The following is a 57,671-nucleotide window of genomic DNA, read 5'->3' as shown; positions in this document are numbered from 1 at the left end:
GGGAGACCCCGGCCCGCCCCTTGGCGGCGGCGGGAGCGTGCACGGTGTGCCAGCCCTCCGGCTCGCGCACCTCCGCGGGCAGCTGCTGCGGTTCGGCGCGGACCTCCTGGAGGCAGATCACATCGGCGTCGGTCGTCGCGAGCCACTCGACGAAGCCCTTCTTGGCGGCGGCCCGGAGTCCATTGACATTTACGGTGGTCACATTGAGCATTCAGGCACCATATCGACATCAAACTGCCGCATACATGTACCATCTCCCGTATGAATATCCAGCAGCGGCCTTTCGATCACCCCGACGCCGTCAAACTCAACGGCCAGGTGCAGCTCGAATACTCCGCGCTCTACGGGGACGACGAGGGCGATGCCACACCGCTCGACGCCACCATGTTCGATCCGCCGAACGGCCTGTACCTCCTCGCCTACGACACCATGGACCGTCCCGTGGCCACCGGCGGCTGGCGCCCCCAGGAGCGGAACGCGGACGGCTACTCCGACGGCGACGCCGAGATCAAGCGGATGTACGTCATACGCGAGGCGCGCGGCCACGGACTGGCGCGCCGTATCCTCGCCGCGCTGGAGGACGACGCGCGGGCGGCGGGCCGCACGCGGATGGTCCTGGAGACCGGCGACCGGCAGCCCGAGGCGATAGCCCTGTACACCTCCAGCGGCTACCTGCCGTGCGCGAAGTTCGGCCACTACCGCACGTACGAGAGCAGCAGGTGCTTCGCCAAGCCCCTCCAGGAGTCCTGACCACTGCTGCCGCGAACACCGCGGCCTCGCACACCGCTCACAGCCGCGCGAGGAACTCCAGCAGCGCGGCGTTGAACTCCTCGGGCCGTTCCAGGTTGGGCATGTGGCCGGCCCGTCCGACGACGACGAGCTCGGAGTGCGGAACCAGCCGGTGCATGGCCTCCGCGTCCGGGACCGGCGTATAGGTGTCGTCCGCGCCGACGACGATCAGGACGGGCACCCGGGCCCCGGCCAGCGATTCGCGGTAGTCGGGCCGCTCCGCCCGGCCCCGCAGTGCCGCCGCGGCCCCCTCCGGGGAGGTCGCCCGCATCATGCCCAGGACCTGCGCGGCGACGTCGGGCAGCGCTGTCACGTTGTACGGGGCGACCATCCTGTCGATGACCTCGGCGGCGTAACCGTCCATCCCCTCGGCGAGCAGCCGGTCGGCCAGCCGGTTGCGGAAGACCTTGCCGTCCTCGGTCTCGGCGACCGGCGAGGTGTCGGCGAGCACCAGCGCGGCCACCCGCGCCCCGTGCAGCCGGTGGAACTCCATGGCGATCTGCCCGCCCATGGACAGCCCGCCGACCACCGCACGGCCGACACCCACGTGGTCGAGCAGCTCGGCGGTGTCGTCGGCGAAGTCGGCGAGGAGGGTGCGGCCCGGGACGACCTCGCTGTCGCCGTACCCGCGCAGATCCGCCGCGATCACCCGGTGCCCGGCCCGTACCAGCGCCTCGGCCTGCGGATTCCACATCGTCCGGTTGAACGGGTGCCCATGCACCAGGACCACCGGCAGGCCGTCGGAGGGCCCCCGGTCGTCGTACGCGAGGGAGGTGCCCTGCCCGGTCACGAATTCCATAACGTCCCCATTCCCCGCTGCCGCGGTCCCGCACTCCCGGTCATGGCGCCCGCGGTTCAGCGCACGCGCGCGACACCCACGTAGAACCCGCTGCGCTCCTTCTCCGGCGCGGGCTCCTCCTGATACCACTCGGCGGCGGGCACCAGTCCCGGCGCGACGAGATCCAGTCCCTCGAAGAACGGCTCGACCTCGGCGCGGGTACGCATCCGCAGGGCGATGGCCCCCTTGCGGTACGCCCTCTCCGTCTCCTGACGCAGTTCCGGGTGCTGGTCGGCGGTGCCGTGCGAGAACACCAGGAAGCTGCCCGGGGGCAGGGCGCCGACGAGCGTACGGGTGATGCGGTACGGGTCCTCCTCGTCCGGGAGGAAATGCATGAGCGCGATCAGCGACAGGGCGACGGGCCGGTCGAAGTCCAGCAGCTCACGGGCGCGTTCGAGGATCGCCCCGGGCTGGCGGACGTCCGCGTGGATGTAGTCGGTGGCACCTTCGGGGCTGCTGATCAGCAGGGCCTCGGCGTGGCGCAGGACGATGGGGTCGTTGTCGGCGTAGACGATCCGCGCCGAGGGCGTGATGGCCTGGACGATCTGGTGCAGGTTCGGCGAGGTGGGGATGCCGGTGCCGATGTCGAGGAACTGGTCGACGCCCTGGTGCGCCAGCCAGCCGGCGGCCCGGTGCATGAAGGCCCTATTCCGCGCCGCGTTGGCCCGTGCCTCGGCGGGCAGCCTCTCGCCCACTTCCTGGTCCACGGGATAGTTGTCCTTGCCGCCCAGGAGCCAGTCGTAGACGCGCGCCGGGTGCGGCTTGCCGGTGTCGATCCGGGGGTGGGGCAGGTCGGCGGTCACAGGACGCTCCTCCGTGCGGGGATCGCGGGCGGGATGGGCTCGCCCTGCTGTGAGGTGCCCCACGACCACGGGCACCGGGAACACGGGTGAGCCGCACCAGCGTAGGCGAGGGCGTGCGGAGCCCGTCCGGGCCCTCGCCCCCGAAGGACTCAAGGACTCAAGGACCCAACGGCCCAACGGCCCAAGAACTCGCGGAGCGGCTCAGACACCGTCGGCCGGGACGGGGATGAGCAGCGCGGTGATGTTGTCGTGCCCACCGGCATCGAGAGCGTGCCCGACCAACGCGCGTGCGCCGTCGAGGAGTCCGCTGCCGACCAAGGGCCCGGTACGCCGACGGGAGAGCACCGCCCGCAGCCCTTCGGGGTCGGGCAGACAGCGGGTCAGGCCGTCCGTGCAGAGCAGCAGGCGGCCCGGCTCCCGCGGCCGGTAGCCACGGACGCGGGCCACGGGTTCGTCGGCGTCCGCCCCCAGCCAGGCGGCGAGAGCGTCGTGCTCGCCGGTGTCGTCCTCGGTCAGCCGCTTGCCCGGCCCCCGGTCCGGCAGCCAGTAGGCACGACTGTCGCCGATCCACGCGCTCCAGATGCCCTCGGGGCCGACGATGCCCGCGACGTACGTACACGCCGGTGCGGCATCCACCGACGCCGCGAGGGCCGCGACCGCGCGCCCGGCGCGGGCGGCGGCCTCACCGAGCGCGACTTCCGGCACCACGCCCGCGGCCAGCCCCTCCACGATCGCGCGCGCGCCGACCTCGGCGGCGACCTGAGCGGCCCGCTCGGACCGGGGAGACATGGACACTCCGTCACAGACGACACCGACCGTCCAGCCGCCCTCCCTGGTCAGTGCCATGGCGTCGGCGTTGATCTCGCGCCGCCTGCCCCGGTCGCTGACCCCTGCCGCGCCGTCGTCCGCCGTGAGCTCCATATGCGAGCGGAAGGCGGGCTGCGCCGCCCCGCAATGCCAGCAGCGCCCGTCAGGGGCGACCGTTCCACCACACACGACACAGTCCGGGATCCGGGTCATCGCCCGGATCATGCCAGAGCCGGACAGCGCCCGGGGCACCGGACCGCTCGCACCCCGGTCAGGAGGCGCCGTCGAGCACGAGCACGATGTGCTCGTGCTCACCGTCGCGTACCGTCTCGACGCGCCGGAAGCCGCATTTCTCCAACAGCCGGACCGAGCCGGTGTTCCCGGCGACGGGGTCCGCGAAGAGCGGGCGGTTCGTCTCCCGTTCCAGGAACCGGGTCAGCGCTTCGGTTCCGATGCCTCGGCCCCAGTAACGGGCTCCGAACCAGTACCCGATGAAGCGACGGTGCCCGTCCCACCAGGCCACGACGTTCCCGGCCGGTTCGCCGTCCACGGTGACGGTCTGTACGAGAACGGTGGGATCCCCGAGCACCTTCGTGACCCAGTGGGTCATGAACGCCTCCCGCTCGCGGGGAGCGAACGCCGATCGGCGCACGGCCTCGGCATCGTGTTCGTACGCGAGGAACGCTTCCAGGTCGGCTTCCTCGACATCCCTGAGCCGCACGTCATCTGTCATACGCGCGAGTCTGGCACCCGGCACTGACAGTCCGGGATCAGCGGGATCCGCAGAAGGCGGCTTCGAGGAACGCGCCGACCGCCTTGCTCTGTGCCGTCTGCTCCTCGGCGTCACCGCGCGGGGTGTAGGACAGGGCGACCTGCCGGTCGGCCGTGCCCCAGAGGTGGGTGCCGTAGCCGAGGACCGCGCCGGAGTGCCCGGTCACCGTGGTGCAGGACAGGGGTGTGCGGGCCAGGCCCATGCCGTACTCCAGCCGGTCGGAGTCCGGATCGGTCCGGAGCATCGTGGTCATCTCGCGCTGCTGCTCGGGCCGCAGCAGCTTCCCGCGCAGCAGAGCCTTCTCGAAGCGGACCAGATCGTCGGTGGTGGAGATCATCTCGCCGCCGGAGCCCGCCCACGAGGCGTTGTGACGGGTGACGTCGACATCGGTCTTGACGACGTCCGGGGTGCCGATGCCGTCGACGGTGGTCCAGTACCCGTGGGCGTGCCGGCCGGGGATCTCGGCGGAGCTGCCGGGCAGGCTGGTCTTCGTCATCCCGAGCGGGCGCAGGATCCGCCGCTGGATCTCCTGCGCGTAGGAGTGTCCGGTGACCTCTTCGATGATCAGGCCGAGAATGCTGAAGTTGGTGTTGGAGTACGCCCATTTCGTACCCGGTTCGAAGTGGGGCGGGTGCGCGACGGATTTGGTCACCAGCTCGCGCGCGGTGAACGTACGGTTCAGCCCGCCCTGCGCGATCCAGTTCCGGAAGCCGTCCGGGTCGTCGGGGGCGGGAAAGATCTCGGTGGACTCGTTGATGACGTCGAACAGGCCGGTGCGATGGTTGAGCAGCTGACGGACCGTGATGTCCTGCCCGCCGGGGACCAGTCCCGGCAAGTGGCTCTCCACGGAGTCCTCCAGGCCGAGCCGGTGCTCGCCTACCAGTTGGAGTGTGGTGGCGGCGACGAACATCTTGGTGACGCTGCCTATCCGGAACCGGCCGTCACCCCGCACGGGCGCCTCCCTCACCAGATCGGACACCCCCGTGGTCCCCCGCCACACCCCGCTGCCGTCACGCACCTCGGCGATGGCGGACACCGCGTTGGCGCCGGTCAGCGCCTCCAGGGCGAGTTGCCGGGCATCCGCACCGGGCCGCGAGGCCGAAACAGCGGAAGCGGAAACGGAAGCGTCGGAAGTGGAAGCTGCGGAAGCGGTCGGCGCGGCCAACGCCAGGCAGAGTGCTGCGACAACGGCACAGGACGAACGACGTGACACGGATCTTCCCCTCGGTCTGACAGACACGTACTTGCCGGAGCCACCTTTTCAACACCCGTGCCGCAGGGCATCGGCCCGGATGAGGACTTACGCATCGGACAACCGCAGTACCCGGCCCACGGAGCAAGCCACTTGAGAGGTACGCCGCCGGACCCCCGGTCCGGACCCGGTCTCAGAACCCGGGGCCCCGGGAATGACAAAATCCCGCCCGATCTGAACGATCGGACGGGATTTCGTGACCGTTCCTGAGCTAACTCAGGAACAGCCGTGCAATGTGGACCTGTGGGGATTTGAACCCCAGACCCCCTCGATGCGAACGAGGTGCGCTACCAGACTGCGCCACAGGCCCTTGCAACGAGTGAAACTTTAGCACCCCCACCGGGGTGCTTGGAAATCCGTTCCCCGCTGGTCAGCCGAGTCGGGATCCGAGGCGTCTCACTCGTTGGCGGCACGGGGCCGGTCCTCGTCGTCGTACTGGTCGAAGAGGGGGGTCCTGCCCCGGTCGCGGGTGCGGCGGGACTGGTTCGTGCGCTGGCGGGGTGCCGGGTCCACCGGGGGGACGGTGGGGTGCGAGGTGCCCGTCTGGGTGGGTTCGGCCGTGCTGGAGCGGGCCGCGCTCCACGTCTCCGGGTCTCCGACCTCCACGCCGCCCGTGGCGCGTGGGGCCACCGGGGCGGTGACGTAGGTGGGGAGCGGGACCGGGACGGGCTCCCAGCTGTCGCCCTGGACCCGTCCGCGTTCGCGCTGCTGGTCCACCCACTCCGCGTGGTCCGTCTGCTCGACGAGGGCGCGGCGCCCGGCCTCCTGCGGGGAGACCGTGGGTGCGGGTTCCGGCTGGGGGTGGTGCGCTTCGGGCTCCTCGTCGGGCTCTGCGGGGGCCGGCGCCGAGGGCTGATGCCTGCGCGGGCGGTTCTCGCGCAGCCGCTGCGCCGCGACCTCGGCCCGGCGTCGGTCCATGGTGAAGGCGAACCGGCGTCGCTCCTGGGAGCGCAGATGCACGATGTACGTGCTGAGCAGCACGGCGGGCACGGCGGGCGCCCACAGGAAGCGGAGGCCGCCGACCGCCGCGACGACCGCGCCGAGGGTGAAGGCCAGGAACAGGACGACGGTGGTACGTCTGCGGCGGGCCAGGACCTGCGAGCGCTGGGCCCGCCGCGCCCGCTCGGCGTCGGCACTGCTGGTGCGCGCGCGCTGCTGGGGCGGGCGCCCCGACTCGGGACGGTCCTTCGCCTGACGCTCGGAGACGTGCCGCTCGGGCGCCTGGTGGTCGGATACGTGGCCGGATGCGTGGTGGTCGGGCGCGTGGCGTTCGTGCGCCTGCCGCTCGGACGCCTGCCGGTCCGTCGCCGGACGGCCGGGCGAGCGATCGGGAGCGTGCGCCGGATCGTACATCCGGGCTTCGGTATGCGCCGGAGGCGCGGCGAAGGCCCGGACGTCCACGGATTCCATTCGGTCCGTTTCCGCGTCCGGGTCGACGTCGGGCCCCGCCTCCTCGGCGGTGCGCTCCCGCAGCTCCTTGGCGTACCGGCGCTCCATGGCCGCCCGTCCGGACAGCAGCCGGATGGCGGTACTGAAGCGTTCCGTCGGACGGGCTTCGTTGAGCTCGTCCTGCCTGCGGAGCCACATCGGCACCAAGTAGGCGGCCCAGGCCCCGACGATGACTGCGTAGATCAGGCCGCTGCTGCTCACGCTCACACCGTAGAGGGGTTTGCGCGGAGGTATCCGCCAATTGGATCGGTGTGTCGCACGATCCGGCTGATGTCACGGACTTTTTTTGTGATTGTTTAGATCAACGAGTGGTGTTTGTGAAGTCGTTAACGGTCACACCTCGATCAAATTCGAACACTTATTTCATTTCATCGGATCCATGAGGTGTTCTCGGCCACGCCCGACGCCAGCGCCGGAGCAACCCTTCAGGCACTTCCTCGGCCGTCAGGGCGAAGATCAGGTGGTCCCGCCACGCCCCGTCGATGTGGAGATAGCGCGGCCGCAGCCCTTCCGCGCGGAATCCGAGTTTCTCCACGACCCTTCGGCTGGGCCTGTTCTCTGGACGAATGCACACCTCGATACGGTGCAGACCGACCGTGCGGAAGCAGTGGTCGACGGCGAGTGCGACGGCCGTGGGCATCACACCGCGGCCCGCCACGCTCTGGTCGACCCAGTAGCCGACGTGGCCGGAACACATCGAGCCCCAGGTGATCCCCGCCACCGTCAGCTGGCCGACGAGCCGGCCCTCGTACTCGATGGCGAAGGGCAGCATCCGGCCCGCGTTCGCCTCGGAGCGCAGATGCCGGACCATCTGCCGATAGGTGGGGCGCTGCGCCATCGGACCACCGGGGGCGGGCGGCGGGACGGTCGCCTCCCAGGGGCGCAGCCAATCGCGGTTTCGCCGGTTGACCTCGCGCCACATCCGCTGGTCGCGCAGCTTGATCGGGCGGAGGACGATCTCGCCGTCGGTCAGGATCACCGGCCAGGTCGAAGCGTTCAGCTCGGGCTCCCCGGTCGGGGGTGATCGCCGCCGCGCAGCTGGTCGACGGCGTGCACCAGCAGGCGGCTCAGCACCGCGAGTCCGTCGCGCACCCCGCCGGTGGAACCCGGCAGGTTGACGATCAGGGTGCCGCCCGCGACGCCCGCGACGCCGCGGGAGAGCGCCGCGGTGGGTACCTTGTCGCGGCCCTCGGCCCGGATCGCCTCGGGAATGCCCGGGATCTCGTGGTCGAGGACGCGGCGGGTGGCCTCGGGGGTCCGGTCGGTGGGCGAGATGCCCGTACCGCCGGTCGTGATGATCACGTCGTACCCGGCCGCGGCCCCGGCCCGCAGGGCCTCCTCGACCGGGTCGCCGTCGGGGACCACTTGTGGACCGTCGACGGCGAAGCCCAGGCCGGTGAGCGCCTCCGCGATGAGCGGGCCGCCCTTGTCCGCGTAGACACCGGCCGCCGCGCGGTTGGACGCGGTCACGACGAGCGCGGCGTACGGGGTCACCGGGGCGCCGCCGGGCGGGGGCTCCGTGGCGCCGGGCGAAGGGGCCGCTGCGGGCGAAGGGGCCGCTCCGGGCGGAGGTGTCGGTTCGGGCGGAGGTGTGGCGCCGGGCGGAGGTGTGGCGGACGCCGTCATGCGCCCGCTCCCTCCGGCGCGGAGCGCCGGTAGCCGCCGGACTTGCCGCCCGACTTCGCCTCGACCCGCACGTCGGTGATCACCGCGCTCTTGTCCACCGCCTTGACCATGTCGATCACGGTGAGCGCGGCGACCGAGACTGCGGTCAGTGCCTCCATCTCCACACCCGTACGGTCCGTGGTCTTCACGGTGGCCAGGATCTCCACCGCGTCGTCGGCGACGTTCAGATCGACCTTCACGCCGGAGACGGCGAGCGGGTGGCAGAGGGGGATCAGGTCCGGGGTGCGCTTGGCTCCCATGATCCCGGCGATCCTGGCCGTCGCGAGGGCGTCGCCCTTGGGGACTCCCTCGCCGCGGAGCAGTTCGATGACGCGCGGCGAGACGAGGACCCGGCCGCTGGCCCGGGCGACGCGCGTGGTGACGTCCTTGTCCGACACATCGACCATGCGGGCCGCGCCCGCCTCGTCGATGTGCGTCAGCCTGTTCTGCGTACTCAACTAACTCCGCCTAGCGGTAGGGCGCCGGTGGCCCGCCAGGTCCGCACCGGGGTGCGGGCCGGGGGTCCGGGGGGTGTCCCCCGGAAGGCACAGCGGCAGACACCGTACCGCCACCGGGCGGCGATCAGCGGAGCAGGATCACCTCGGTATCCGTGCCGGGCTCGGCGGAGGTGACGTCCTCGGGCAGCACGATCAGCGCGTCGGCCTGGGCGAGGGCGGCGATCAGATGCGATCCGGAACCGCCGACGGGGGTGACGGTGCCCTCCTCGGCGTCGTACGTACCGCGCAGGAACTGACGGCGGCCGGCCGGTGAGGAGAGCGCCTTGTCGGCCTTCAGCGTGGCCCGTGCCGTGGGGCGGTGGACATCCTTCAGGCCCATCAGCGCGCGGATCGCGGGCCGTACGAACAGTTCGAAGGAGACATAGCTGGAGACCGGGTTGCCCGGCAGGGCCAGCAGCGGAGTGTGGTCCGGGCCGATCGAGCCGAAGCCCTGCGGCTTGCCCGGCTGCATGGCGAGCGTCCGGAAGTCGATGCCGCTGCCCGGCTCGTCCTCGTCGCCGACGGAGGACAGGGCCTCCTTGACCACGTCGTAGGCGCCGACGCTGACGCCCCCCGTGGTGACCACGATGTCGGCCCGGATCAGCTGGTCCTCGATCGTGGCCCGCAGCGTCTCCGCGTCGTCGGCCACCGCCCCGACCCGGTAGGCGATGGCCCCGGCGTCCCGGGCGGCGGCCGTCAGCGCGAAGCTGTTGGAGTCGTAGATCTGGCCGCCGGTCAACGTCTCGCCCGGCTGCACCAGTTCGCTGCCGGTGGACAGGACGACGACCCGCGGGCGGGGCCGTACGACCACGGTCGCGCAGCCGATCGCGGCGAGCAGCCCGATCTGCGCCGGGCCGACGATCGAACCGGCGCGCAGGGCCAGATCCCCCGGCCGGACGTCGCTGCCCCGGGCCCGGACGTGGGCACGGGCCTCGACCGGCCGGTGGACGTGGACCTCGCCGCTCGCGCCCTCGGGCGCGTCGCTGTGGGCGCGCATGCTGGCGGCCGGGCCTTCGCCCGTGCCGCCGTCGGTCCACTCGACGGGGATGACGGCCTCGGCGCCCGCGGGCAACGGTGCGCCGGTCATGATGCGGGCGGCCTGCCCCGGCCCCACGACCTGATCGCCGGTCAGTCCGGCGCTGCCCGCCGCGACATCGCCGATGACCGTGAGGACCGCCGGGAACTCCTCGCTGGCGCCCTCGACATCGGCCACCCGGACCGCGTAACCGTCCATCGAGCTGTTGTCGAAGGGCGGCAGCGCGACCTCCACGACGACGTCCTTGACGAGGACGCAGCCCTGCGCGTCGGGCAGCTGCAACTCGATGGGTTCGAGGGGCCTCACCGCGCCGAGAATGTCGTCCAGGTGCTCGTCCACCGACCAGATCGTGCTGCTCAAGGTGCTACATCTCCTCGGTGACGTATCTGCGGAGCCAGGTCCGGAAGTCCGGGCCCAGATCTTCACGTTCGCACGCGAGTCTGACAATGGCACGCAGATAGTCGCCGCGGTCACCGGTGTCATACCTGCGGCCCTTGAAGACGACGCCGTGCACGGGCCCGCCGATCTTCTCGTCGGCGGCGAGCAGCTGGAGCGCGTCGGTGAGCTGGATCTCGCCGCCGCGGCCCGGCTCGGTGTGGCGCAGTATGTCGAAGATCGCGGGGTCCAGGACATACCGGCCGATGATCGCCAGATTGCTGGGCGCGTCGGCCGGGTCCGGCTTCTCCACCAGGTCGGTGATGCGCACGACGTCGCCGTCGGCGGTGGCGACCGCGGCGGCGCAGCCGTACTGATGGATCTGCGCCGGGTCGACCTCCATCAGCGCGATGACGCTGCCGCCCTCACGCTCCTGGATCTCCACCATCCGGGCCAGCAGCGGATCGCGCGGGTCGATCAGGTCGTCGCCGAGCAGCACCGCGAACGGCTGGTCCCCGACGTGCGGCGCCGCACACAGCACGGCGTGTCCCAGGCCGCGCGGGTCGCCCTGACGCACGTAGTGCATGGTGGCCAGGTCGCTGGACTCCTGGACCTTGGACAGCCGTTCGGCGTCTCCCTTGCGGGTGAGCGCGGACTCCAGCTCGTAGTTGCGGTCGAAATGGTCTTCGAGCGGACGCTTGTTGCGCCCGGTGATCATCAGCACGTCGGAGAGGCCCGCGGCCACGGCCTCCTCGACGACATACTGGATCGCGGGCTTGTCGACAACAGGCAGCATCTCCTTGGGAGTGGCCTTGGTCGCCGGAAGGAAACGGGTGCCAAGACCTGCTGCCGGAATGACGGCTTTGCTGATCCTGGGGGACGGCTGATTCATGCGCAGAACGATAACTGGTGCGCATGGGCGGAAGATGATCCTTCGGTTAACTTTGGCCTTAAATATGCCCATACGAGAATCAGGCGAGTCACCGTTGAACACTGACAAGTCCGGAAAGGCGTCCCTGCGGGGCGACCGACTCGCCGCGCGACGGCTCCTGACCATGGAAGACGTCGCCCGCACCGCCGCGGTTCTCTCCTCCGCCGCACTGCGCCTCCCCGAGCTGACCGAGGCCCGTACGGTCGCCGCGTATGTCTCCGTAGGACGCGAACCGGGCACCCGTGCGCTGTTGGACGCGCTGCGCACGCGGGGCGTACGGGTGCTGCTTCCGGTGCTCCTGGCGGACAACGATCTGGACTGGGCGCCGTACGAAGGTGCCGAGCGTCTCGTACCGGCCGGGCGTGGGCTGCTGGAGCCGGACGGGGCCCGTCTCGGGCCCGCCGCCGTCCTCGACGCCGACGCGGTCCTGCTGCCCGGTCTCGCGGTGGACGCGGACGGGATGCGGCTGGGCCGCGGCGGCGGGAGCTACGACCGGGTGCTGGCCAGGCTGTCGGCGGCCGGGGCACACCCGGCGCTGGTCGTCCTGCTGTACGACGACGAGGTGGTCGCGCAGGTCCCGCGGGAACCGCACGACCACCCCGTGGACGCCGTGGTGACCCCGGCCGGAACGCGCCGCTTCACCGTCTGAGCGGGCCGCCGGGCCGGTCGGGCCGTTTCACGGGCCGACCGGGCAGACCGGCCAGGTTCGCGGGCCGACCGGGCCGGTTCACGGGCCGAGCGGGCAGACCGGTCAGGTTCACGGCCCGACCGGACCGGCCGGGCCGGTTCACAGGCCGACCGGGCCGGTGAGCCCGGCGGGGGACGGCTTCAGCGCGCCTCCCCCGCCCCGCTCCGCCCGCTCCCTTACGGCTTGAGCGTCAGCGTGTCGACCGTGGCCTGGCCGACCGCGTTCGTCCGGAAGGACCAGTCGAGCAGTTCGCCGTTGACCCACTTCTCGGTCTGATCGGTGTAGTGCGCGCTGAACGCGTGCCCGGAGGCGCCGGAGAGGTTGATCCAGCGGGACTTGTCCCAGTCCCCCACGTTGACGACCATCCGCATCGACGGCACCCAGATGACCTCGTAGCCGCCCGCCGCGTTCCAGCCGGTGGCGTTGACCGCGGCCTCGCCGCCGCCGAGGTTCCAGGGGCCCCGGTTGAGGGCCCGCTGGAGAAGTCCGGGGCCTTCGGTACCGAGGGTCTGGTTCTTCAGCGTCAGCTGGTGCAGCCGGCCCCAGCTCCAGGTACTGATGTCCTTGCCGAGCTTGGCGGTCAGCTCCCAGCGGGCGTCCTCCATGGCCTGGCCGAAGAGGTCGTCGCGGTTGTCGAGCGCTTCGTCGCGGCCCTTGGCGGGCACCTTCCACCAGTCGTTGTCCTGGTCGTCCACGATGTTCTCGACCACCTGGTACCAGCGGTCGCCGCCGTCCGGCTGTGCCGAGTCCGGGTCGCGCTGGCCGCATTCCCGTACGAGCTTGTGCTGCTCGTCCACCGGGCCCGTGCTGACGGCCGGGCGGACGTTGAGGCAGTCGCCCTTGGCCCGCAGCTCCTTGGGCAGCTTGTTGCCGAAGGCCAGCCTGAGGATGTTGCTCCAGACCCCGTTGAAGTACGCGGCGGCGGCCGAGTCGGGCTCCTGGGTGTAGTCCCAGCCCTCCAGCAGCTTCTGGGCCTCGCGCACGCTCTTGTCGGAGACGTTGATCTTCAGCAGCTCGGGCACCAGCAGCGCGGCGATCTCACTGGTGTTGTCCATCTGCATCTTCTGCATGTCGTCGGTCGAGATCTTCTCGCCGCCCTTGATCTTCGACGCGATGAGGTCGTTGATCCGCTGACTGCGGGTGCCGTAGCCCCAGTCCTTGGTGAGCAGGTGGGGGTACTTCTTCTCGTCGATGACCGCCTGGTTGGCGGTGACGATGTAGCCGCGCTTCGGGTTGTACTCGTAGGGGAGCTCGTCGAACGGGATCGGGTCCTTCTTCCAGCCGTACTCCGAGGTCCAGCCGGGGCTCGGCAGCGTGCCGTCGCCCTGGACACGGACCGGGATCCGGCCGGGTGCCTGGTAACCGATGTTGCCCTTGGTGTCCGCGTAGATCAGGTTCTGCGAGGGGACCTCGAAGTGCTCGGCCGCCGCCCGGAAGGTCGTGAAGTCCTTGGCGCGGTTGAGCTCGAAGACTGCGTCCATGGACTTGCCGGCTTCCAGCGCGGTCCACTTCAGGGCGACCGCGTAACCGGACGCCCGGTCGGGTGCGGAGTTGGTGACGGGGGCCTTCTGCCCGACCTTCGCCAGCTCCTTGCTGCGGTCGGAGACGAGTGGCCCGTTGTTGGTCTCCCGCACCGTGATGTGCCGGGTCCGCCCACCGGCGACCTTGATGGTCTCCTCGCGGGTGGTGAACGGCTTCACCTTGCCGTCGTACTGGTAGCCGTCGCCGGAGACCTTCTCCAGGAAGAGGTCCGTGACGTCCGCGCCGAGGTTGGTGAAGCCCCAGGCGATGTCCTGGTTGTGACCGATGATCACACCGGGCATGCCGGAGAAGGTGTAGCCCGCGGTGTCGTACTGGCAGGACTTCGAGATCTCCCGGCAGTGCAGCCCCATCTGGTACCAGAGCGAGGGCAGCATCGGCGCCAGGTGCGGGTCGTTGGCCAGCAGCGGCTTGTCGGTCGTCGTGTACTTCCCGGAGACGACCCAGGAGTTCGACCCGATGCCGCTCCCGTTCGGGCCGAGCAGCGCGGGGATCTTGTCGAGGGTGTCGGAGAGTGCGGAGAGCTGGGTGTTCAGCCCCTCCGTGGCGTCCGCCGCGGTGTCCGAGCCGATGCCGTCCGAGGGCTGGGCCGCCGGGTCGAACTTGCCGGTGACCGAGGAGACCGCGCCCTGGCCGACGATCGGCTCGTGCTTCTTCGGGTAGGCCGGGTAGAGGTCCTTGATCTGGTCCTCGTCGAGCCTGCTGGTCAACAGCGAACGGTCGATCTCGTCCTGCATGTTGCCGCGCAGGTCCCAGGCCATCGCCTTGAGCCAGGCCACCGAGTCGACCGGGGTCCACTCGGTCGGCTTGTAGTCGTTGGTCAGGCCCAGCGCCGCGTACTCGACGGAGATGTCCTTGCCGTCCTTGCCCTTCAGATACGCGTTGACGCCCTCCGCGTACGCCTGGAGGTTCTTCTTGGTGTCCTCGTCCAGGCGGGAGTCGTACTCCTTCTGCGCGACCTTCCGCCAGCCGAGCGTGCGCAGGAAGGCATCGGTCTCCACCTGTCCGGAGCCGAACATCTCGGAGAGCCGGCCGGACGTCATATGACGGCGGACGTCCATCTCCCAGAAGCGGTCCTGCGCCTGGACGAAGCCCTGGGCGCGGAAGAGATCGGCGTCGGAGTCCGCGTAGATCTGCGGGATTCCGTAACTGTCGCGTTTGACCTCGACGCTCTCGGAGAGACCGTCGAGCTTGATCGAGCCGGTCGTCTGCGGGTACGAGGCCCGCACGGTGGACACGGACCAGTACGCGCCGTACCCGACACCCGCGACAAGCGCCAGCACCAGGACGATCACGAGCAGGCGGGCACGTCGCCCCTTCTTCCTGCCGGGCTTCTTCGCGTCGGAAGGGCCGGAAGAGGCGGTTGTATTGGCGGGCATCGCTGTCCTTCGAGGGGCAGGGTGGTCCTGGGAGTGCAGGAGCAACCATAGGCGCAGCGCCGAAGCCACTCGGACGCGGTATCGGGATGCCTCCAAATGCGTTGCGCTCGTACGAACACTCGAACGCGTCAAGAAAACGTTAAAGATTAGGTAAGGTAACGAAGTACTGGCCACCGGAGGCCGATCCGGCAGGCGTACGCAGGGAAGGAACGGACCCTGACTGTCCACGCGCTCAACGAACTCCTGCTCGTCTGCTCGCTCGTCCTGCTCGTCGCCGTGGCGGCGGTACGGATCTCCTCGCGCAGCGGGCTTCCCAGCCTGCTCCTGTACCTCGGCATCGGGATCGCCATAGGGCAGGACGGCATCTTCGACGTCAAGTTCGACAACGCCGAGCTGACCCAGGTGATCGGCTACGCCGCCCTGGTCGTCATCCTGGCCGAGGGCGGACTCGGTACGAAGTGGAAGGAAGTCAAACCCGCGTTGCCGGCAGCCGCGATGCTGTCGACCGTCGGCGTGGGCATCAGCGTGGGCATCACCGCGGCGGCGGCGCACTATCTCGTCGGGCTGGACTGGCGGCAGGCGCTCATCATCGGCGCGGTCGTCTCGTCCACCGACGCCGCCGCCGTGTTCTCCGTGCTGCGCAAGGTGCCGCTGCCGTCCCGGATCACCGGCGTACTGGAGGCCGAGTCCGGGTTCAACGACGCCCCTGTGGTCATCCTGGTGGTGGCGTTCTCCGCGGTCGGCCCCGTGGAGCACTGGTACGTACTGGTCGGCGAGATAGCCCTGGAGCTGGCGATCGGCGCGGCCATCGGCCTCGCGGTGGGCTGGCTCGGTTCCCTCGGGCTGCGGCATGTGGCCCTGCCCGCGTCGGGCCTCTACCCGATCGCCGTGATGGCCATCGCGGTGTCCGCGTACGCCGCCGGCGCCATGGCGCACGGCAGTGGGTTCCTCGCCGTCTATCTGGCCGCGATGGTGCTCGGCAACTCCAAGCTGCCGCACTGGCCCGCCACCCGCGGCTTCGCCGACGGACTCGGCTGGCTGGCCCAGATCGGCATGTTCGTGCTGCTCGGGCTGCTGGTCACGCCGCACGACCTGGTCGACGACTTCTGGCCCGCGGTGGTGGTGGGTCTGGTGCTGACCGTGGTGGCCCGGCCGCTGTCGGTCTTCCTGAGCCTGGCGCCGTTCCGGCTGCCGCACCGCGAGAAGGCCCTGATGTCCTGGGCGGGGCTGCGCGGTGCCGTCCCCATCATCCTGGCGACCATTCCGATGGTGTCCGGTATCGAGGGCAGCACCAGGGTCTTCAACATCGTCTTCGTGCTCGTCATCGTCTACACACTGATCCAGGGGCCGACCCTGCCCTGGCTCGCGAAGGCCCTGAAGATCGCCGACGACCCGTCCGAGACCGCCGACCTGGGCATCGAGTCGGCGCCCTTGGAGCGGCTGCGCGGGCATCTGCTGTCGGTCGAGATCCCGGCCCGGTCGAAGATGCACGGCGTGGAGGTCGGCGAGCTCCGGCTGCCCGCCGGGGCCGCGGTCACGCTGGTCGTACGGGACGGGAAGAGCTTCGTCCCGGCACCGGCCACGGTGCTGCGGCGCGGGGACGAACTGCTGGTGGTGGCGACCGATCCGGTGCGCGACGCGACGGAGGCCCGGCTGCGGGCGGTCGGCGAGGGCGGCAAGCTGGCCGGGTGGCTGGGGACGGGCCGCGGGCCGGACGGCGCCGGTGGGCCGGGCGGTTCCGGCGGGTCGCGCGGGTCCGGCGGGTCACGCGGTTCCGGCGGGTCACGCGGGGGCAGCCGGTCCGGTGGGTCGGGCGGATCACGTGGAGGCAGCCGGTCCGGTGGGTCGGGCGGAGCGGGCGGGCCCTCCGACACGAAGGCACGACACTGATTACAAAGAGCACGACACTGGTCGCAGGAACACTGCTCTGATCGCAGGAGCGCGGCTCTGATCACAGGAGCATGGCGCTGATCACAGGCAGGCATCGTGACCTTGCGCGCAATCGCAGGTGCCCGGAGACTCCTGCCTGTAGCATGAAGGCAATCTGATCGACCAACTCTGTCTGAAGCAGAGCTGGCGCGACCCGTATGGCGGTCGTGGCGCCCTCGCCTCTTGCAGCGAGCGCCCGGCATCTACCGCAGTTCCGCGCGAAGAGGACAGCTCTCGGCGCAGTCTCCGTACGAGCCCCACAAGGACTCTCAGGAGGCGCCGCCACCAGGCGGCAGAAAGGCAAGGACCGTGGCGTCCACGGTCTCCGACCGCCCCGGATACGGGCAACTGCTGCGCACCCCCGGTGCGTGGACCTTCCTCCTCCCGGGCTTCGCCGCACGGCAGCCCTTCGCGATGCTGACCATCGGCATCGTGCTCCTCGTCCAGCACACCACCGGGTCCTACGGCAGCGCAGGCGCTGTCGCCGCCGTCTCCGGCGTCTCCATGGCCCTGTTCGCCCCGCAGAGCGGCAAGCTGGCCGACCGTTTCGGACAGCGCGCGGTGCTGCTGCCCGGCGTTCTGGTGCACGCCGTGTCCGTGGGCGCGCTCACGGCGCTCGCGCTGGCGGACGCGCCCCTGTGGGCGCTGTTCCTTGCCGCTGTGCCGACCGGTGCCTCCATTCCGCAGATCGGGCCGATGGTGCGGGCCCGCTGGGCGGCCGTACTGGGAGCCGCTCCCGGCCGGCCCGCCTCTCCGCTGATGTCCACGGCCGCCGCCTTCGAGTCGGTCACGGACGAGTTCACGTTCGTCCTGGGACCGGTCCTCACCACCGCGCTGTGCACCGGCGTGCACCCGGCGGCCGGGCTGATCACGGAAGCCGCCCTGACGCTCATCGGGGGCCTGCTCTTCGCCGCGCAGCGCTCCACCCAGCCCGACCCCCGCAGCGCGGCCAACACGGCCGAACCGCGCGTCTCGGCGCTCTCCGTACCCGGCGTCCGGGTGCTCGCGATCGCCTTCCTGGGCATCGGTGCCGTATTCGGCGGAATGCAGGTCTCACTGACCGCGTTCGCCCAGGAGATCGGCCACCCCGGAGTGAACGGCATGCTGTACGGGGTCTTCGCGGCGGGCAACATGCTGGCCGGGATCGCCTGCGGTGCCATCGTCTGGAAGATCAGCCCGCGCCGCCGCCTGATCGTCGGCTACCTGGCGCTGACCCTGACCGCGTCCGGACTGTGGGCCGTGAACTCCGTGCCGCTGCTGGCCGGTCTCGGGCTCCTGGTCGGCCTCTCCATCGCTCCCGCGCTGATCAGCGGCTACACCCTGGTCGACGCGCTGGTGCCGGCCTCCGCCCGGACGGAGGCGTTCACCTGGCTGACGGGCGCGGTGGCGCTGGGCCAGGCCGCGGCGGTGACCGTGGCGGGGCAACTCGCGGACGCCCACGGCGCGAGCACCGGATTCCTGGTGCCGCTGGTGGGGACCGTACTGGCGCTGGTGACGCTGCTGGCCCTGCGTTCACGGCTGAATCCGAGCTCCGCGGGACGCACCGTCGCACGTGGGATCGGTCACCGCGAGCCGGTCACGGTGGACTGATCCAGCGGAATACGTCAGTATGGACCGTCGTTAGCACTCATTGAGTGAGAGTGCCAGGAGGAGCAAGTGCCGACCTATCAGTACCAGTGCACCGAGTGTGGCGAGGGCCTCGAGGCGGTGCAGAAGTTCACCGATGATGCCCTGACCGTATGCCCGAGCTGCGACGGACGCCTGAAGAAGGTGTTCTCTGCGGTCGGCATCGTCTTCAAGGGTTCCGGTTTCTACCGGAACGACAGCCGTGGCTCTTCGTCGAGCAGCACCTCGGCGACGTCGACCTCGAAGTCGTCCGACTCCGCATCCGCCTCGTCGTCCTCGACGGGTTCGGACTCGAAGTCGACCGCTTCGTCTTCGTCATCCTCATCGTCGTCTTCTTCGTCGTCGTCTTCCTCCACGTCGGCTTCGTCGAGTGGTACGTCGGCCGCCTGAGCCCACGTACGTCCGGACGTCTCACCGGGACCCCGCCGATCGACTCGGCGGGGTCCCGGTGTTTTCCCCCCCGATACTGTGACCGCATGGCGAACGCAGAGGCGCAATCGGTTACGGGTACGAGTACGGGCGCGGGTACGGGCGCGGATACGGATACGAGCGCACGTACGACGGGGTCTTCGGGCGTTCCGGGCGCTTCCCCCGGTGCGGAGATCGGTGTCATCGGCGGCTCGGGCTTCTACTCCTTCCTGGAGGACGTCACCGAGGTACGGGTGGACACCCCGTACGGGCAGCCGAGCGACTCGCTCTTCCTCGGCGAGATCGGCGGGCGACGGGTCGCCTTCCTGCCCCGCCACGGACGCGGCCACCACGTGCCGCCGCACCGCATCAACTACCGCGCCAACCTCTGGGCGCTGCGCTCCGTCGGAGTGCGTCAGGTGCTCGGACCGTGCGCGGTCGGCGGGCTGCGGCCGGAGTTCGGACCCGGGACCCTGCTCGTTCCGGACCAGCTGGTGGAGCGCACCAAGGCCCGTATGCAGACGTATTACGACGGTGAGACCCGGGCCGACGGGACCGTGCCGAACGTCGTGCATCTGGGCTTCGCCGACCCGTACTGCCCCGAAGGCCGCAAGGCCACGCTCGCGGCGGCGCGCGGGCGCGACTGGGAGCCGGTGGACGGCGGGACCCTGGTCGTCGTCGAGGGGCCGCGTTTCTCGACCCGGGCGGAGTCGCGCTGGCATGCGTCGATGGGCTGGTCGGTGGTCGGGATGACCGGGCACCCGGAGGCCGTGCTCGCCCGCGAACTGGGGCTCTGCTACACGACGATGACCCTGGTGACGGACCTGGACGCGGGTGCCGAGGCCGGGGAGGGTGTTTCCCACGAAGACGTGCTGAAGGTGTTCGCGGCCAATGTGGACCGACTGCGCTCGGTGCTGTTCGACACGGTGGCGGGGCTGCCGGTGAGCGAGAGCCGCGACTGCGCGTGCGCCCACGCGCTGGACGGCATCGACACGGGCATCGAGCTGCCGTAGGGGACGGGGGCGGGGGCGGGGCGCGCGGGATCCTGGGTGACCCCGTGGGTGTCTGGGCGACGCGGGCGGGGTTCCGGGTGGCCTGTAGGTGCCTGGGTGACCCGTGCGGGTGCCGGAGTTTTCCACAACGTGGGGATTGTCCACAGGGCTCAGCGGGATTCCGGCTGAGCGTGGATCGTGAGGGGAGTTCGGCCGGGACATCCGGCCGGGCTCCCCTCACTCGACTCCAGGTGGCGCCATGTTCTCGCCCGCTTCCTCCGCTTGCGCAACTCCCCCCGCTTGCTCTACTCCCCGTGCTCACCCCGCTCGCCCTGCTCATCCTTCACATCCCTCCGGTCCCTCCGACCCCTCTGGTCCCTCCGATCACTCCGAACCCGCCCGCTTCGGCGCCGACGTGCGTACGAGGACACCCTGGCCGCCGGTTTCCGCGCCCGCGCCGTTCGGGGTGCCGCCGTTCCCACCGCTGCGGGTGCGCGGCGGTGGTGCGTACCGGCTGCGGCGCATGGTGCGCGGGAAGCGGCGCGCGATGGCTGCGGGGCTCGCGATGACGGCTGCCGCGCTCGCCGCCTCGGGGCTGGGCGGCGAGGAGGGAAAAGTCGCTCCTCCGGGTCCGCCGCCGGAGCCCGGACGACAGTCGGTGCGGCTGGTGTCCGCGCCGGTCCGGATCACTGACGCGGCGACGGTCCGGCTGTTGCGGCCGGGAGACCGTGTGGACGTGATCGCGTCCGAGGAAGCGGGCGGTGACGCCCGGGTGGTGGCGAGGGACGTACGGGTGACGAAGGTGCCACGGGCCGCTGCCGAGGACGCGGACCTGCTGGCCACGGGCGGTGGGACGGGCACGGGTCCGGGCGACGGTGCGTTGGTGATGCTCTCCGTGAGGCGCGAGACGGCTGTCGCGCTGGCCGGGGCGAGTGCGTCGGGATACCTGGCGGTGGCGGTGTCCCATGCGTACTGACGTTCCGTCAATTCACTCTGTCGAATCGGCTGATCGGACAGTGTCGCCTTCCCCCGCCTCAGGTTGCGGAGCAGTTTGCTCCCCTTACGGCACATGCGGAAGAAGGCTCACCCATGAGCGAGCCGGAGGTGCTGAAGGAGATCCGCGACGCCCTCGTCCCGCAGCGCGACGGTGGGACGGGCGGGACGGGCGACGGTGGGACGGGCGGCGGCACGGCCGGACCTCGTGGGGCGGGCGGCCATGGGGCGGGCTAGTGCGGTGGCGAGGCTCCTGGACCGGGGCGCGGTCCGTAACGGCTCAGATGTGGTGCGGGGGCTTCTCGTCGAGGAAGCGCGCGAGGTCGGCGGCGCTGCCGCCGGTCGTAGGCCGCTCGCCCCATCCCCGGTCCGTATCGTCCGCGGACTGCTGGTCCAGTGGATCGTCGAAGATCAGAACCGGCTTGGGCTTCGGCTCCTGCGGCGGCTTTTCCTGCTGTTGCGGCTGCTGCTTCGAACCTCGCGGTCCGGGGGTGGGGGCGGTGCTCATGTTTCCAGGGTACGGCGGCTCTCGGCGGGGTGACGGCGGTCAGCGGTCCTTGGGGTCGATCAGCCAGAGCCCCAGCACGACGAGGAACGAGAGGCAGAGGAAGCCGGCCCCCCACCAGGCCGTCCCGGTGTTGCCCTCCATCCATTCGTCGATGATCACCGTCAGACCCCAGAGCTGGCCGACGACCACGGTCATGGCGAGCGTGAGGCGGGCCGTCAGTTTCGAGGAGCGCTCGGGTTCCTGGTCGGTGCCCGCTCCGGGCCCGGGTCCGGTGTGCCGGACCCGTGGGTCTCCGTAACCGCTGGTGGCGCGGATCTGCGGATAGCGCCCATGGACGGGGCGGTTCAGCTCGGGGCGGGCGCTGCCCGGGTGGTACTCCGGGTACTGCGGGCCGGGGGGCTGCTGGGGTTCGGTCATGTCCGCCTGCCAGGGGTGTCGGCCTCGGTCGCCCCGGTGTCGGCCGCGCGGGGCGGTGACTCCGCGCCGCCGCTGACGTCGGGGCAGCCGATGCGGGTTGCGAGGTCCGGGCGTTCGGCACCGAGCTGGCGGCAGAGCCCGTGCTCGATGCTCTCGCCGGAGCGGGTGGTACCGATGGCCCAGACACTGCCGTCGGTCTGCTCGGTGAGCGCCACCTTGGGCAGTGCGCGGGGCGGTGGTCCGGCGGTGACCTCTCCGGACCGTGCGTCGAAGACTCCCTCGTGGCAGGGACAGTAGAGCTCGCCGTCCGTGCCCCGGTCCTTGCGCCAGAGCACGGCACAGGCGAGATGGGTGCAGACCGCGGAGTAGCCGACAAGGGTGCCGTCGTTGAGCCGTACCGCGACGGCCCGGTCCTCCTCGCCCGGATAGCGGAAGGAGATGGACTCGCCGGGCAGCAGCTGCTGGGTGACCTTCTTGGGATCAGGGGTCTTGCCGTCCTCCACGTCGCCGTGGCGGTGCAGGATTCCGGCGGCCACCCCGAGTCCCCCGACGGCGAGGCCGCCGGAGACCGTGGCGACGATCCGGAGGTAGTCGCGCCGGGTGGTCAGGGAGTCGGCGGCGATCCGGTCGTGCAGCGCCTCGCGCGGGTCTCCGCCGTTGTTCCGGTCGCCACCCGGCTGCTGTTCGGTGACGCTCATCGGCGGACGTCCTTACCGTTGATCTCGACGACGGGCAGGCCGCCGGGTACGGGCCACTGGACCCTGTCCGCGGGGACGACCATGGCCACGCCGGTGCGGACCTCGGACTCGCCGAAGACGAAGCTGTCGGCGACCTGGACGCCGGGGCGTTCGGCCTGGAGCTCCTCAAGGGTCCCGTAGAAGAGCGCTCCGGTGGGGCAGACGGTGGCGCACATGGGGGCGAGGCCGTAGGCGGTGCGGTCGTAGCAGAGGTTGCACTTCATCTGCAGTTTCGCCTGGAGGTCGATCTTCGGGACCCCGAAGGGGCAGGCGTTGACGCAGTTGGCACAGCCGATGCAGCGGGTGGTGTCGGCCTGCTGCACCACACCGTCGGCGGTGACCAGGATCGCGTCGGCGGGGCAGACCTCGGCGCAGGGGGCCACCGGGTCCTCGCAGTGCATACAGACCGTGGGAAGGGAGGCGACGGACTGGCCCTCGTCGGTGTAGTCGAGGTGGATCATCGATTTTCCGCGGTGCGAGTCGCATTCGCGGCAGGCGGAGACACAGGCCTGGCAGCCGATGCAGCGCCCCGGGTCGATGAAGATCGTTCTGCCCATCATGGGGGCCTCAGCTCCTCTCCGAGGTGCCACGGCCCTGCGGGGCCGTGGGAGGCAACGGGTCGGTACGGGAGACCTGGGTCTCCGGATAGGCGACATGACCGGGGGCGACCGGAGGCGCGGGCACCTCGTCGATCTTCTCGGCGTGCTCGATACGGCAGGCGCACACCTTGTATTCGGGGATCTTGGAACGGGGGTCGAGGGCGTCGATGGTGAGGGCGTTGGCCGCCGTGGGGACCGGCCAGTGGTACGGGATGAAGACGGTGTCGGGGCGGATCGCCTCGGTGACCAGGGCGGGGAACACCTCGCTGCCGCGCCGGGTGACGACGCGGACGGGTTCGCCGTTGCGGAAGCCGTGGGAGGGGTGGATCTCGGCCCAGGGGCGCGGGGTCTGTTCGACGAGGGCGCCCAGACGGCGGGTCTGGTTGCCGGAGAGGAAGTGGGCGACGGTGCGTCCGGTGGTGAGCGACATGGGGTGCTCGTCGTCGTACGGGTCCATCGGCGGGTGCCATTCGACGACCTGCATATGGATCTTGCCGTCGGGGTGGTAGGTCTTCCCGTCCTCGAAGAGCCGGGGGGTGCCGGGGTGGTCGGTGGAGGGGCAGGGCCAGACGATCCCGCCGGTCTCCTCCAGCCGTTCGTAGGTGATGCCGTAGTAGTCGTTGACCGTCCCGGCGGAGGCGATCCGCAGCTCGTCGAAGACCTCGCGGGAGTCGGCGAAAGCGAACTTGTCGCCCGCGCCGAGCCGCTTGGCGAGTTCGCACATCACCCAGGTGTCGGTCCGTACGCCGGGGGGCGGGTCCTGGGCCTTGTTGTGCTTGACCACCCGGGCCTCGGCATTGGCCATCACCCCGTCGTCCTCGGCCCAGGTGGTGACAGGGAAGACGACATGCGCGTTGGCCGCTGTCTCGGAAAGGAAGAAGTCGAATTGGGCATGGAATTCGGTGGTGTCGTACCCCGCCTTGACGACCTTGTAGTTGGGCAGGGAGACAAAGGGGTTGTTGCAGATGCCGATCAGGCCGCGGATCTCGCGGCGCCGCATCTGCCAGACCATTTCCATCATCGAGGTACCGGCGGGCGGGAGTTCGGACTCCTCGATGCCCCAGATCTCGCAGATCTGCCGCCGGTGCTCCTCGTTCATGATCGAGCGTCCGCCGGGGAGGAGGTCGGACTTCTGGCCGTGTTCGCGGCCGCCCTGCCCGTTGCCCTGGCCGGTGATGGTGCCGTAACCGGCGCCTGGTTTGCCGATGTGTCCGGTGGCGGTGCAGAGATTGATCACGGTGAGGCAGTTCTCGACGCCCTGCGAGTGGTGTTCGATGCCCCGGGCGTGCCAGGCCATGGCCCTGGGCGCGCGGGCGAAGGTACGGGCGACCTGGACGATCTGTTCGGCGGGGACCCCGCAGATCTCGGCGGCCCGGGACGGCGGGTAGGCGGCGACCGTGGCCTTCACCTCCGCCCAGCCGGTGGCGTGGGCGGCGAGATAGGTCTCGTCGGTGAGACCCTCCTCGATGATCACGTTGAGCACGGCGTTGAAGAAGGCCGAGTCGGTGCCGGGCTTGAGCGCGACGTGGATGTCGGCGGTGCGGGCGATCGCGGTCTCGCGCGGGTCGATGACGATGAGGCTGGCGCCCCGGTCCCGGGCTCCCCACACGTACTGGGTCATCACGGGGAAGCACTCGCCGACGTTGGAGCCCGCGATGAGCAGGCAGTCGGTGAGCAGGATGTCGGAGAAGGGGTTACCTGCCCGGTCGATGCCGAAGGCGAGCTTGTTGGCGCCCGCCGCGCTGACCATGCAGAGCCGGCCGTTGTAGTCGACATGACGGGACTTGAGGGCGACCCGGGCGAACTTGCCCACCAGATAGGTCTTCTCGGAGAAGAGGCTGGCGCCGCCGAGGAGACCGAAGGCGTCGTTCCCGTGGGTCTGCTGGATGCGCTTGATCTCGGAGACGGTGAAGTCGAGTGCCTCGTCCCAGGAGACCTCGCGGAAGTCCTCGTCACGGGAGCGGCGCATGAGCGGGGCGGTGAGCCGGTCGGGGTGGTTGACCTGCTGGTAGGCGTTGATGCCCTTGGGGCACAGCCGCATCCGGTTGATGTCGTGGTTGCGGGGTTCGACGCCGAAGACCTTGCCGCCGCGGTCGACCCGCAGATACATCCCGCACTGGACTCCGCAGAAGCAGCAGTGGGTGGGGACGAGTGTCTCGCCGTTCTGGTCGGCGTGCCACTGGTCGGCCGGGATCCCGCCGGCGTCCCGGAAGCCGCGGGTGCCGGGCGGTGCGAGCGAAGGGTCGAGGGGGAGATACGTGCGGCGGTCGGCAGCTCGCGGATCCGCGGTCACTTGAAGCCCTTCTTCACTTGGGAGAGGTAGGCACTGCCGCGCAGCACCCGCTTGCAGCGCGGGCAGTACTCGGTCCATTCGTCGAAGCCGAGCTGGAGGTCACGCATGGTGCCGCGGAGGTTCTCGACGTACGGCCCGGTGTCGATGGGTTCCTCGCAGCGGCGGCAGGCGAAGACCTTGTCGTCCTTGCGGCCGGTGTACTTGAAGAGCTGCATACCGACCGCTGCCGGGCGCTGGACGATGTGGAAGAACTTCCCGAACGGGATGTAGATGAGGGTGAAGACCACCGAAACCATGTGGAGGATCGCCAGGAACTCGTAGCCGCCACCGTGCAGAAAGATCGAGGAAAAGGTGAGCAGCAGACCCGTCACGGAGATGACGATCAGAGCGATCAGGGGCACCAGGTCATAGGCGAAGCGCTGGCCGGTGATGGCCCCGCGGTCCTTCATCCGGCGCCAGAGGAAGTACGAGGCACCGGGAATGACGAGCACGGCGGCGATGTCCAGGCCGTGGAACATCAGCCAGCCGAGGATGTTCAGCGAGTCGAAGCCCAGGATCTTGTAGCCCCAGATCCGCATCTCGTAGCCGGGGCCCGATCCGCTTCCCGAGGTGAAGGTGAACCAGCCCCAGGTCAGCGGGAAGGTGATCAGGGAAGCGAGGATGCAGCCCCAGAAGATCAGCTGGTGGGCGGCCCAGCGGGCGTGCGACCTGGCGCCGAGGAACTTCTGGAAGCCCAGATAGGTGGCGATCATCTTCGGCAGAGCGGTGGGGGCCTTGCGGAAGTTCTCGACCGAGAAGAGGCTGCGCCAGCCCTGTGTGAAGAGGCGCCGGGCGCCGGGCGCGGAGATCCAGACCGTGTAGCGGTAGGCGACCCCGAAGGCGAGGAAGACGGTGGCCACGGAGTACGGAAGGAGGGCCGAGTCGAAGTTGCGGAGCATCCGGCTGCCGAACACGATCGCGAGGATCAGCAGGACGGAGACGGCCACTCCCGCCAGGGTCGCCCGGGTGGTGACGGACCGGATGACGGGGGCGACGGTCGATGCCCCCGGAGCGCCGGGCCCGGAATCGGTGCCACCCCCGGTGGGGCCACCGAGGGTGGGCTGCTCTGCTGCGGCGGAGGCTTCTGGTGGCTCGGTCACTCGGCCACCGTAGAACCGTATGGGGTGGTTGGCCCTGTTTTGGTCGACCGAGAGGTGAGCGCGTCGCCCGGACAGGCGCAGGGCCCGCCGGGTCAGACGGCCCGCAGCCCGTGGGCTTCGAAGAGCGACCGGGCCGAGGCGACCTGCTGGGGGGTGGGCGAGGGGGTGTCATGCAGCGTGAAGGGCATACCCAGCGCCTGCCACTTGGCCTCGCCCAGCTTGTGGAAGGGCAGGACGTCGACGCGGGAGACATTGCCGAGGGAGGCGGCGAACGAGGCGACGCCGTCGATGTTGTCCGGGTCGTCGGTCAGTCCGGGCACCAGCACGAAGCGGAGGTGCACCTCCTTGCCCAGGCCGGCGAGGCGGCGGGCGAAGTCCAGGGTCGGCTCCAGCTGCCGGCCGGTGACCTTCCGGTAGGTGTCGCGGTCCCAGGACTTGATGTCGAGCAGGACCAGGTCGACATCGCGCAGCAGCGCGTCGGTGGCACGGGCGCCGAGGAACCCGGAGGTGTCCAGGGCGGTGTGCAGGCCGAGCTCGTGCTTGAAGCGGTGGAAGAGCTCACCGGCGAACACCGGCTGGAGCAGCGGCTCGCCGCCGCTGATGGTGGCGCCGCCACCCGCCGCCCGGATGAACGTCGTGTACTTGGCCGCTTCGGCGACCAGGTCGTCCGCCGATGTACGCGTACCGCTGCGCATCCGCATCGTGTCGGGGTTGTGGCAGTAGAGGCAGGCCAGCGGGCAGCCGGCCAGGAAGGTGACGAACCGCGTGCCGGGCCCGTCGACCCCCGTCGACAGGTCCCAGGAGTGGACCGAGCCGGAGATCGGCCGGTGGGTGGCCGCACCCGCCGGGGTGGCGGGGGTGAGGGCGTTGTCGAGGAGCGGAGCCATGGCAGGGGCCTCCTGTACGGACGGCTGACGGCAAACGGGATGGGGCGCTGGGCGGCGCGGTGGTGCGGTTGTGCGTGAGGAGGGAGGTGCGTGCGGTGCGTGTGTGTGGGTGGGCTGCGTGTGGGGGGGTTGGGAGGAGGCGCGCGACGCCGGGGCCTGCGGGGGAGGGCGTCCAGCGTCGCGCGGCTCAGGGGGCTCGGTCGGAGCCGGTGTCCCGAAGCCAGGGCCCGGGGTCGGGACCGGGCCTGGCAACGGGGCCGGGGTCAGAGCGAGCCGTGGAAGGTGCGGTTGATGACGTCGAGCTGCTGCTCGCGGGTCAGCCGCACGAAGTTGACCGCGTATCCGGAGACCCTGATGGTCAGCTGGGGGTAGTTCTCCGGGTGCTCCATGGCGTCCTCCAGGGTCGCCTTGTTGAGCACGTTGACGTTCATGTGGAATCCGTCGGCGGCCATGAAGCCGTCCAGCACACCGGCGAGGTTCGCGATCCGCTCCTCGGGGGTCCGGCCGAGCGCGTCCGGCGTGATGGTGTTCGTCAGCGAGATGCCGTCCTCGGCGTCGTCGTACGGCAGCTTGGCGACCGACAGGGCGGAGGCGATGTAACCGTGCTCGTCGCGTCCGTTCATCGGGTTGGCGCCGGGGGCGAACGGTTCGCCGGAGCGGCGGCCGTCCGGAGTGTTGCCGGTCTTCTTGCCGTAGACGACGTTGGAGGTGATCGTCAGCACCGACTGGGTGTGCACCGCGTCCCGGTAGGTGGGGTGCTTGCGGATCTTCTCCATGAAGTCGTGGACGATCCCGCGGGCGATGGCGTCGACGCGCTCGTCGTTGTTGCCGTACGCGGGGTAGCCGCCCTCGATCTCGTAGTCGGTGGCCAGACCCGTCTCGTCCCGGATCGCCTTCACCCGGGCGTACTTGACCGCGGAGAGGGAGTCGGCGGCCACCGAGAGACCGGCGATTCCGCAGGCCATGGTGCGCAGGATCTCGCGGTCGTGAAGGGCCATCTCCAGCCGCTCGTACGCGTACTTGTCGTGCATGTAGTGGATGACGTTCAGCGCGTGCACATAGGTCCTGGCCAGCCAGTCCAGCATCGCGTCGTACCGCTCGGCGAGGATCTCGTAGTCGAGGTACTCATCGGCGATCGGCTCGAAGCCGTCCACCACGAGCTTCCCCGAGCGCTCGTCCCGGCCTCCGTTGATCGCGTACAGCAGCGCCTTGGCGACATTCACGCGGGCGCCGAAGAACTGCATCTGCTTGCCGACCGCCATGGCGGAGACGCAGCAGGCGATGGCCGTGTCGTCGCCGTACTTCGGGCGCATCAGCTCGTCCGACTCGAACTGGATCGCCGAGGTGTCGATGGCGACCCGCGAGGCGAACTCCTTGAATCCGGTGGGCAGCCGCTGCGACCAGAAGACGGTGAGGTTCGGCTCGGGGGCCGGGCCGAGGTTGTAGAGGGTCTGCAGGGCGCGGAACGTGGTGCGGGAGACGAGGGGGCGCCCGTCCTCGCCGACACCGGCCATCGACCAGGTGACCCAGGTCGGGTCGCCGGAGTACAGGTCGTTGTACTCCGGGGTGCGCAGGAAGCGGACGATCCGGAGCTTGATGACGAAGTCGTCGATGAACTCCTGGGCCCGCTCCTCGGTGAGCAGTCCGCGCTCGATGTCACGCTGGAGGTAGATGTCGAGGAAGTTGTCGATGCGGCCGATCGACATGGCCGCGCCGTTCTGCTCCTTCACGGCGGCGAGGTAGCCGAAGTACAGCCACTGCACGGCCTCGCGGCCGGTGCGGGCGGGGCCGGCGATGTCATGGCCGTACGACATCGCCATGGCCTTCAGCTCGTTCAGCGCCTTGATCTGCTCGGAAGTCTCCTCGCGGTCCCGGATGACGTGCTCGGTCGCCCATTCCTCGCCGAGCGCGGCCTTGTCGGCCTCCTTGGCGGCGATCAGGCGGTCGACGCCGTAGAGGGCGACGCGGCGGTAGTCGCCGATGATGCGGCCGCGGCCGTAGGCGTCGGGCAGCCCGGTGACGATGCCGGAGGAACGGCAGGCGCGGATCTCGGGGGTGTAGGCGTCGAACACGCCCTCGTTGTGGGTCTTGCGGAGATGCGTGTAGATCTCCCTGACCTCGGGGTCGGCCTCGTAGCCGTACGCGTCGAGGGCGCCTTCGACCATCCGCCAGCCACCGTTGGGCATGATGGCGCGCTTGAGCGGGGCGTCGGTCTGGAGTCCGACGATCAGGTCACGCCCGCCGTCGATGTAGCCGGGCTCGAAGGCGTCGATCCGGGACGGGGTCCTCACATCCACGTCGTGGACGCCCCTGGCCATCTCGTCCGGGAACATCGCGAGGAGCTTCTCCCAGACGGCCGTCGTCCGGGGGGTGGGACCGGCGAGGAAGGAACCGTCGCCGTCGTACGGGGTGTAGTTCTGCTGGACGAAGTCGCGGACGTCGATCGCGTCGCGCCACAGCCCGCCCCTGAAGCCGTCCCAGGCTCCGCTGTTCGTCGTCGTCTCCGCAGCAGCTGCCGTCATGGCCCGCACCTTCCGATTCCGTCCGTGCGCCTCTTTTTTTCCTGTGTCCATTCCACTCCCGATTTCGCCTTCCGGGCGTCAGCATTGGTCCCAGGGGAAGGGTCGAAGGTCCCCTTCGCTACCGAACGACCACACAAGCACCCCACCTGAGCTGCGCCTTTGTCCGGGACTTTGGACCATAGTTCGCTTGTGAATACTTTCACAAGAATTTCCAGGTTCTTGCCGCCCACCCCGCCTGTACGTTCATTCGCATAAACCCTCACCCCGCCCCGAGGAGCAGACGATGACCCACGAGGACCCACACCCGCCGGAGCCGCTGGAGCTGCTGGAGACGCCGGAGCCGACAGGGCCGCCGGAACCACTGGACGCGCTGACCGATGTGGCCGGGATCCGCGTCGGCCACGCCCGGGTGGCCGGTGACGGCGCGTTGAGCGGAACCACCGTCGTACTGGCCCCCGAGGGCGGCGCCGTGGCGGCCGTCGACGTACGCGGCGGCGGGCCGGGCACGCGGGAGACGGACGCGCTGGACCCGCGCAATCTGGTCCAGCGCGTCGACGCGGTCGTCCTCACGGGCGGCAGCGCGTACGGCCTGGACGCCGCTTCGGGCGTGATGGCCTGGCTGGAGGAGCAGGGCCGGGGTGTCAGGGTCGGCCCCCGTCCGGACCAGGTCGTGCCGGTCGTGCCGGCCGCCTGCCTCTTCGACCTGGGCCGGGGCGGCGACTGGCGGGCCCGCCCCGACGCGTCGACCGGCCGCGCCGCGGTGACGGCCGCGGCGGCCTCACCGTCCGGCGCCCCGGTCGCCGAGGGCGGCGTCGGCGCGGGTACCGGCGCCGTGGCCGGGCAGCTCAAGGGCGGCATCGGCACGGCGAGCGTGCGGCTCGCCTCCGGGGTCACCGTCGCCGCGCTCGTCGCGGTGAACGCGGCGGGCTCGGTGCTGGACCCGCGGACCGGGGTGCTCTACGCGGAGTACGGCGCGGGGGAGCCGCCCGCGCACCCGTCACCCGAGACGCACGCCGCGGCGCAGCTACGGCTCGCGCGGGCGCGGGAGGCGCTGGAGGCGGCCGGGGGCGGCGCCCCGCCCTTCAACACCACGATCGCCGTCGTCGCCACCGACGCGGCCCTCGTACGGGCCCAGGCACAGAAACTGGCGGGCACCGCGCACGACGGACTGGCCCGCGCCGTACGTCCCGTGCACCTGCTGACCGACGGGGACACGGTCTTCGCCCTGTCCACGGGCCGGGTGCCGCTGCCGCCGGAGAACCCGGTCGCACTGAACGAGATCCTGGCGGCGGGCGCCGACGTACTGGCCCGCGCCATCGTGAAGGCGGTGCGCGCGACCGAAGGCATCGAAGGCGCCGGGGGCGCCTTCCCCTCGTACACGGATCTCTACGGCGGCTGACGGGGGCGGCGCCCACCGACAGCGCGCACAGCGCCCGCGACAGTGCACACAAGCGACACAGTCGGCACAGCCGGAAGAAGCGACACAAACCGCACGACGGGGCGCGCGCCGCATCGTGCGCCCCCGACTCACCACCCCCGCAAGGAAGTTCACCCGAACCTCCCGAAATAGTCAGGGAACTTTTCGCGTGCGCCCTACGTTTTTACGAACCCCGGTCACGATGTCAGACCCAGGGACTACGTTATGCACGCATCAAGTAACACGCGGCGACGGCCTGGAGACAGCACCTTGAGCGATCCGTACGAGACAACCGAGCAGCACCTCGACCGACTCCTGCGACGGGCCCTCAACTCTTTCGACCTGCCCGACAGCACGGTCGACCGGCTCGGTACGGCTCTGGCACACAGCAGTTCACTGCATTCCTCGCACCACAGCGCCGTACTGCACCGTGAGACCTACCGGCACACCTACCTCCTCTCCGACGGCTCCGCGCTGAGCCTGTGGGAGCTGGTCCACAGCGGCGGCCGCGACATAACGGTCCCCCGGCGCCATGAGCTGTACGACGAAGAGGCCGACGCCCACATCGCCGCCACCCGGCTGGCCGGGAGCTTCTCGGACACACCGGTCTTCAGCGACGACGGCCCGCAGCCGGACCTGGAGATCCTCACGGTCCTGATGGCCGCTCCCCCGGCCCAGGCGCCCCGGACGTACGCCCCGGACAACTCGGCGGACCACGCCCGCCGTGTACTGCGCCGCGCGGAGAACAGCGACCGGCCGGGCGAGGAGACCGCCCGGCTGCTGCGGGCCGCCTTCGCCCACCACATCACCCAGATCTTCGGGCGCCAGTGTCGTGTCGACGGGCAGGACGCGGGATTCACGCTCTACGAGCACGCGTTCCTGCTTCTGGACGGCAGCGAGACAAGCCTGTGGGAGGTCGAGCACACGGCGACCCCGGACGGCCGCCACATGTGCGAGGTGTACGGCGCCGAGCACGCCGCCCGCTCGGCCATGGAGCACCGCGCCCGGATCTGCTGACGCGCACGGATGCCCGCGCTCCCCGATCGCTCGGGTCACGCGGGCATCCCGTCCATCGAGACCGGCCACGGTCGGTCTCGGCATCTCCACGCCGGAGCGGCTCGGCGGCTCCACGTCGGAGCGGCTCCACGTCTCGACATCTCCGCGGCTCCACGGCTCGGCGCCTCAGCCCGTCAGCGCCGGCTCCTTGGTGGCCTCACCGGCTCCGGCACCGGCTCCGTCTCCGGCTCCGACTCCGGCTGCGACACCGGTCCCGGCACCGTCGTTCCCCGCCCCGTCGTCCCCCGAGTCGTCTCCCGCACCCTCCACATGGACCCGCGGCCTGGCGGGCAGCGCGAACATCACCAGGAAGATCACCACGAGCACTCCGGCCACCCACCACAGCGACTGCCGGAACGCGTCCACGAACGCCGGACCCATCGCTTCCGGGGCCAGGCTGTCGCTGATCGCCCCGAAGAAGACGACCGACACCAGCCCCAGGCCCAGCGCCGTACCCATCTGCTGAACGGTGTTGATCAGCCCGGACGCCGACCCCGCGTGCTCCTTGGGCACCTCGGAGAGCACCGCGTCCGTCAGCGGAGCCACGATCAGCCCCATCCCCACACCCATGACCACCAGCGGCAGGGCCATCTGCCAGGACGTGATGCCCATGCCGTACCGCTCGGCCTCCCAGATGTAGAGCAGCAGCCCGGCGATCATCAGCAGCGCGCCCGCCTGGAGGACCTTGCGGCCGAACAGGGGCACGAGCTTCTGTACGGAGATCCCGGCGGCCACCGAGACAGCGATGGAGAACGGGATGCCCGTCGTACCGGCCCGCAGCTCGCTCCAGCCCAGACCCATCTGCATGTAGAGCGTCCAGACGAGGAAGAAGATGCCGAGGCCGATGCCGAAGGTCAGCTGCACGGCCACACCCGCGGCGAAGCTCTTGACCCGGAACAGCGACAGCTCGATGAGCGGTGAACCGTCCGTACGGGCCTTCTGCCGCTCGTACGCGATCAGCGCCAGGAACACCAGCAGGCTGCAGGCCATCGATACGTGACCCCACACCGGCCAGCCCAGCTCGCGCCCGCGCGTGAGCGGGTAGAGCAGCATCAGCAGACCCAGCGTGACCAGGACGACGCCCACCAGGTCGAGGCGGAGCGCCCTCGGCGCCTTGGACTCGCTGATGAACTTCCACCCCAGGATCAGCCCCGCGATGCCGACCGGCAGGTTGATCAGGAAGATCGGCCGCCATTCGAGACCGAAGAGGTTCCACTCGGTGAGCAGCGCGCCCAGTAGCGGCCCGGAGACCGCGCCCAGCCCGACGATCGCACCGAAGAGGCCGAAGACCTTGCCGCGCTCGTGCGCCGGGAAGGTGGCGTGCACGATCGACAGCACCTGCGGCACCATCAGCGCCGCCATGCCGCCCTGCAGGATGCGGGAGGCGACCAGCATCTCCGGGTTCGCGGCGAAGCCGCACAGGGCCGAGGCGAGCGTGAAACCGGCTATGCCGATGAGGAAGAGCCGCTTGCGGCCGTAGATGTCGCCAAGCCGGCCGCCCGTGATCAGTCCGGCGGCGAACGCGAGGGCGTATCCGGCGGTGATCCACTGGATCGAGGTGAAGGAGGCGCCGGTGTCCTGCTTGATGCTCGGGATGGCGATGTTGACGATCGTGACGTCGACCAGGTCCATGAAGGCCGCGGTCATCACGATGGCGAGCGCGAACCAGCGACGCCGGTCGGCGGGAGCCACCGGGGCCGTCGGCCCCTTCGGCTCCGCAGGTGCGGCCGCCGTGGACGGCAGTGATTCGGAAGAAGGCATGGCGGGAAGCTAACCGTCCATTAGGTCAGTTCATGACCTGATGGACGGGCATCCTGGGTCCATGACCGATACCCCGGCACGACTGCTGAATCTGCTGTCGCTCCTCCAGACGCCGCGCGAGTGGCCGGGCAGTGAACTGGCCGAGCGGCTCGCCGTCAGCGCGCGCACGATCCGCCGCGACATCGACCGGCTGCGCGACCTCGGCTATCCGGTCGAGGCCACGCGCGGCTCGATCGGCGGCTACCGCCTGGTCGCGGGCGCCGCCATGCCGCCGCTGCTGCTGGACGACGAGGAGGCGGTGGCCATCGCGGTGGGACTGCGGGCCGGCGCCGGGCACGCCATCGAGGGCGTCGACGAGGCATCCGTACGCGCTCTGGCGAAGCTGGAGCAGGTACTGCCCTCGCGGTTGCGGCACCGGGTCTCGTCCCTTCAGCACGCCACGGTTCCGCTGACCCGGGGCGACGGCTCCCGCATCGATCCGCAGACCCTGACGACGCTCGCCTCGGCGGCCACGGGACAGGAGCGGCTGCGGTTCACCTACCGGACGGGGGACGGCACCGAGACGAAGCGGCAGGTGGAGCCGTACCGGCTGGTGAGCACCGGGCAGCGCTGGTACCTGGTCGCGTACGACCTCCAGCGCGAGGACTGGCGTACGTTCCGGGTGGACCGGGTCAGTGAGCCGTTCGCGACGGGCACCCGCTTCACCGCACGGCCACTTCCCGACGGGGACGACGAGAACGACGAGAGAGGTGCGGGCGGTGCGGGCGACACAAGCGGCGCGCGCGGCGCGGACAGCACAGGGGGCGGGGAGCACCGCGGGGGTGGCGACGCCGCGAAGTTCCTCGCCCGCTCGATGGCCCGGATGCAGCCGGAGCTGCGCTTCGACGTGAGCTTCGAGGCGCCCGCGGAGTTCGTGGCGGCGCGACTGCCTTCGAGGCTCGGGACACCGGAACCGACCGGGGCGCTCGGCTGTCGGCTGCGCGCCGTCTCCACGGACTCGCTGGAGTGGCTGGCGCTGCGGCTCGCTCTGGTGGACTGCGAGTTCTCGGTGCACGGGCCGCCACAGCTGGTGGAGTACGTCGACGCTCTGGGCGCCCGCCTGACCCGCGCAGCGACCCCGACTCCGGGCCAGAGCCCGAGCCCCGCGCCCGCCTGACCCGCCCCGCGCGGCCTGTGGCCCCACCCGGCACGTGAATGAGCCCCACACATGGATGAGCCCCGGCGCCGGGGGGGGTGGGCGCCGGGACTCAGCTCAGGGGACCGGTACGAACCGGTCGGGCGACCGGCCTGGGCCGGTCAGTGGGCCGGTGCGAACCGGCTTGATTGGGAGGTTACGGGTTATTGGCTCACGCCGCAGCGTCAAAGCCCGTGTCGTGAGCCATTCGCTTCAATTCGAGCAATGCGTGCTTCTCGATCTGGCGGATCCGCTCCCGTGTGAGGCCGTGTTCCTTGCCCACCTCGGTCAGGGTCCGCTCGCGTCCGTCCTCGATGCCGTAGCGCATACGGATGATCGACGCCGTCCTGTTGTCCAGCTTGCCGATCATGTCCTCCAGCTCCTCGCTGCGCAGCAAGGTCATCACGGACTGCTCGGGCGAGATCGCGGAGGTGTCCTCCAGCAGATCGCCGAACTGCGTGTCGCCGTCGTCGTCCACGGACATGTTCAGGCTGACCGGGTCACGGGCCCAGTCCAGGACATTGCTCACCCGTTGGGTGTTGGAGTCCAGCTCGGCGGCTATCTCCGAGTGCTCCGGGTCGCGCCCGTGCTCACGGTTGAACTCGCGCTGCACACGGCGGATCCGGCCGAGCTCCTCCACCAGGTGGACGGGGAGCCGGATGGTGCGGGACTGGTCGGCGATGGAGCGCGTGATGGCCTGGCGGATCCACCACGTCGCATACGTGGAGAACTTGAAGCCCTTGGCGTAGTCGAACTTCTCGACCGCGCGCACCAGGCCCGCGTTGCCCTCCTGGATCAGGTCGAGCAGGGGCAGCCCCGCCCGCGGGTAGCGACGGGCCACGGCAACGACGAGCCGGAGGTTGGAACGGATGAATATGTCCTTGGCGCGCTCGCCCTCGGCGACCAGCGCCTCCAGCTCCTCGCGCTTCGCTCCACCGGCTTCGCTCTCCACCCCGCCGTCGAGGATCTGCTGGGCGAAGACGCCCGCCTCGATGGTCTGCGAGAGATCGACTTCCTTTGCGGCGTCGAGCAGTGGTGTGCGCGCGATCTCGTCCAGGTACATGCCGACCAGGTCGCGATCGGCGATCTCGCCTGTGGCGCGAACACTGCTTGCCCGGTTGGTCCCACCGGTGGTGGACGAACGACGGGCGACGGCACGGGTTGCCATGCGTGCTCCCTTGCTGAGTAGGTCGCGACACCCTTTCGGGTGCCCTGCATCCGATGGAAACAACGACTGGAATCCGGACAGAATTCCCATGGCACGCATTCATTTTCGCGATCATGCAGTACCCTGTCGGCCGCCGACAGGAGGACGGATACCCCCCATGGCCACGGAAGTGCAGGTCAGGCCCGGTGTGGAGGCCGATCTGGAGGCACTCACGGACATCTACAACCATTACGTACGTGAGACCGCGCTCACATTCGACACGGTTCCCTTCACTCCGGAGCAGCGCCGCCCCTGGCTGCGCTCCCACCCTGAAGACGGCCCGCACCGTCCGCTGGTTGCTCAGGATGTCCACATTGTCGGTAACAGCGGAGTCGGGGACGAGGCGGGCGGGGCGGTAGGAGACGGGGCGGTCGGTGACGGCGGGGTCGGGAACGGCGCGCGGGCGGGGCGGGTCCTCGGATATGCCACCAGCAGCCCCTTCCGCCCCAAGGCGGCGTACGGCACCTCCGTCCCAAGGCGGCGTACGGCACCTCCGTGGAGGTGAGCGTCCACTGCGCCCCCGGCACGGCGGGCCGCGGCCTCGGCACACTCCTCTACAAGGCCCTGTTCGCGGCCCTCTCCGGCGAGGACATCCACCGCGCGTACGCGGGCATCGCCCAGCCCAACGCGCCGTCCGTCCGGCTGCACGACGCCTTCGGTTTCCGCCACGTCGGTACGTACACGGAGGTGGGCCGGAAGTTCGACCGGTACTGGGACGTGGCCTGGTACGAGAAGCCGCTCGGCCCGAGGGCCTAGTACCCGGGCCCGGGGTCCGCCATCGGGCGACCTAGTACCCGGGTCGCCCCGGACCGGGACCGCAGCCCGATCCGCCGGGCCCCGCGCGCCCCTAGCGTGAAGCGGCATGGACGACACCACAGGCACCCTCGACGAAGCCCTGGAGCGACTCCATCTCTCGGGCCCCGAACGACACGGCTGGCTCAGCAACCACGCCCCGATGGCCGTGGAGGCGCTGGTACGACACGGCCAGGCGCCGACCGTGCACCGCTGGCTCGACCACTACGGAGCGAAGCTGGAGGACATGCCCGACCCCTTCACCCCGGTGACGGTGGAGAACTGGCGGGAGGCGCTCGGCGACCCGCGCCGCATCGCCGACTGGACGGCGCACTTCGAACGGGAGACGGCCGAACGCCCCTGGCGCGACGTACTCGCCGAATGGTGGCCGCGACTGCTGCCCGGCATCGCGGCGGGCGCCACCCACCCGGCGATCCGGGTCGGCCACTCCGTACGCACCCTGCTGGAGGGGGAGGCCACCGCACCCCGTGTCCGGGAGCTCGCCCACGGGCTCGGCTACTGGGCCGCCCGGCACCACCCGCTGCCCGACCTGGCCCACCTCGCTCCCGCCCCGAGCGCCGCCGCCGCGCTGGAGGCGGTGCCCGCGGTGGCGGAGCAGAGCGGCGGCGTCCTGGACCGGCTGGGGCAGCTCACCGCGTTCCCGCGCTGGCCGGAGCGGACCCCGGCCGGCCCGGACGCCGCCCGCGCCGCGCTCGAAGAACTGGTCCGGGCCTCGACCCACCGTTACGCCACGCACGGGCACGGCGAGCCGATCATGCTGGTGCACGCGGCGACCGCCCCCAACGCCGTCCTGCGCACTCTGCCCGCGCTCCCCCGCGAGTTGTGGGCACCGAGCCTGGCGGCCGCCTGGGCCGCGAGCGCCGCGGTCACCGCCGCGTACACGCCCGCCACGCCCGCCCCCTTCGTACCGGCGGCCACCACGGCCGAGGAGCTGTTCGAGCGGGCGGCGGCGCACGGGGACGACCACACCATCAAGTTCACCGACACCGCGCTGGACGTCGGCGACGGGACGGCGCTCGCGGCCGCCCTCCGCTCGATCGAACTGAACCCACCGGCCCTGTAGGACCGGGGCGGGGCGGACCGGGGCAGGCAAACCGGCGCGGGGTAAACCCAACAGCACCGACAAGAATCGAACCGGGCCGGACCGGGCCGGACCGGCCCGGACCCGGCTCAACCGAACCCGCCCGAACCCGCCCACCCCCGGCCGACCCCGGCCGACCGGCTCAGCCGAACTGCACCGAGCGCTTGGCCAACCCCATCCAGAACCCGTCGATGACGCTGCGCCCCTGGTCCAGTTCACCCTCCGAGGCGCCCAGCGTCACGAACAGGGGCGCGAAGTGCTCGGTGCGCGGGTGGGCCAGTTTGCCCGCGGGGGACTTGTTCTCGAAGTCGAGCAGGGCGTCGACGTCCTGCTCACGCAGCGCCCGGTCGCCCCAGTCGTCGAACTCGGCCGACCAGCCCGGCACGCCGCCGCCCTGGTGCCGCAGGGCCGCCAGGTTGTGGGTGAAGAAGCCGCTCCCGACGATCAGTACGCCCTCGTCGCGCAGCGGGGCGAGCTTGCGCCCGATGTCCATCAGCTTCTGCGGGTCCAGCGTCGGCATGGAGATCTGGAGTACGGGGATGTCGGCGCCCGGGAACATCTCCACCAGTGGCACGTACGCCCCGTGGTCGAGCCCGCGGTCCGGGATGTCACGCACCGGCGTACCGGCGCCACGCAGCAGTTTGCGCACGCTCTCCGCCAGGCGCGGGGCGCCGGGAGCGGCGTACCGCACCCGGTAGTAGTGCTCGGGGAAACCCCCGAAGTCGTAGACGAGCGGCACGGTCTCGGTGGCGCCCAGTGCGAGCGGCGCCTCCTCCCAGTGCGCGGACACCATCAGGATCGCGCGGGGACGGGGCAGCCCGGCGGACCAGGCGGCCAGCTCGCCGGGCCAGACGGGGTCGTCGGCGAGCGGCGGGGCGCCGTGCGAAAGGTAGAGGGCGGGCATGCGCTCCGCGGTGTCCGTCATGGCGTTCCCCATCCACTGCTGCTCAAGACCGCCCCCCGCCGGGTGGCGCGAGGCCATACTCAAGGGTTCCTTCTTCAGGAGTCCTGCATAACCCGGGCGAAGCTTCTTGAATCTTCAAGCTCCTACGTCTGGAGACCTTAGCCCTATCTAGTTAAACTTTCAAGAAAAGGTCGTACAGTGGAGCACATGACCACGGCATCCACCGGCGAGCCACGCTGGCTCACCGACGAAGAGCAGAGCGTCTGGCGCGCCTATCTGCATGCCACCACGCTCCTGGAGGACCACCTCGACCGCCAGTTGCAGCGCGATGCCGGCATGCCGCACATCTATTACGGACTGCTCGTCCAGCTCTCCCAGGCGCCCCGGCGCCGGATGCGGATGACCGAGCTGGCCAAGAACGCCAAGATCACCCGGTCCCGCCTCTCGCACGCCGTCGCCCGGCTGGAGAAGAGCGGCTGGGTGCGGCGCGAGGAATGCCCGTCCGACAAGCGCGGCCAGAACGCGGTGCTCACCGACGACGGCCACGCGATGCTCCACCGCTCGGCCCCGGGCCATGTCACCGCCGTACGGCAGGCGATGTTCGAACGGCTCACGCCCGAGCAGGTACACAGCCTCGGAGACATCATGCGGGTGCTCGCCACCGGCCTGGAGCCGGAGGGCACGGACGCGGATCTGCCCTGGCTCCGCTGAGCGGCACCAGGGCAGATCACGTCCTTCGGGAACCCCCGTCCGTCAGTGCGCGACGACCGGGATCTTGAACTCGTCCTCGGCACCGGCCTCGGAACCACTGTCCGAACCGGTCGCACCGGATGCACCGGACGAGCCGGACGAGCCCATTCCGGGACGGCCGGTGTTGATCATCACCGTCGCGATGGCGGAAGCGGCGACGAGGATGCCGACCGCCCACCAGATCGCGCTGGCGAAACCGCTGACCATGGCCTGGAGCTCCAGGAGCTTCGGGTCGGTGGCGCGGGCGGCGTGATCGGCGACGTACGCCGTGGTGGCACCGGCCGCGATCGTGTTCAGCAGCGCGGTGCCGATGGCTCCGCCGACCTGCTGCGAGGTGTTGACCATCGCGGAGGCCACACCGGCGTCACGCGGCTCGATGCCGTGCGTGGCCAGGGACATGGCGGGCATGAAGGCCGTACCCATGCCGAGGCCGAGCAGCAGCTGGCCGGGCAGGATGACGCTCGCGTAGCTGGTGTCGATGTCCAGCTGGGTCAGGAAGAGCATGCCGGCCGCGGCGACCAGGAAGCCCGGCCCCATCAGCAGGCGCGGGGGCACGCGGGTCATCAGCCGGGTGCCGATCTGGGTCGATCCGGTGATCATGCCCGCGATCATCGGGAGGAACGCGAAACCGGTCTTGACCGGCGAGTACCCCTTCACGACCTGGAGGTAGTAGGTCAGGAACAGGAAGAGCCCGAACATCGCGATGACGGCGAGACCCAGGGAGAGGTAGACCCCGCCGCGGTTGCGTTCGGCCAGGACGCGCAGCGGCAGCAGCGGCGACTTCACCCGCGACTCGGTCACGACGAAGGCCAGCAGCAGCACCACGGCCGCGACGAACATGGAGACGGTCAGCGTGTCGGACCAGCCGGCCGACTCGGCGCGGGTGAAGCCGTACACCAGGGCGACCAGGCCGAGCGTGGACAGGACCACACCGGGGATGTCGAGCGGCGAGCGGTTGCGGCTGCCGGACGGCTCACGGATGACGAAGTACGCGCCCGCCGCGGCGATGACGGCGAACGGAATGTTGACGAAGAACGTCCAGCGCCAGTTCAGGTACTCGGTGAGGAAGCCGCCCAGGATCAGGCCGACCGCGCCACCGCCACCGGCGATCGCGCCGTAGATGCCGAAGGCCTTGGCGCGCTCCCGTGCATCGGTGAACATCACGGCGAGCAGCGAGAGCGCGGCCGGTGCGAGCAGGGCACCGAAGACACCCTGCAGGGCGCGGGAGCCGAACATCATCGCCTCGCCCTGGGCCGCCCCGCCCAGCGCGGAGGCCAGCGCGAAGCCGATCAGGCCGACGACGAAGGTGCGCTTACGGCCCCAGAGGTCGGCGATGCGTCCGCCGAAGAGCAGAAGTCCACCGAAGGCGAGCGCGTAGGCGGTGATGACCCACTGCTTGTTGCCCTCGGAGATGCCGAGATCCGTCTGTGCGGAGGGCAGCGCGATGTTCACGATGGTCGCGTCGAGGACGACCATCAGCTGGGCGAGCGCGATGAAGGCCAATGCCTTCCAGCGACTTGGGTCGGGAAGCAGGGTGTCGGCCGTTTTTGACATGGGAGTAGCCACCTAAGGACGTGCGAGGACGTGGGAAGACGTCGCGTGGGTCGTGAGGGTGAGGTCTCGTGAAGGCGAGGTCTCGTGAAAGCGGGGGTCGTCAGGTCGTCAGCGGGGAGTCGGGCGAGCACGCGGGCGTGCGCCACCCGTACGCGTGCGCGTCCATACGCCTACGCGATACGTGAGGTCGTGAGGTCGGGTAAGTCGTGAAGTCGTGTACGTCGTGAAAGGGGCACGGAGGCCGCACGCCGCAGGAACCGCGATCGAGACCGGGAACGTCGTCGAGACCGGGTCGGACGGGGCGAGGGCTCTCAGGCCGGAAGGGGCAGATGTGCGCGGACGTCAGGAGCGACGCCGCAGGTCCTCCAAGGTCGCCGCCGATCCGGGCAGCTCCGAGCGGGCCGGGGCTTCCAGGCCGTCCAGGAACAGTTGCAGATGGCGGTGGGTGAACCGGTCGATGTCCAGGCAGGCGATGCCGGGCAGTGGCCGGGTGAGCTGGGAGAGGGCGACGAGTACGTCACCGACGGCGATGTCGGTACGCAGCCGCCCCGCGGACATGGCGCGCCGCACGAGCCCTTCGACGGCCTCTTCGAGGCGCCGGCGCTCGGCGAGCAGTTCGGGGTGGTCCTTGTCGAAGACGCCGGAGAGCATCGGGCACAGGGCGCCGATCCGTTCGTCCGCGGCAGCGTGCACGAAGCGGCTGAGCGCGGCGAACGGGTCGGATTCCGCCGCGACGGCCTCCTCGGCCCGGTCGGTGGTCCGGGACGTGACCGCGAGGACGACCTCATGGGTCAGTGCCGCCCGGTCGGGGAAGTTCCGGTAGAGCGTGGCATTGCCGACTCCGGCCCGGCGCGCGACATCGTCGAGCGGCACATCCGGCCCGAACTCGACGAACATCTCGCGCGCGGCCGCCACGATCCGCTCCCGGTTGCGCAGCGCGTCGGCCCGCGGACGGGGCGTACGGCGCCGGGCTGCCGATGCGGTGGTCTCGTCGACGGTCTGCACGACTGCGGCCCTTCCCTCTGGGTATCCGGACGACCCCTCGGCGTAACCGGGGACCGTTTCCCCGCTTCATGGGGACACAGATGCAAACGGGGAGGTGATCCCCGGTTATTTCCCACCTCGATGTGTCCTGCGCCACACCACCTGGCAGGGAAATACCTCCGATCGGCGGCACCCAGCGAGCGGTGCCGCACGGCCCGGCGGAGGCTGATCGCCAGAGCGCAGCCAGGGGTCGGCCGGCTGCCGCGGACCCGAAGGCGCCTGAAATGCAGCAGCCCCGCCACCGGATACGCAGACACCGTCGCCCCGCCGCACTCGCCGGAGCGACCGCCCTGGTCATCGCGGCCATGGCCACGGCCAGCTCCACCCTGCCCATCCCCAGCCGCGCCTCGGCGGGCCCGGTGGCCGCCGCGCGGGAGTCCGGCCACGGCCCCTGCCGCATCCCGGCCACCATGGGCGTACAGATGTCGGAGGGCATGCCGACCCCGCCCGGGTACGCCCATTCCACCGGCCGGGTCAGGGCTCTCACCCTGATGATCGACTTCCCGGACGCGCCAGGGACCGAACCGGCGGCGGACCGGTTCGCGGAGTTCTTCCCGCAGACCTCGGACTGGTTCCGGACCAGCTCCTACGGCCGGCTCGACTACCGGCCCGAGGCCCCGGTGAAGACCTGGCTGAGGATGCCGCTGCCGTTCTCGGAGTACGGGATAGAGCGCGGCTCACCGTACGAACCGGGCTACCGCAAGCTCGTCAAGGACCTCGTCGCGACCGCCGACCCGAAGGTGGACTTCTCCGCGTACGACCTGGTCAATGTGCTGGTCACCCCGAACGCCGGCCCCTCGGCGCTGGACACCGTGCTGTCGGTGACGTTCTCCGGCAACGACGACGCCCCGTACGCGGACGGCGTCCCGCTCGCCAACACCTCGTTCGTCTACAGCCGCCAGGACGACGGCTCCGGGTCGTACGCCCAGACGGGCTACCGCGTCCTGCCGCACGAGAACGGCCATGTCTTCGGGCTGCCCGACCTCTACACCATGGAGGGCGGCGGCTCCGTCGGGCACTGGGACATCATGTCCGAGGACTGGGGGGCCAACAACGACTTCCTGGGCTGGCACAAGTGGAAGCTCGGCTGGCTCGACAACAGCCAGGTCAGCTGCGCGTCCGGGCCGGGCACCAGCGACCACACCCTCGGCCCGCTGTCCACCTCGGGCGGCCCCAAGCTCGCCTTCGTACCGCTGAGCGCCCAGTCCGGCTACGCGGTGGAGGTACGGACGCCCGGGGGCAACGACGAGGCGGTCTGCCGCCCCGGCGTCCTGATCTACAAGGTCAGCTCCGACGTGGACACCGGCCAGGGACCGGTCTCCGTCGCGGACAGCACCAAGGACAGCGGCGGCTGCACCCGGCGGCCCAATGTGCACGCCGAGCTGTCCGACGCGCCGTTCCGGCCCGGTGAGACGTTCACCGACCGGTCCAACGGCATACGCATATCCGTGCTCGACGAGGACTCGGCGGGCAACTACCGGATACGGATCACCCGCCCCTGACCCACGGCACCTCCCACACCTCCCGCACCCGCTGCACCTGCTGCACCTGCTGCACCTGCTGCACCTGCTGCTTCTACGGCTTCTACGGCTTCTACCGCATCCGCGGTTTCTCCGGCTCCGCGCCCGCCACCAGGTCGCGGACCGGGCCGCGCAGCTCCCGCTTGAGGATCTTCCCGGTCGCGTTGCGGGGCAGCGGCTCGTCGGTGAATAGCACGTGGGCCGGCACCTTGAACGCGGCCAGGCTCCGCCCGACGTGCTCCCGCAGCCCGTCCGACGTGACCGTGGCACCGGCGCGCAACCGGACGACGGCCGCGACCTCCTCCCCCAGCACCGGGTGCTCCACACCGAGCACCGCCGCGTCCTCGACATCGGGGTGGTCGTGCAGCGCGGCCTCGACCTCGACGCAGTACACGTTCTCGCCGCCCCTGATCACCATGTCCTTGATCCGGTCGACGACCGCGACCCGCCCGTCACGCAGCACGGCGAGGTCGCCGGTACGGAACCAACCGCCGGTGAACGCCGCCGCCGTCGCCTCCTCGTCGCGCCAGTAGCCCCGTACCACCGCCTGACCGCGCAGCCACAGCTCACCGACCTCGCCCTCGGGCAGCGCCTCGCCCGACGGTCCGGCGATCCGTACCTCGGTGGTCGGGGTCGGGCGGCCGACGCTGCCGGGGTGGGCGCGGTAGTCGGCGCCGAAGTTCGCCATGACCCCGCCGCTGGTCTCGGTGAGGCCGTAGCCGTTGCGGGGCTCGATCCGCTCGCCGTACCGGGCGGTGAGCCGGGCGACCAGGTCGGGCGGGGCGGCGGCGCCACCGGTGTTGAGCATCGCCAGGCTCTCCAGATCGTCGCCCGTCGCCTCGGCGGCGGCGAGGAGCTGGAGCGCGGTGGCCGGCACTCCGACGTAGTGCGTGACGCGGTGCGCACGGATCAGCCGGAGCGCCTCGTCCACATCCCACTTGCGCATCAGCACGAGGGCGCCGCCCGCCGCCATCGCCGCGTAGAAACCGGTGAACGCGGCGACATGGAAGAACGGGAACGTCATCAGGGTGACCGGCGAGGGCCCCATCCCGGGGATGAGCCCGCGCCCCAGCGCCGAGGCCGCGGCGTGAAAGCGCGGGTTGAGGGCCGCCCCCGCCTGGGCGAGATGGGTGGCGACGGCACCCTTGGGGCGCCCGGTGGTGCCGAAGGTGTAGATGATCGTGGCGTCGTCCTCGGGCCGGATCTCCACATCGGGCGGCGCGGCCAGCGGATCGGGCGCGGGGAAGTCCTCGTACCGCTCGACACGCGCCTCGACACCGCTCCCGGCGGGCGCCTCCCCGTGGAAGAGCACGACACGCGCCCCGGACCTCTCCACCCAGCCCGCCACCCTGGGCAGCCGCTCCCCGTCGACCAGGAGCACGCTCGGCTCGCAGTCGGCGAGGGCGTACGCGAACTCGTCCTCGGTCCACCAGGCGTTGAGCGGCACGGCGACCAGACCCGCCAACTGCACCGCCCAGAACGCGATCTGCCACTCGGGGTGATTGCGCATCGCGACGACGGCCCGGTCGCCGGGGCGCAGCCCGTAGGTGTCGCTGAGCCGCCGCGCCAGGGCGCACGAGGCGGCGAAGAACTCGGCGTACGAGTAGCCGCGCTCCCCCGCGATCAGGAACGGCCGGTCACCGTAGGCCCAGGTGGTCTCCACGAACTCACGGAGCGTGCGCGGCCCGTCCACATAGATCAGCGGCCCGTGCTCGGCGCGCACGACGGCGAAGGGGGCACCGGGAGCGGTGAGGGAGGCCTCGATACGGGAGGTGGCGGCGGGGTCGGGTGGGATGGGCGCGGGGCTGGATGGTGTGGGCGCCGGGCCGGGTGGGGTGGGCGCGGGGCCGGGTACCGGGCCGGTGGGCCGGGCGGCGGGATCCGGGACAGGCAGCGGGTCGGTGTGCGGCACGGACGACCTCTCCAAGCGCTTGCTCAGTAACCCGGCGACGCTATGCCCGCCTATCTGCCCCGTCAAGGAAGCCCTTCTCGCCCCCCGTCGCCCTCGGTCCGCCTTCCGGTACGCCTCCCCGGTCACCTCTCCCTCAGCCCCCCGTCCCGCCAGGTGGTGGTACCGGGGGCTGCGCATCGGCGGGCTCATCACGTTCGTCGTGATGATGCCGAGCAGCATCAGGGCCGTCTTGAACGCCCCGAGTCCGGCGGCCGTGGCCGACACCGTGCCGGGGCGGGCCGCGCGGATGATGTCGAACAGCGCGACCAGCCGCTCCTGTTCGGCCTTCGCCGTCGCCCAGTCACCCCGTACCGCCGCCTCGTGCGTGGGAACACTGGATTCGGAGAGGCCCTGGCAATCGGGCGGACCACGGGGCCTCCGGCCCGCTATGCGTACGGCCCCCGTTCCCGGCCCACGACGTCCGGAGAATCCGACCACCCCGCCCGAAGAAACAGCAGGTCAGAAACGCGGGAGCCGTATCCACCGCCGATATCCCCACGGGGAAGCCCTTCACTGGCACGGATCCGCTACGCTGTCCCTGGTCGTTCGTCGGTGTGTCCCGCTGCCTGCCAAAGCAAGATCGCAGAAGGCAGCACACCTCGTCCGGCCGGCGGACTTGTAGCGCCTGACGAAGATCCACTCACTGGTTCTCCCCCAAGGCCCCCTCCAAGTCCCCGCCTTCGTAGCTCAGGGGATAGAGCACCGCTCTCCTAAAGCGGGTGTCGCAGGTTCGAATCCTGCCGGGGGCACAGCAGAACAGCAGGCCAGAGGCCCTGTCGTCCTAGCGGGCGGCAGGGCCTCTGCGCTCACAGCACATATACGGCACGAGCTGACCCAGCGCCGCGACGACCGGGTGTCGTCTTCTTCTCCTGGCGGAGTCAGCCGGTAGTTCTGTTCCCCGCCCTCACCCCGTGTGCGTTCTGGTGCTTGTCGACGAAACGCAAGCGGATCAGTCTCTCGTCTTCTGGGGAAATTGGCGGCACTCTTGCGCAGGATCTCGTTGTCCTTCTGCGGTGTCGCCCGTGAGTCAGGAACGCTGACCGCTACGGCCCACTCACAGTTGCTGTTCCCACGGATTGACGACCAGAGTCCCGGTCCGGGCCATGTGTTTGATGTTGCGGATGGCGACCGTCCAGCCATTGGCCAAGGCCGTGGCGGCGATCAGTGCGTCCGGCGGGTCGATGCTGGTGCCGGTGGCTTTGAGCGGCTTATGGATGGCGAGGCAGGAAGCCGCCTCCCGTTCACCGATCGGCGCGATGCGGTTGCCGTTTCGTGCCGCACCGCGGCAAGAGCTCGGGCGTAACCGGCATCCCGCCATGGCCGCAGCCGCTCCAGCTCGGCTTCCCGGCCGACGAAGGGCACGACCTGGCTGCGTGCGTCCGGCAGACAGCTCGGCTGCGCCGTCAGCGGGGCGGAGGGAGGGGCGGCAGGAGCGGGGAACTCCTCGACGGTGCGCAGGCGCGAGCCGTAGACGTTGTTGACCGTGGTTGTCTCGCCCGAGCCCTGGGCGATCGCACCGCCGTCCGACGCGTGCCCCTCGTCGTAGTACTGGCCGACCACGGGGATCTCGCGGCTGCCGGGGTTTTCGGTCGCGGCCGGCCGCCTTGGTAATTGTTGACGGTCGTGCCGACGCCCGGCCCCTGAACGCCCCGCCGCCGGACGACACGTGCGTCGTGTAGACATCCCTCCGCGTCGCTTCCCCGCGCGGTCCACTCCCCTCACCGCCGTCGGAACGAGCGGAGACCGCCGCATCACCCGGCGCGGTCCTGTCCGCTCCCGCCCCGGTATTCCTTCTCCTCCACCCACACGTGCCGAACTCGTGCGAACGGATCGTGGTGTACCTCTCCTTCACGACATCACGGAAGACGGTCTCCGACACCCCGACACCCCGACGGCCAGGAAGGCGTCAGGCGCGTTCCCGAGGGCCGCCCGCAGAGCCGCGCTGTCGAGGATGCGGCCGATCTCGACCGGGGCCCGGCCGACGAAACCGTTGGCAGCGGGCGAGGCCGGGCCGAAGTGGACGGCTGCCCTGAGCCTGAGTCAGGCCCACGGCTGCCGGTTGCGGTTGAAGGCGGGCAGGCGGGCATCCAAGGTGCGCATGAAGGTGCCGACCAGGGCGCGCTCGGGCGATCCTTCAGGCAGGACCGCGAACGGCGATCCCCGCCCTCCTGCGTCATCCGCTGCGAGCGGTCCAGCCGGGCGGCGTCGGCCTCTTCGCCCACCAGCCGTGTGATCGCTTCCTGCGACTCGCCCTGCGTCACACGTCGGCGCCTCCCCGGCAGACTTCGCGCGGGCCACTCCTCGGACCTGTTCGGCACAACCACGTGTGCCCCGCCTCCCACTGCGTTCGGGCGCGGCCTCGGCTCGACACGTCCAAGGGCGCGGGTCCGGTCCGCTCTTCCCTACCCGGCGCCGAGCAGTTCGCCGATCACCCGGCGCGCCGTCGTTGCCATCACGAGGTTCGTCTCCCGGTAGTACGAGAGTTCCATGAGCGCGATGGACAGCGCCCAGCCCCGGCCCCGCGCCCAGGCCGCGTCGTCCGCCGCCACCGCCGTACGGAACGCCTCCCGCGCCCCGGCGGGCAGCAGGTACCAGGCCGCGATGAGGTCGACAGCGGGGTCGGCCAGGCCCATGCAGCCGAAGTCGATGACCGCGCCGAGCCGGCCGTCCGCGAGCAGTACGTTGCCCGGCTGGAGGTCCCCGTGGACCCAGACGGCGGGGCCGGACGCGGCGGGGGCCAGGAGTGCCTCGTCCCACGCCGTGGTCGTGGCGGCCGTGTCGAGGTGACCGCGCAGGGCCGCGATGGCGGCGCGGGTCGCGGTGTCCCGGCTCGCCAGGGTTTCGCTGCGGTACGCGGGCGGGCCGTCCGCAGGGTCGACCCGCCGGATCGCGGTGACGAACTCCGCCAGGTCCGTGGCGAAAGGGACCGGGTCGACGGGGTTGTCGCGGCCCGGGTTCTCGCCGTCCAGCCAGCGGCACACGGACCAGGACCAGGGGTGGCCCTCTGCCGGTGCGCCCTGGGCCAACGGGGCCGGGACGGCGAACGGGAGCCGGGGGGCGAGGTACGGCAGCCAGCGGCACTCCGTCTCCGCGTCGTTCGCGCCGCTCTCCTGAAGCGGCAGCCGTACGGCCTTGTCGGTGCCGAGGCGGTAGATCGCGTTGACCGTGCCGTGGGAGGCGACCCGCTCCACCGGAAGGTCCGCCCACCGCGGGAACTGCGTGGCGATCAGTCGGCGTACGAGGGGGACATCAGTGACCATGCCGGTGATCGAACCGGGTTCCCCGCCGCGCCGCAACAGCATTCCTCAGCCTCGCAGATCGCCCACAGCGTCCGCGTAGTACGCCGACTCCGCCGCGTGGAAGGCCAGTTGGCGGAAGGACCAGCCGGTGCCCGGCGAGTGGTCGAGCTGCTCGGGACTCAGGGCGTCGAGCCGGTTGGCCCAGATGCGGGCCAGCCGGACCAGGCGGCTCCGCGCCTCGTCCAGGTCCGCCGGCTGGAACGGGGCGAGGTCGGCCGCCGTGGTGCTCGCGGAGGCGTGCCAGTGGTCGGGGTGGGTCGCCTCGCCCGCCAACCGGGCCTCCAGCTCCGCGAGATGGTCGATCAGATGGTCGGCCACCCGGCGCACCGCCTTGTGCGGGGTGTAGACGCGTTCCCCGGCGGTGATGGGCGCGCCGTCCCAGGCCGTCCAGGTCGCGGCCAGCATGAGGACGTGGTCGACCATCCCGGTGACGACATGGGCGGGGTCGCGGTCGTCCGTTTCCGGGGTCTCCCCGTCCTCGGTCGGCACGGCCGAGGAGTCGGACGCGGAAGCGAGCTCGGTGTCCGACAGGGCTCGCGGTACCTCGTATCCATTCACGCAGCGACGATAGGAGCGCAATGCTTCGGCCCCCGCCGAACCGTGACCGCAGGCCCCGGCTGCACGGAACACCCGGCGCCGAAGCGACGAGCGCCGGACGCGCCCCGCCCCGGTGCCGCCCGAGCGCCGGACGAGTGCCGGACATTCACGGGCACTTCACCCAGGGGTCAGCCGCACACCCTCCAGGGCTGGTGCGCGCTGTCTAGCGTCGCGGGTGCAGACCGGTTACGGAAACGTTATGACGCCATCTCGGTACGCCGATATCTCGGTACGCCGTTGGCTCGGTACGCCGTTACGCCGGTACACACCAGAGAACAGGGACCCCCGTGAGATTCGCCCCCCTCGTGATCGCCGCGACCTCCGTCGCGCTCGTCTCCCCCATCGCCGCCCAGGCGCAGGCTCAGCCCCAGGCCCAGAGCCCGGCGCAGTCGCAGTCCCACTCCCACAAGCCCGGCCACGGCACCCCCGCCGCGCCCGGCGTCAGCGTGCCCGGTGGGCGCTACGAGCACCCGGTGTCGCTGAAGTTCAAGGCCGAGCGCGGAGTCACCGTCCGCTACACGCTCGACGGCACGACGCCCACCCGCGACAGCCGCGCCTTCCGTTCCGGCCGTCCGCTGCGGATCACGAAGGACACCAACGTCACCGCCGTCGCGTTCCGCGGCAACAAGGTCAGCATTCCGGTGTCGTACGGCTATCTGATCAAGACCCGTGAGAAGCCGCTCGCCAAGCTCGTCGTCATGTCCGACGTCCACATCGGCAGCCACGCGACGGCGGACAAGAAGTACGAGAGCTTCTTCGACACCATCGGGTCGATCTTCCCGAAGCCCGACGCGATCCTGTCCAACGGCGACATGATCAACGACAACGGCGACGGCAAGGGCCCCGACCACAAGATCGTCTCCGAGATCTTCCGGGCGAACCTCGCCCGCAAGGGCATGACCGGCACCCAGCTGCTGATCTCCAACGGCAACCACGACGCCAGCCTCGACGCGATCCGGGCCGGTTACCCCAAGGCATGGTTCCCCGACTCGGGCGGCGGTTACTACGAGTCGAAGGTGAAGGGCCTGCCCGTCCTCACCGTCAACACGGAGACGTACGACTCCAGCACCGCCCAGCGCACCTGGCTCAAGGAGCGGCTCACCGCGATCACCGCCGACCCCGCCAACGCGGGCAAGCCGGTCCTCGTCCAGGGCCACCGGCCCACCACCGGCACGACGATGGACGGCCAGCAGGCCGCCAACCCGCGGCTCGCCGAGGATCTGAGCGCCTTCCCGCAGGCCGTCCTCTTCTCCGGCCACTCCCACCTCAACATCAACGACGACCGCTCCATCCACCAGCGCGACTTCACCTCCGTCAACGACGGCTCGATGAGCTACATCGAGATCGACCACGGCTACCAGATGGTGACGGACGAAGGTCTCGCCAACCGCTTCGAGTCGCCGACCGCCCAGGCGCTCTTCGTCGAGGTCTACAAGAACCGCACCGAGATAGCCCGGGTCAACATGGCCGCGGACAAGCACGACATCTACACCGGCGGCCAGTGGTCGGCGAACTGGCAGCCGCCGTACGCGAGCGCGGGCACCCTCAGCGGCGACACCTGGACGGTGCGGCTGAAGGGCTCGACCAGCCAGGAGATCAAGGACAACTTCCGGTACACGGCCGCCGAACGCAACACCGTGGCGCCGAAGTTCACCACCCGTAAGCCCCTCAAGGAGGTACGTGACGCGAAGGGCGGCACCGCGCTGCGGATCGCGCAGGCCAAGGACGACCAGATGGTGCACCACTACAACGTGGACATCACCGACGCGTCGACCGGCGCCTCCGTCGTGTCCTCCAAGGTGCTCTCGGACTTCTACTTCACGCCCCGCCCGAACACCCTCGACATCCCGGTCCCGGGCGCGGTGAAGGGCAACCGGTACGTGGCCAGGGTCGTCGCCGTCGACGCGTACGGCAACGCCTCCCCGGCCGCCTCACTGACGTTCCGCAGGTAGCACATGTCCTGGTCGCCACACGGTAGTTGACCTCCCGCGGACGTCGACCGGCGGCGAATCCGGGCCGCCGTCGGCCCCGCGTGAGCGGCACACACGAACCGCGCGCCCCTTCCCGGTCACAGTCGCCGAGAAGGGGCGCGCGGTCAGCCGAAACGCAGTCGGCCGACCCGCCATCGGCCGAAACGCAGTCGGCCGGCCCGCGATCAGCCGGCCCGCAGGCGGCTCAGCGCAGTTCCTCCGGGCACGGTGTGCCGGGCTTGAGCTGGTACGGGGCCGCCAGCCGGTACACCCCGGGCCCCGGGGCGAGCAGCTCGGTCCACTCGTCGCCCTCCGGGTCCTCCTCCACCTGGATCAGACAGCCGTTCGTATTGGCGAACGTCTTCGGAGCGTCCTCGTTCTGCTCCGACCGCCGCTTCGACTCCTCGGTCTCCTGCGGCCGGTCCAGGCTCTCGCCCTTCTCGTCGACCACCGCCAGCCAGCGCGAGTACGGGATCCGGATGAGCACGCGGCCCGCCGACCGCACCCGGATGGTCAGCTCGTCCGCGCCCGCCCGCTCCACCGTCGCGGGCGGGTCGGCCAGCGGCACCGGGTCCAGGACCCGGAACAGCTTCCAGTTGGAGTCGCCCCAGATCTTCGTCAGATACGGCTGGCCCTTCTCGACGAGCGCCGCCTCCATAGCGGCCCCGCTGTCCGGCTTCCCCGTGGGCAGCACGACGTAGTGCACGGCCCAGCGGTCCAGCCACTCGCGGTAGTTCATGGCGTTGAGGGTGTCGTCGTAGAAGAGCGGGTTGCGCTTCATGTCGGCCTGGCGGTTCCAGCCGCGGGCCAGGTTGACGTACGGCGCGAGCGCCGACGCCTCCCGGTGGCTGCTCGCGGGCACCACTTCCACCCGGCCCCGCTCCGCCCCCGCCTCCTGGAGCTCGTTGACCAGCGGGGCCAGCTCACGGGCCCAGGACGCGGTCGGAGCGGTACGGACGATGTCGTCGACGCCCTTGAAGCCGATCCAGAAGTTCAGCCCGGCGAAGGCGAGGACCAGCGCGTACCAGCGGCGGGTCCGGGGCGCCGTGTACGGCAGGGCGGCCAGCAGCGTCACCCCGGCGAACAGCATCGCCATGCGGGTGACGTTCGACCCGATCTGCGAGTCGACGACGTACGTCAGCAGCGTCCCGACGCCGTACACGGCGGCCGCCGTACGGACCGTCTTCCAGTCGCGCGGTACGAGGACGAAGATGATCACCGCGAAGATGAACGGCAGCGACAGCGTCCCGACCGACATCGGCTGCGTACCGGAGAACGGGAACAGCCACGAGGACAGCGCCACCACGGCGACCGGGGCGAGGCCCAGCGCGTACGCGCCGGGGCGCCGCTTGTGGAGGAAGAGCGCGGCGGCGACCACACCGAGGAAGAGCCCGGCGACCGGACTGGCCGCGGTCGCGAGTCCGGCCAGTGGCGCGGCGACGGCCGCCTTGGCCCATCGCTTGTAGCGCCACTTGTGCGGCCAGCAGAACACGGCGGCGACGGCGCCGACCGCGAACATCATGCCGAGCCCGAACGTCACGCGCCCGGAGAGCGCGTTGCACAGATAGGCGAAGACCCCGGCGAGCGAGCAGGCCAGCGGATTGCGCACGGCGCGGACCCGGACCAGGACCATCGCGGTCAGCGCGGCCGACACCGTACCGACGATCATCATCGTCGTACGGACGCCGAGCACCGACATCAGATAGGGCGACACGACGCTGTACGAGACGGGGTGCATGCCCCCGTACCAGGCGAGGTTGTACGCGGTGCCGGGATGCCGGCCGACGAACTCGGCCCAGGCGTCCTGCGCCGCGATGTCGCCGCCGCTGTTCGCGAAGAAGAAGAACCACAGGACGTGGGTGACCGCCGCGGCCGCCGTCGTGATCGTGACGGGATGCCGCAGCATCCGCTGGAACCGGCTGCGCCGCGGCGCAGCGGCGGTCTTGGGCGCGGTCGTGGTGGCGTCGGCGGTCGTGGTCGCGTTGACGGTGATGGATTCGGCGATACGCGGAGCGGGCAGCCGGATCGGTGCGGCCGGGCTGCCGCCGAGCTCACCGTTCCCGGTGCTGTGGTCGGTGCTGCTGTCCGCCTCGCGGCCGGGTCTCGGCTCCGCGGTGGTCACTACGGCTCTCCCCGTCGTCCGCCGGGCCCCGTGCTTCCCTGTGAGGACGCGGTCCCGGCGTCCCCAGTTGCCCGGGGACGCTAACACGTACCGGGTGGGGGGCGCCGGGATCGACGCCCCCCACCACGGCCCGCGTGGTTTCACCGGATCAGCCGACCCGGGTCAGCTTCTCCCCGAAGGCCGGTTCCGTCAGCTCGCTCTGGAGCGCGACCGGCACCTTCACCTGGCTGGCGCCCTCGCCCACGGTCAGGGTGCCGACCTCGGTCCCGGCGGGCGCGGAGTGCGGTACCGCCTTCCCGCCGTCGGTGAGTTCGAGCTTCACCGTGAGCCCGGCCCAGCCGACCGCCCGCACGTCCTTGGTGGCGACGACCGGCGTCGTACCGCCGAGGCCGTCGTCGACGGTGCCGACGACCTGCCCCTTCTTCACGATCTTCGCGCCCTTCAGCTCGTCCTGCGTGGCGATCATGACCTTCTTGCTCGCCGCGTTGACCGCGTCGATGATCGAGGACTTGCTGTACTGACCGAGCACCGCGCCGACGATCAGCTGGTCGGTACCGTCGACCATCTTGTGCGCCGCGAAGAGCAGGTTGCCGCCCGCCTTGGTGGTCGAGCCGGTCTTGATCCCCAGGGCGCCGTTGAAGGGCACGAGGGTGTTGTAGTTGCGCCAGGTCTTGCCCGACGGGTCCTTCCACTCCGGCAGCTTGGTGATGTCCATCAGCGCCGGGATCTCGACCAGCTTCTCGCCCAGCTTCACCAGGTCCTCCGCCGTGCTCACCGTCGTCGCGTTGAGCCCGGAGGGGTCGGTGTAGGTGGTGTTCTTCATGCCGAGCTGCTTCGCGGTGGCGTTCATCTTCTCGACGAACGCCTTCTCGGAACCGGCGTCCCAGCGTGCCAGCAGCCGCGCGATGTTGTTCGCGGACGGGATCATGAGGGCGGACAGCGCGTCCTTCTCACTGATCTTGTCGCCCTTCTTCACCGTGTCCAGGGTCGACTCGCCCTCGGTGAAGAGCTGGCCGTCGGACTCGCCCTTCGCGTCGACCTCGATCGACGGGCCGTCCTCGCCCCGCTTCAGCGGGTGGTCCCTGAGCACGATGTACGCGGTCATCGCCTTGGCGACACTCGCGATCGGCACGGGCTTCTGCTCACCGAACGAGTCGACCTTGCCCAGCCCGGTCGCCGCCATGTAGCCCTGGCCCTGGTCCGGCCACGGCAGCTTCGGCTTACTGCCTTCGAAGGTGTACGTCGGCTGCGCCGTCAGCTGGAGCGTGGGCGTCGGCAGCGGGCGCACCATCTGCACGATCGCAAAGACGACCAGCAGGAGCAGGACCAACGGGGTCCAGATCTTGACCCGCCGGACCGCGGTGCGGACGGGGGTCTCCTGCGGCGGAGGCGTGTTCGTCAGCTCGGCGAGCAGGTCGAGCGGCGGCTTGGGCGGCAGCGGCTGCTGCCTGGTCCGCTCGGGCTCGGCCCATGCCGGGCGCGGAGCGGGCGTCGGGGTCGAGGCCGGCGTCGGGGCCTGCTTGGCGGCCTTGTCCGGGGCACCCTCGGGTCCGCCCGCCGGAGCGGCCGACTCGGGCTTGCGGGGCGCGGGAGTGGGCCGTACGTCGTCCGAGCGCAGCGGCACGAACTTGCTGGTCCGCTCGGCCGCGGTCTCCGGCTTCGCCTCGCGCGGCGGAATCTTCAGCGCGGTCGTCGGCTGGTCGATGTGTGCGGCCTTGGACGCCCCGGATGCCTCGGATGCCCCGGATGTCTTGGGCGCCTTGGCGTCCTTCGGCATCTTCGGCGCCTTGAAGACGGCCGTGGGCTGATCGATTCCGCGCAGGTCAGATGCGGGTTCAGCGGCTTCGGCGTCGTCATTGCCGTCGCCGTCGCCGTCGCCGTCATCGGCTTCGGCCTCGGCGTCCGATTTCGAGTCCGAGGCGGGGACCACGGCTTCCTCACGGGACTTCGGGATCCGAGCTTCGCCGGACGCCTTGGCGGTCTCGTTGGTCTCGTCGGTCTTGCCGGAGGCTTCGGCCTCGTCGGATTTCGCGTCGTCCTCGTGCCCGACCCAGGCGGCGACCGCGGCACGGAGCCGCGCGTCGCCGGGCTCGGCGGCGGGCTCGGCGGCGGGCTCGGCGGCGGGCTCGGCGGCGGACTCATCGCCATCCGCGGCGGCATGGGGCTCGCCGGACTCGGCGGCCTTCGCCGCCTCCTCCGTCACCGCTGCCTCGGGCGACTCGTCCGCCCCATCCGACTCGTCCGCCTCAGGGGCCTCAGGCGCCGCGCTGCTCGCCTCGGCCCCCTCGGCCGCGTCGGCGTCCTCCGGAGGCGTGGAGCCCCCTTCAGGGGCCGTGGAGGCCGCAGTCGCCGCCGCGCCGGCCTCGGCATCGGCGGGCCGGGTGCGGAAGACCGCGGTCGCGGTGTCCGTCGTACGGCCCGCCACGCTCCCGGCATCCGCATCGGCGTCGGCGTCGGCGACGACATCCGCGTCGGCATCAACATCCGCAGCCGTATCCGGTGCCTCAGCCCTGTCCAACGCCGTATCCGACGCCCTATCCGACGTCGTATCCGTGTCCGAGGCCGCGTCCGGGGCCGGTTCACGGAACACGGCAAGACGCGGGTCACGTTCCTCCGGAGCCGTCCCCGACGACTTTTGCTGCTCCGTTTTATCGGGGGACTCGCCCGCCACCGATGCCTCCTCATGCGCTGCGGGGGCAACCCCGCGCTGTCCGAACCATCTACCAGTGTCCTGTGTGAACCCCTGGCTCGGCTGCTAGACGAGAACGACATACCTACTGGTTCCCATACATAGCGGTCAGGCGCTCTCGACAGACCAATGTGAGAGGGGTCACCCTGTCATTCATCCACGCGGGGAGGCATGGATGGGCAGGAGCCGCAGAACAATTCCGGAGGAGCTTCTGCTGCTCGCTCTGGACCCGACCACGGGTACCACAGCGCAGCCGCAGTCGCTCGACCTCGGCCTGGCCGGGGCACAGCTAGTAGAGCTGGCTCTGGCAGGACGGATAGCCCCTGACGGGGATCGTATCGCCGTGGTGATGCCACGGCCGACAGGAGATCCGACTCTGGACTCCGCACTGGAACTGCTGCGCCGTCGCGGCAGCCCGGTTCGGGCCGTCCACTGGATCGGCGGACCCCGGCTGGGGCTGCGCCAGATCTACCTCGCTCATCTGGAGCGGTGCGGCATGGTGCATGCCGTGGCGGGCCAGATGTGCGGAGTACTGCCGACGACTCGCTACCAGGCGACGGACACGGCAATCAGCCGGGACATCAGAGCCCGGCTGGACAGCGCGATCCGCACCGGCGTACCGCCGGACCCGCGGACCGCGGCGCTCGCCGCACTGGCCCACGCGGTCGGACTCGGCAAGCACCTGTACCCCGGGAACGAGGGGCGTTCATCGCGCTCCCGGCTCCGGGATCTGATCAGGCACGACCCGATGGGCGGCCTCGTGGCGCATGCCGTGATGGACGTCCAGAACGGGGTGGCCGTCCAGCCACGCCGTAACCAGCAAGCAGCGGGGGTGCCGTTGCAACCGCAAGCGCAGTCGCGCCGCGGCAGCATGGCACAGACCGCCGCACAC

47 protein-coding genes, 2 tRNA genes and 2 pseudogenes (2 of these 51 running past the window's edge) are annotated in these 57,671 nt (G+C 70.5%); 18 read left to right on the top strand and 33 right to left on the bottom strand.

Features of this window, described 5'->3' with window-relative positions; all coding sequences use genetic code 11:
* Positions 1–211: the beginning of an exodeoxyribonuclease III gene (locus OG413_RS14695; RefSeq protein WP_266805794.1), read on the bottom strand. The gene continues 605 nt to the left of window position 1, outside the view; 211 of the gene's 816 nt are visible here — the first part of the coding sequence; it begins with the start codon at positions 209–211; the stop codon falls past the left edge of the window.
* A gap of 50 nt (positions 212–261) precedes the next feature.
* Between OG413_RS14695 and OG413_RS14690 the strand changes: the two genes are divergently transcribed.
* Positions 262–750, top strand: a complete 489-nt coding sequence (locus OG413_RS14690) for a GNAT family N-acetyltransferase (RefSeq protein ID WP_266805792.1) — start codon at positions 262–264, stop codon at positions 748–750.
* 37 nt (positions 751–787) lie between these two features.
* Here the strand turns inward: OG413_RS14690 and OG413_RS14685 are convergent, their stop codons facing one another.
* The 12 genes from OG413_RS14685 to galU form a co-directional block, all read right to left on the bottom strand.
* Positions 788–1,588, bottom strand: a complete 801-nt coding sequence (locus OG413_RS14685; RefSeq protein ID WP_266805791.1) for an alpha/beta fold hydrolase — start codon at positions 1,586–1,588, stop codon at positions 788–790.
* A 56-nt stretch (positions 1,589–1,644) separates the two neighbouring features.
* Positions 1,645–2,430 (bottom strand): SAM-dependent methyltransferase, encoded by a 786-nt coding sequence (locus tag OG413_RS14680; protein WP_266805789.1) that lies wholly within the window; start codon positions 2,428–2,430, stop codon positions 1,645–1,647.
* Positions 2,431–2,631: 201 nt separating this feature from the next.
* Complete coding sequence (locus tag OG413_RS14675; RefSeq protein WP_266805787.1) at positions 2,632–3,450, bottom strand: PP2C family serine/threonine-protein phosphatase; 819 nt, start codon at positions 3,448–3,450, stop codon at positions 2,632–2,634.
* A 58-nt stretch (positions 3,451–3,508) separates the two neighbouring features.
* Positions 3,509–3,970, bottom strand: a complete 462-nt coding sequence (locus OG413_RS14670) for a GNAT family N-acetyltransferase (RefSeq protein ID WP_266805786.1) — start codon at positions 3,968–3,970, stop codon at positions 3,509–3,511.
* Between the two features lie 37 nt (positions 3,971–4,007).
* On the bottom strand, positions 4,008–5,222 hold the full coding sequence (locus tag OG413_RS14665) for a serine hydrolase (protein ID WP_266805785.1): 1,215 nt from the start codon (positions 5,220–5,222) through the stop codon (positions 4,008–4,010).
* Between the two features lie 275 nt (positions 5,223–5,497).
* Positions 5,498–5,571: transfer RNA gene (locus OG413_RS14660), tRNA-Ala, on the bottom strand.
* Positions 5,572–5,657: 86 nt separating this feature from the next.
* Positions 5,658–6,911 carry a gephyrin-like molybdotransferase receptor GlpR gene (glpR, locus tag OG413_RS14655; protein WP_266805783.1) on the bottom strand — a complete coding sequence of 418 codons (1,254 nt, stop codon included), beginning with the start codon at positions 6,909–6,911 and terminating at the stop codon, positions 5,658–5,660.
* Between the two features lie 157 nt (positions 6,912–7,068).
* Positions 7,069–7,689, bottom strand: coding sequence for a GNAT family N-acetyltransferase (locus tag OG413_RS14650; protein WP_266805781.1), 621 nt, complete (start codon positions 7,687–7,689; stop codon positions 7,069–7,071).
* A gap of 17 nt (positions 7,690–7,706) precedes the next feature.
* Positions 7,707–8,204 (bottom strand): molybdenum cofactor biosynthesis protein B, encoded by a 498-nt coding sequence (locus tag OG413_RS14645; protein ID WP_266810149.1) that lies wholly within the window; start codon positions 8,202–8,204, stop codon positions 7,707–7,709.
* A 128-nt stretch (positions 8,205–8,332) separates the two neighbouring features.
* Positions 8,333–8,833 carry a cyclic pyranopterin monophosphate synthase MoaC gene (moaC, locus tag OG413_RS14640; protein WP_266805779.1) on the bottom strand — a complete coding sequence of 167 codons (501 nt, stop codon included), beginning with the start codon at positions 8,831–8,833 and terminating at the stop codon, positions 8,333–8,335.
* A gap of 124 nt (positions 8,834–8,957) precedes the next feature.
* A complete protein-coding gene (gene glp, locus OG413_RS14635; protein ID WP_266805777.1) occupies positions 8,958–10,268 on the bottom strand; it encodes a gephyrin-like molybdotransferase Glp in 1,311 nt (436 codons plus the stop codon).
* 4 nt (positions 10,269–10,272) lie between these two features.
* Positions 10,273–11,175, bottom strand: coding sequence for a UTP--glucose-1-phosphate uridylyltransferase GalU (gene galU / locus OG413_RS14630; protein WP_266805776.1), 903 nt, complete (start codon positions 11,173–11,175; stop codon positions 10,273–10,275).
* A gap of 94 nt (positions 11,176–11,269) precedes the next feature.
* Here galU and OG413_RS14625 point away from each other — a divergent pair, with 94 nt between their 5' ends.
* On the top strand, positions 11,270–11,863 hold the full coding sequence (locus OG413_RS14625) for a 5-formyltetrahydrofolate cyclo-ligase (protein WP_266805774.1): 594 nt from the start codon (positions 11,270–11,272) through the stop codon (positions 11,861–11,863).
* Between the two features lie 215 nt (positions 11,864–12,078).
* Here the strand turns inward: OG413_RS14625 and OG413_RS14620 are convergent, their stop codons facing one another.
* A complete protein-coding gene (locus OG413_RS14620) occupies positions 12,079–14,820 on the bottom strand; it encodes a penicillin acylase family protein (RefSeq protein WP_266805772.1) in 2,742 nt (913 codons plus the stop codon).
* A 276-nt stretch (positions 14,821–15,096) separates the two neighbouring features.
* Here OG413_RS14620 and OG413_RS14615 point away from each other — a divergent pair, with 276 nt between their 5' ends.
* The 6 genes and pseudogenes from OG413_RS14615 to OG413_RS14590 form a co-directional block, all read left to right on the top strand.
* The gene (locus tag OG413_RS14615; RefSeq protein WP_266805770.1) at positions 15,097–16,710 is read left to right on the top strand and encodes a potassium/proton antiporter; all 1,614 of its coding nucleotides are present in this window, start codon (positions 15,097–15,099) and stop codon (positions 16,708–16,710) included.
* A 348-nt stretch (positions 16,711–17,058) separates the two neighbouring features.
* Positions 17,059–18,339, top strand: coding sequence for an MFS transporter (locus OG413_RS14610; RefSeq protein ID WP_266805768.1), 1,281 nt, complete (start codon positions 17,059–17,061; stop codon positions 18,337–18,339).
* A gap of 66 nt (positions 18,340–18,405) precedes the next feature.
* Positions 18,406–18,765: an FmdB family zinc ribbon protein gene (locus OG413_RS14605; protein ID WP_266805766.1), complete on the top strand. Its 360-nt coding sequence runs from the start codon at positions 18,406–18,408 to the stop codon at positions 18,763–18,765.
* Positions 18,766–18,851: 86 nt separating this feature from the next.
* Positions 18,852–19,796, top strand: a complete 945-nt coding sequence (locus tag OG413_RS14600) for an S-methyl-5'-thioadenosine phosphorylase (RefSeq protein WP_266805764.1) — start codon at positions 18,852–18,854, stop codon at positions 19,794–19,796.
* 394 nt (positions 19,797–20,190) lie between these two features.
* On the top strand, positions 20,191–20,751 hold the full coding sequence (locus OG413_RS14595) for an RcpC/CpaB family pilus assembly protein (protein ID WP_266805762.1): 561 nt from the start codon (positions 20,191–20,193) through the stop codon (positions 20,749–20,751).
* Between the two features lie 113 nt (positions 20,752–20,864).
* Positions 20,865–21,005 (top strand): annotated as a pseudogene (locus tag OG413_RS14590) (large conductance mechanosensitive channel protein MscL); the annotation flags it as partial.
* A gap of 43 nt (positions 21,006–21,048) precedes the next feature.
* Here OG413_RS14590 and OG413_RS14585 read toward each other — a convergent pair.
* The 8 genes from OG413_RS14585 to pflB form a co-directional block, all read right to left on the bottom strand.
* Entirely contained in the window at positions 21,049–21,276 is a 228-nt protein-coding gene (locus OG413_RS14585) for a hypothetical protein (RefSeq protein WP_266805760.1), read from the bottom strand.
* Positions 21,277–21,315: 39 nt separating this feature from the next.
* Positions 21,316–21,693, bottom strand: coding sequence for a hypothetical protein (locus OG413_RS14580; protein WP_266805758.1), 378 nt, complete (start codon positions 21,691–21,693; stop codon positions 21,316–21,318).
* The gene (locus OG413_RS14575; RefSeq protein WP_266805756.1) at positions 21,690–22,391 is read right to left on the bottom strand and encodes a Rieske (2Fe-2S) protein; all 702 of its coding nucleotides are present in this window, start codon (positions 22,389–22,391) and stop codon (positions 21,690–21,692) included. Before OG413_RS14575 ends, OG413_RS14580 begins: the two co-directional genes overlap by 4 nt.
* The gene (locus OG413_RS14570) at positions 22,388–22,990 is read right to left on the bottom strand and encodes a 4Fe-4S dicluster domain-containing protein (RefSeq protein ID WP_266805754.1); all 603 of its coding nucleotides are present in this window, start codon (positions 22,988–22,990) and stop codon (positions 22,388–22,390) included. The genes OG413_RS14575 and OG413_RS14570 overlap by 4 nt, the downstream gene beginning before the upstream one ends.
* A gap of 7 nt (positions 22,991–22,997) precedes the next feature.
* Positions 22,998–25,322: a molybdopterin oxidoreductase family protein gene (locus OG413_RS14565; RefSeq protein ID WP_266805752.1), complete on the bottom strand. Its 2,325-nt coding sequence runs from the start codon at positions 25,320–25,322 to the stop codon at positions 22,998–23,000.
* Positions 25,319–26,461, bottom strand: coding sequence for an MFS transporter (locus tag OG413_RS14560; RefSeq protein WP_266805750.1), 1,143 nt, complete (start codon positions 26,459–26,461; stop codon positions 25,319–25,321). Before OG413_RS14560 ends, OG413_RS14565 begins: the two co-directional genes overlap by 4 nt.
* Before the next feature lie 92 nt (positions 26,462–26,553).
* Complete coding sequence (pflA, locus tag OG413_RS14555) at positions 26,554–27,348, bottom strand: pyruvate formate-lyase-activating protein (RefSeq protein WP_266805748.1); 795 nt, start codon at positions 27,346–27,348, stop codon at positions 26,554–26,556.
* A 263-nt stretch (positions 27,349–27,611) separates the two neighbouring features.
* A complete protein-coding gene (pflB, locus tag OG413_RS14550; protein ID WP_266805747.1) occupies positions 27,612–29,870 on the bottom strand; it encodes a formate C-acetyltransferase in 2,259 nt (752 codons plus the stop codon).
* Between the two features lie 283 nt (positions 29,871–30,153).
* Between pflB and OG413_RS14545 the strand changes: the two genes are divergently transcribed.
* Both OG413_RS14545 and OG413_RS14540 read left to right on the top strand, forming a co-directional pair.
* Positions 30,154–31,269, top strand: coding sequence for a P1 family peptidase (locus OG413_RS14545; protein ID WP_266805746.1), 1,116 nt, complete (start codon positions 30,154–30,156; stop codon positions 31,267–31,269).
* A gap of 288 nt (positions 31,270–31,557) precedes the next feature.
* Positions 31,558–32,304, top strand: a complete 747-nt coding sequence (locus OG413_RS14540) for a DUF6227 family protein (RefSeq protein ID WP_266805744.1) — start codon at positions 31,558–31,560, stop codon at positions 32,302–32,304.
* A gap of 165 nt (positions 32,305–32,469) precedes the next feature.
* Here the strand turns inward: OG413_RS14540 and OG413_RS14535 are convergent, their stop codons facing one another.
* On the bottom strand, positions 32,470–34,104 hold the full coding sequence (locus OG413_RS14535) for an MFS transporter (RefSeq protein ID WP_266805742.1): 1,635 nt from the start codon (positions 34,102–34,104) through the stop codon (positions 32,470–32,472).
* 61 nt (positions 34,105–34,165) lie between these two features.
* Here OG413_RS14535 and OG413_RS14530 point away from each other — a divergent pair, with 61 nt between their 5' ends.
* Entirely contained in the window at positions 34,166–35,260 is a 1,095-nt protein-coding gene (locus OG413_RS14530; RefSeq protein WP_266805740.1) for a YafY family protein, read from the top strand.
* A 190-nt stretch (positions 35,261–35,450) separates the two neighbouring features.
* On the opposite strand, the gene OG413_RS14525 is transcribed toward OG413_RS14530, so the two are convergent.
* Positions 35,451–36,446, bottom strand: coding sequence for an RNA polymerase sigma factor RpoD/SigA (locus tag OG413_RS14525; protein ID WP_266805738.1), 996 nt, complete (start codon positions 36,444–36,446; stop codon positions 35,451–35,453).
* A 157-nt stretch (positions 36,447–36,603) separates the two neighbouring features.
* On the opposite strand from OG413_RS14525, the pseudogene OG413_RS14520 reads away from it, so the two are divergent.
* Positions 36,604–37,241, top strand: a pseudogene (locus OG413_RS14520) (N-acetyltransferase family protein).
* A 106-nt stretch (positions 37,242–37,347) separates the two neighbouring features.
* Entirely contained in the window at positions 37,348–38,361 is a 1,014-nt protein-coding gene (locus OG413_RS14515) for a questin oxidase family protein (RefSeq protein ID WP_266805736.1), read from the top strand.
* A 160-nt stretch (positions 38,362–38,521) separates the two neighbouring features.
* Here the strand turns inward: OG413_RS14515 and OG413_RS14510 are convergent, their stop codons facing one another.
* Positions 38,522–39,304, bottom strand: a complete 783-nt coding sequence (locus OG413_RS14510; RefSeq protein ID WP_266810147.1) for a dioxygenase — start codon at positions 39,302–39,304, stop codon at positions 38,522–38,524.
* Positions 39,305–39,481: 177 nt separating this feature from the next.
* Here OG413_RS14510 and OG413_RS14505 point away from each other — a divergent pair, with 177 nt between their 5' ends.
* Positions 39,482–39,994, top strand: coding sequence for a MarR family winged helix-turn-helix transcriptional regulator (locus tag OG413_RS14505; protein WP_266805735.1), 513 nt, complete (start codon positions 39,482–39,484; stop codon positions 39,992–39,994).
* 42 nt (positions 39,995–40,036) lie between these two features.
* On the opposite strand, the gene OG413_RS14500 is transcribed toward OG413_RS14505, so the two are convergent.
* Together OG413_RS14500 and OG413_RS14495 are read right to left on the bottom strand one after the other, a co-directional pair.
* Complete coding sequence (locus tag OG413_RS14500) at positions 40,037–41,587, bottom strand: MFS transporter (protein WP_266805733.1); 1,551 nt, start codon at positions 41,585–41,587, stop codon at positions 40,037–40,039.
* 342 nt (positions 41,588–41,929) lie between these two features.
* Positions 41,930–42,592 carry a TetR/AcrR family transcriptional regulator gene (locus OG413_RS14495; RefSeq protein WP_266805731.1) on the bottom strand — a complete coding sequence of 221 codons (663 nt, stop codon included), beginning with the start codon at positions 42,590–42,592 and terminating at the stop codon, positions 41,930–41,932.
* 263 nt (positions 42,593–42,855) lie between these two features.
* Between OG413_RS14495 and OG413_RS14490 the strand changes: the two genes are divergently transcribed.
* Entirely contained in the window at positions 42,856–44,133 is a 1,278-nt protein-coding gene (locus OG413_RS14490; protein ID WP_266805729.1) for a M6 family metalloprotease domain-containing protein, read from the top strand.
* 91 nt (positions 44,134–44,224) lie between these two features.
* On the opposite strand, the gene OG413_RS14485 is transcribed toward OG413_RS14490, so the two are convergent.
* Complete coding sequence (locus tag OG413_RS14485; protein ID WP_266810145.1) at positions 44,225–45,946, bottom strand: class I adenylate-forming enzyme family protein; 1,722 nt, start codon at positions 45,944–45,946, stop codon at positions 44,225–44,227.
* Between the two features lie 832 nt (positions 45,947–46,778).
* Here OG413_RS14485 and OG413_RS14480 point away from each other — a divergent pair.
* Positions 46,779–46,851 (top strand) — tRNA-Arg (locus tag OG413_RS14480).
* A gap of 305 nt (positions 46,852–47,156) precedes the next feature.
* Here the strand turns inward: OG413_RS14480 and OG413_RS14475 are convergent.
* From OG413_RS14475 to OG413_RS14465, 3 genes are all read right to left on the bottom strand, one after another.
* The gene (locus tag OG413_RS14475; protein WP_266805727.1) at positions 47,157–47,420 is read right to left on the bottom strand and encodes a PIN domain-containing protein; all 264 of its coding nucleotides are present in this window, start codon (positions 47,418–47,420) and stop codon (positions 47,157–47,159) included.
* 1,084 nt (positions 47,421–48,504) lie between these two features.
* Positions 48,505–49,362 carry an aminoglycoside phosphotransferase family protein gene (locus OG413_RS14470; RefSeq protein ID WP_266805726.1) on the bottom strand — a complete coding sequence of 286 codons (858 nt, stop codon included), beginning with the start codon at positions 49,360–49,362 and terminating at the stop codon, positions 48,505–48,507.
* A 45-nt stretch (positions 49,363–49,407) separates the two neighbouring features.
* On the bottom strand, positions 49,408–49,824 hold the full coding sequence (locus OG413_RS14465; RefSeq protein WP_266810143.1) for a hypothetical protein: 417 nt from the start codon (positions 49,822–49,824) through the stop codon (positions 49,408–49,410).
* Positions 49,825–50,285: 461 nt separating this feature from the next.
* On the opposite strand from OG413_RS14465, the gene OG413_RS14460 reads away from it, so the two are divergent.
* A complete protein-coding gene (locus OG413_RS14460; protein ID WP_266805724.1) occupies positions 50,286–51,950 on the top strand; it encodes a chitobiase/beta-hexosaminidase C-terminal domain-containing protein in 1,665 nt (554 codons plus the stop codon).
* 223 nt (positions 51,951–52,173) lie between these two features.
* Here OG413_RS14460 and OG413_RS14455 read toward each other — a convergent pair whose 3' ends face one another.
* Both OG413_RS14455 and OG413_RS14450 read right to left on the bottom strand, forming a co-directional pair.
* Entirely contained in the window at positions 52,174–54,090 is a 1,917-nt protein-coding gene (locus tag OG413_RS14455) for an MFS transporter (protein WP_266805722.1), read from the bottom strand.
* Between the two features lie 148 nt (positions 54,091–54,238).
* On the bottom strand, positions 54,239–56,608 hold the full coding sequence (locus tag OG413_RS14450) for a serine hydrolase (RefSeq protein WP_323137857.1): 2,370 nt from the start codon (positions 56,606–56,608) through the stop codon (positions 54,239–54,241).
* Between the two features lie 346 nt (positions 56,609–56,954).
* Between OG413_RS14450 and OG413_RS14445 the strand changes: the two genes are divergently transcribed.
* On the top strand, positions 56,955–57,671 hold the 5' portion of the coding sequence (locus OG413_RS14445; RefSeq protein WP_073725732.1) for a GPP34 family phosphoprotein. Its footprint extends 3 nt past the window's final position; only the first 717 of its 720 coding nucleotides appear in the window; its start codon is at positions 56,955–56,957; the stop codon falls past the right edge of the window.

Source organism: Streptomyces sp. NBC_01433 (assembly GCF_026340105.1).
GTDB lineage: Bacteria > Actinomycetota > Actinomycetes > Streptomycetales > Streptomycetaceae > Streptomyces.
The sequence above is the reverse complement of the archived record's forward strand: the minus strand, read 5'-3'. Positions and strand labels throughout refer to the sequence as shown.

What these genes read in the sequence shown, in the direction of transcription:
- OG413_RS14530 (WP_266805740.1), top strand. Translation starts at nt 34,166, where the DNA reads ATGACCGATACCCCGGCACGACTGCTGAATCTGCTGTCGCTCCTCCAG.
- OG413_RS14500 (WP_266805733.1), bottom strand. Translation starts at nt 41,587, where the DNA reads ATGTCAAAAACGGCCGACACCCTGCTTCCCGACCCAAGTCGCTGGAAG.
- OG413_RS14620 (WP_266805772.1), bottom strand. Translation starts at nt 14,820, where the DNA reads ATGCCCGCCAATACAACCGCCTCTTCCGGCCCTTCCGACGCGAAGAAG.
- OG413_RS14535 (WP_266805742.1), bottom strand. Translation starts at nt 34,104, where the DNA reads ATGCCTTCTTCCGAATCACTGCCGTCCACGGCGGCCGCACCTGCGGAG.
- galU (WP_266805776.1), bottom strand. Translation starts at nt 11,175, where the DNA reads ATGAATCAGCCGTCCCCCAGGATCAGCAAAGCCGTCATTCCGGCAGCA.
- OG413_RS14475 (WP_266805727.1), bottom strand. Translation starts at nt 47,420, where the DNA reads ATGGCGGGATGCCGGTTACGCCCGAGCTCTTGCCGCGGTGCGGCACGA.
- OG413_RS14465 (WP_266810143.1), bottom strand. Translation starts at nt 49,824, where the DNA reads ATGGTCGACCACGTCCTCATGCTGGCCGCGACCTGGACGGCCTGGGAC.
- OG413_RS14670 (WP_266805786.1), bottom strand. Translation starts at nt 3,970, where the DNA reads ATGACAGATGACGTGCGGCTCAGGGATGTCGAGGAAGCCGACCTGGAA.
- OG413_RS14570 (WP_266805754.1), bottom strand. Translation starts at nt 22,990, where the DNA reads ATGATGGGCAGAACGATCTTCATCGACCCGGGGCGCTGCATCGGCTGC.
- OG413_RS14580 (WP_266805758.1), bottom strand. Translation starts at nt 21,693, where the DNA reads ATGACCGAACCCCAGCAGCCCCCCGGCCCGCAGTACCCGGAGTACCAC.
- OG413_RS14470 (WP_266805726.1), bottom strand. Translation starts at nt 49,362, where the DNA reads ATGGTCACTGATGTCCCCCTCGTACGCCGACTGATCGCCACGCAGTTC.
- OG413_RS14685 (WP_266805791.1), bottom strand. Translation starts at nt 1,588, where the DNA reads ATGGAATTCGTGACCGGGCAGGGCACCTCCCTCGCGTACGACGACCGG.
- OG413_RS14575 (WP_266805756.1), bottom strand. Translation starts at nt 22,391, where the DNA reads ATGAGCGTCACCGAACAGCAGCCGGGTGGCGACCGGAACAACGGCGGA.
- pflB (WP_266805747.1), bottom strand. Translation starts at nt 29,870, where the DNA reads ATGACGGCAGCTGCTGCGGAGACGACGACGAACAGCGGAGCCTGGGAC.
- OG413_RS14490 (WP_266805729.1), top strand. Translation starts at nt 42,856, where the DNA reads ATGCAGCAGCCCCGCCACCGGATACGCAGACACCGTCGCCCCGCCGCA.
- OG413_RS14585 (WP_266805760.1), bottom strand. Translation starts at nt 21,276, where the DNA reads ATGAGCACCGCCCCCACCCCCGGACCGCGAGGTTCGAAGCAGCAGCCG.
- OG413_RS14600 (WP_266805764.1), top strand. Translation starts at nt 18,852, where the DNA reads ATGGCGAACGCAGAGGCGCAATCGGTTACGGGTACGAGTACGGGCGCG.
- OG413_RS14515 (WP_266805736.1), top strand. Translation starts at nt 37,348, where the DNA reads ATGGACGACACCACAGGCACCCTCGACGAAGCCCTGGAGCGACTCCAT.
- OG413_RS14545 (WP_266805746.1), top strand. Translation starts at nt 30,154, where the DNA reads ATGACCCACGAGGACCCACACCCGCCGGAGCCGCTGGAGCTGCTGGAG.
- OG413_RS14690 (WP_266805792.1), top strand. Translation starts at nt 262, where the DNA reads ATGAATATCCAGCAGCGGCCTTTCGATCACCCCGACGCCGTCAAACTC.
- pflA (WP_266805748.1), bottom strand. Translation starts at nt 27,348, where the DNA reads ATGGCTCCGCTCCTCGACAACGCCCTCACCCCCGCCACCCCGGCGGGT.
- OG413_RS14675 (WP_266805787.1), bottom strand. Translation starts at nt 3,450, where the DNA reads ATGACCCGGATCCCGGACTGTGTCGTGTGTGGTGGAACGGTCGCCCCT.
- OG413_RS14525 (WP_266805738.1), bottom strand. Translation starts at nt 36,446, where the DNA reads ATGGCAACCCGTGCCGTCGCCCGTCGTTCGTCCACCACCGGTGGGACC.
- OG413_RS14510 (WP_266810147.1), bottom strand. Translation starts at nt 39,304, where the DNA reads ATGACGGACACCGCGGAGCGCATGCCCGCCCTCTACCTTTCGCACGGC.